General features: G+C 33.9%; 63 protein-coding genes and 1 riboswitch (1 of these 64 only partly in view). Of the genes, 38 read left to right on the top strand and 25 right to left on the bottom strand.

Features of this window, described 5'->3' with window-relative positions:
- From BMY96_RS01910 to BMY96_RS01870, 9 genes are all read left to right on the top strand, one after another.
- Positions 1-428, top strand: the end of a protein-coding gene (locus tag BMY96_RS01910; RefSeq protein WP_092848355.1) for a TonB-dependent receptor. 1828 nt of this gene lie to the left of the window's left edge; 428 of the gene's 2256 nt are visible here — the last part of the coding sequence; its start codon lies beyond the left edge, outside the window; its stop codon occupies positions 426-428.
- Positions 429-466: 38 nt separating this feature from the next.
- Positions 467-564, top strand: a riboswitch (TPP riboswitch).
- Positions 565-629: 65 nt separating this feature from the next.
- Positions 630-830, top strand: a complete 201-nt coding sequence (gene thiS / locus BMY96_RS01905; protein ID WP_092848353.1) for a sulfur carrier protein ThiS — start codon at positions 630-632, stop codon at positions 828-830.
- Between the two features lie 46 nt (positions 831-876).
- A complete protein-coding gene (gene thiC / locus BMY96_RS01900; RefSeq protein ID WP_092848351.1) occupies positions 877-2736 on the top strand; it encodes a phosphomethylpyrimidine synthase ThiC in 1860 nt (619 codons plus the stop codon).
- Positions 2737-2892: 156 nt separating this feature from the next.
- Positions 2893-3492, top strand: a complete 600-nt coding sequence (locus BMY96_RS01895; protein WP_092848348.1) for a thiamine phosphate synthase — start codon at positions 2893-2895, stop codon at positions 3490-3492.
- Positions 3489-4241 carry a hydroxymethylpyrimidine/phosphomethylpyrimidine kinase gene (locus BMY96_RS01890; RefSeq protein WP_092848346.1) on the top strand — a complete coding sequence of 251 codons (753 nt, stop codon included), beginning with the start codon at positions 3489-3491 and terminating at the stop codon, positions 4239-4241. Before BMY96_RS01895 ends, BMY96_RS01890 begins: the two co-directional genes overlap by 4 nt.
- A gap of 1 nt (position 4242) precedes the next feature.
- Complete coding sequence (thiE, locus tag BMY96_RS01885; RefSeq protein ID WP_092848344.1) at positions 4243-4884, top strand: thiamine phosphate synthase; 642 nt, start codon at positions 4243-4245, stop codon at positions 4882-4884.
- Positions 4885-4931: 47 nt separating this feature from the next.
- On the top strand, positions 4932-5702 hold the full coding sequence (locus BMY96_RS01880) for a thiazole synthase (RefSeq protein WP_092848342.1): 771 nt from the start codon (positions 4932-4934) through the stop codon (positions 5700-5702).
- Positions 5703-5711: 9 nt separating this feature from the next.
- Positions 5712-6821: a 2-iminoacetate synthase ThiH gene (gene thiH / locus BMY96_RS01875; RefSeq protein ID WP_092848340.1), complete on the top strand. Its 1110-nt coding sequence runs from the start codon at positions 5712-5714 to the stop codon at positions 6819-6821.
- 26 nt (positions 6822-6847) lie between these two features.
- Entirely contained in the window at positions 6848-7921 is a 1074-nt protein-coding gene (locus tag BMY96_RS01870) for a HesA/MoeB/ThiF family protein (protein WP_092848338.1), read from the top strand.
- Here BMY96_RS01870 and BMY96_RS01865 read toward each other — a convergent pair.
- Positions 7907-8335, bottom strand: a complete 429-nt coding sequence (locus BMY96_RS01865; protein ID WP_092848335.1) for a hypothetical protein — start codon at positions 8333-8335, stop codon at positions 7907-7909. The two genes, BMY96_RS01870 and BMY96_RS01865, sit on opposite strands and share 15 nt — an antisense overlap.
- A 255-nt stretch (positions 8336-8590) precedes the next feature.
- Between BMY96_RS01865 and greA the strand changes: the two genes are divergently transcribed.
- Together greA and BMY96_RS01855 are read left to right on the top strand one after the other, a co-directional pair.
- Positions 8591-9064, top strand: a complete 474-nt coding sequence (gene greA, locus BMY96_RS01860) for a transcription elongation factor GreA (RefSeq protein WP_092848333.1) — start codon at positions 8591-8593, stop codon at positions 9062-9064.
- Between the two features lie 7 nt (positions 9065-9071).
- On the top strand, positions 9072-9461 hold the full coding sequence (locus BMY96_RS01855; RefSeq protein ID WP_092848332.1) for an HIT family protein: 390 nt from the start codon (positions 9072-9074) through the stop codon (positions 9459-9461).
- On the opposite strand, the gene BMY96_RS01850 is transcribed toward BMY96_RS01855, so the two are convergent.
- Positions 9456-9806 carry a hypothetical protein gene (locus BMY96_RS01850; protein WP_092848330.1) on the bottom strand — a complete coding sequence of 117 codons (351 nt, stop codon included), beginning with the start codon at positions 9804-9806 and terminating at the stop codon, positions 9456-9458. The genes BMY96_RS01855 and BMY96_RS01850 overlap by 6 nt on opposite strands.
- Positions 9807-9814: 8 nt before the next feature.
- Positions 9815-10969 carry a sensor histidine kinase gene (locus tag BMY96_RS01845; protein WP_092848328.1) on the bottom strand — a complete coding sequence of 385 codons (1155 nt, stop codon included), beginning with the start codon at positions 10967-10969 and terminating at the stop codon, positions 9815-9817.
- A gap of 212 nt (positions 10970-11181) precedes the next feature.
- Between BMY96_RS01845 and BMY96_RS01840 the strand changes: the two genes are divergently transcribed.
- From BMY96_RS01840 to BMY96_RS01825, 4 genes are all read left to right on the top strand, one after another.
- Positions 11182-12051 carry a flavin reductase family protein gene (locus BMY96_RS01840; RefSeq protein ID WP_092848325.1) on the top strand — a complete coding sequence of 290 codons (870 nt, stop codon included), beginning with the start codon at positions 11182-11184 and terminating at the stop codon, positions 12049-12051.
- A gap of 51 nt (positions 12052-12102) precedes the next feature.
- Complete coding sequence (locus BMY96_RS01835; protein ID WP_092848323.1) at positions 12103-12480, top strand: DUF3127 domain-containing protein; 378 nt, start codon at positions 12103-12105, stop codon at positions 12478-12480.
- A 97-nt stretch (positions 12481-12577) separates the two neighbouring features.
- Positions 12578-13207, top strand: coding sequence for a leucyl/phenylalanyl-tRNA--protein transferase (gene aat / locus BMY96_RS01830; protein WP_092848320.1), 630 nt, complete (start codon positions 12578-12580; stop codon positions 13205-13207).
- Between the two features lie 262 nt (positions 13208-13469).
- Positions 13470-14273 carry a hypothetical protein gene (locus BMY96_RS01825; protein WP_092848316.1) on the top strand — a complete coding sequence of 268 codons (804 nt, stop codon included), beginning with the start codon at positions 13470-13472 and terminating at the stop codon, positions 14271-14273.
- A gap of 46 nt (positions 14274-14319) precedes the next feature.
- Here BMY96_RS01825 and BMY96_RS01820 read toward each other — a convergent pair whose 3' ends face one another.
- Positions 14320-15003, bottom strand: a complete 684-nt coding sequence (locus tag BMY96_RS01820) for a DUF2490 domain-containing protein (RefSeq protein WP_175473491.1) — start codon at positions 15001-15003, stop codon at positions 14320-14322.
- Between the two features lie 7 nt (positions 15004-15010).
- Positions 15011-15574, bottom strand: a complete 564-nt coding sequence (locus BMY96_RS01815; RefSeq protein WP_092848310.1) for a DNA-3-methyladenine glycosylase I — start codon at positions 15572-15574, stop codon at positions 15011-15013.
- A 129-nt stretch (positions 15575-15703) separates the two neighbouring features.
- Between BMY96_RS01815 and BMY96_RS01810 the strand changes: the two genes are divergently transcribed.
- Complete coding sequence (locus BMY96_RS01810; RefSeq protein WP_092848308.1) at positions 15704-16318, top strand: thioredoxin family protein; 615 nt, start codon at positions 15704-15706, stop codon at positions 16316-16318.
- On the opposite strand, the gene BMY96_RS01805 is transcribed toward BMY96_RS01810, so the two are convergent.
- The 6 genes from BMY96_RS01805 to BMY96_RS01780 form a co-directional block, all read right to left on the bottom strand.
- Positions 16305-17018 (bottom strand): energy transducer TonB, encoded by a 714-nt coding sequence (locus tag BMY96_RS01805; protein WP_245750518.1) that lies wholly within the window; start codon positions 17016-17018, stop codon positions 16305-16307. The genes BMY96_RS01810 and BMY96_RS01805 overlap by 14 nt on opposite strands.
- A 152-nt stretch (positions 17019-17170) precedes the next feature.
- Complete coding sequence (gene truB, locus BMY96_RS01800) at positions 17171-17887, bottom strand: tRNA pseudouridine(55) synthase TruB (protein ID WP_092848307.1); 717 nt, start codon at positions 17885-17887, stop codon at positions 17171-17173.
- A 12-nt stretch (positions 17888-17899) separates the two neighbouring features.
- On the bottom strand, positions 17900-18694 hold the full coding sequence (locus tag BMY96_RS01795) for an undecaprenyl-diphosphate phosphatase (protein ID WP_092848305.1): 795 nt from the start codon (positions 18692-18694) through the stop codon (positions 17900-17902).
- Between the two features lie 57 nt (positions 18695-18751).
- Positions 18752-19006, bottom strand: a complete 255-nt coding sequence (locus BMY96_RS01790; RefSeq protein WP_092848302.1) for a DUF3098 domain-containing protein — start codon at positions 19004-19006, stop codon at positions 18752-18754.
- 96 nt (positions 19007-19102) lie between these two features.
- Positions 19103-19981: a cell division protein FtsX gene (locus BMY96_RS01785; protein WP_092848300.1), complete on the bottom strand. Its 879-nt coding sequence runs from the start codon at positions 19979-19981 to the stop codon at positions 19103-19105.
- 174 nt (positions 19982-20155) lie between these two features.
- Positions 20156-21070 carry a DMT family transporter gene (locus BMY96_RS01780; protein ID WP_092848297.1) on the bottom strand — a complete coding sequence of 305 codons (915 nt, stop codon included), beginning with the start codon at positions 21068-21070 and terminating at the stop codon, positions 20156-20158.
- Positions 21071-21235: 165 nt separating this feature from the next.
- Between BMY96_RS01780 and leuS the strand changes: the two genes are divergently transcribed.
- The 7 genes from leuS to BMY96_RS01745 all read left to right on the top strand — a co-directional run bounded on the left by leuS (position 21236) and on the right by BMY96_RS01745 (position 30055).
- Positions 21236-24058 carry a leucine--tRNA ligase gene (gene leuS, locus BMY96_RS01775; RefSeq protein WP_092848294.1) on the top strand — a complete coding sequence of 941 codons (2823 nt, stop codon included), beginning with the start codon at positions 21236-21238 and terminating at the stop codon, positions 24056-24058.
- Between the two features lie 229 nt (positions 24059-24287).
- The gene (locus BMY96_RS01770; protein WP_092848292.1) at positions 24288-24548 is read left to right on the top strand and encodes a SemiSWEET family sugar transporter; all 261 of its coding nucleotides are present in this window, start codon (positions 24288-24290) and stop codon (positions 24546-24548) included.
- Between the two features lie 168 nt (positions 24549-24716).
- On the top strand, positions 24717-25811 hold the full coding sequence (ald, locus tag BMY96_RS01765; RefSeq protein WP_092848290.1) for an alanine dehydrogenase: 1095 nt from the start codon (positions 24717-24719) through the stop codon (positions 25809-25811).
- A gap of 161 nt (positions 25812-25972) precedes the next feature.
- Positions 25973-26671: a zinc metallopeptidase gene (locus BMY96_RS01760; RefSeq protein WP_092848288.1), complete on the top strand. Its 699-nt coding sequence runs from the start codon at positions 25973-25975 to the stop codon at positions 26669-26671.
- 78 nt (positions 26672-26749) lie between these two features.
- Entirely contained in the window at positions 26750-28522 is a 1773-nt protein-coding gene (locus BMY96_RS01755) for a MutS-related protein (RefSeq protein WP_092848286.1), read from the top strand.
- Between the two features lie 186 nt (positions 28523-28708).
- Positions 28709-29197 carry a hypothetical protein gene (locus tag BMY96_RS01750; RefSeq protein ID WP_092848283.1) on the top strand — a complete coding sequence of 163 codons (489 nt, stop codon included), beginning with the start codon at positions 28709-28711 and terminating at the stop codon, positions 29195-29197.
- A 78-nt stretch (positions 29198-29275) separates the two neighbouring features.
- Complete coding sequence (locus BMY96_RS01745; protein WP_092848278.1) at positions 29276-30055, top strand: amidohydrolase; 780 nt, start codon at positions 29276-29278, stop codon at positions 30053-30055.
- On the opposite strand, the gene BMY96_RS01740 is transcribed toward BMY96_RS01745, so the two are convergent.
- Both BMY96_RS01740 and BMY96_RS01735 read right to left on the bottom strand, forming a co-directional pair.
- A complete protein-coding gene (locus BMY96_RS01740) occupies positions 30048-31652 on the bottom strand; it encodes an Ig-like domain-containing protein (protein ID WP_092848275.1) in 1605 nt (534 codons plus the stop codon). The genes BMY96_RS01745 and BMY96_RS01740 overlap by 8 nt on opposite strands.
- A gap of 62 nt (positions 31653-31714) precedes the next feature.
- A complete protein-coding gene (locus BMY96_RS01735; RefSeq protein WP_092848272.1) occupies positions 31715-32392 on the bottom strand; it encodes a ComF family protein in 678 nt (225 codons plus the stop codon).
- Between the two features lie 80 nt (positions 32393-32472).
- On the opposite strand from BMY96_RS01735, the gene BMY96_RS01730 reads away from it, so the two are divergent.
- Positions 32473-34014, top strand: coding sequence for a glycine--tRNA ligase (locus BMY96_RS01730; protein ID WP_092848270.1), 1542 nt, complete (start codon positions 32473-32475; stop codon positions 34012-34014).
- 155 nt (positions 34015-34169) lie between these two features.
- Positions 34170-34619 (top strand): GNAT family N-acetyltransferase, encoded by a 450-nt coding sequence (locus BMY96_RS01725; protein WP_092848267.1) that lies wholly within the window; start codon positions 34170-34172, stop codon positions 34617-34619.
- Positions 34620-34678: 59 nt separating this feature from the next.
- Here the strand turns inward: BMY96_RS01725 and BMY96_RS01720 are convergent, their stop codons facing one another.
- On the bottom strand, positions 34679-35149 hold the full coding sequence (locus BMY96_RS01720) for an Lrp/AsnC family transcriptional regulator (protein ID WP_092848265.1): 471 nt from the start codon (positions 35147-35149) through the stop codon (positions 34679-34681).
- 198 nt (positions 35150-35347) lie between these two features.
- On the bottom strand, positions 35348-36712 hold the full coding sequence (locus BMY96_RS01715; protein ID WP_092848264.1) for a saccharopine dehydrogenase family protein: 1365 nt from the start codon (positions 36710-36712) through the stop codon (positions 35348-35350).
- Positions 36713-36812: 100 nt separating this feature from the next.
- Between BMY96_RS01715 and BMY96_RS01710 the strand changes: the two genes are divergently transcribed.
- Together BMY96_RS01710 and pckA are read left to right on the top strand one after the other, a co-directional pair.
- Positions 36813-37211, top strand: coding sequence for a DUF423 domain-containing protein (locus tag BMY96_RS01710; RefSeq protein WP_092848262.1), 399 nt, complete (start codon positions 36813-36815; stop codon positions 37209-37211).
- A gap of 61 nt (positions 37212-37272) precedes the next feature.
- Entirely contained in the window at positions 37273-38889 is a 1617-nt protein-coding gene (gene pckA, locus BMY96_RS01705) for a phosphoenolpyruvate carboxykinase (ATP) (RefSeq protein ID WP_092848259.1), read from the top strand.
- A gap of 101 nt (positions 38890-38990) precedes the next feature.
- Here the strand turns inward: pckA and BMY96_RS01700 are convergent, their stop codons facing one another.
- Positions 38991-39740 (bottom strand): uroporphyrinogen-III synthase, encoded by a 750-nt coding sequence (locus BMY96_RS01700; RefSeq protein WP_092848257.1) that lies wholly within the window; start codon positions 39738-39740, stop codon positions 38991-38993.
- Between the two features lie 23 nt (positions 39741-39763).
- Positions 39764-40411, bottom strand: a complete 648-nt coding sequence (locus BMY96_RS01695) for a DUF4271 domain-containing protein (RefSeq protein ID WP_092848254.1) — start codon at positions 40409-40411, stop codon at positions 39764-39766.
- Positions 40412-40525: 114 nt separating this feature from the next.
- Between BMY96_RS01695 and BMY96_RS01690 the strand changes: the two genes are divergently transcribed.
- The 3 genes from BMY96_RS01690 to BMY96_RS01680 are packed head-to-tail and all read left to right on the top strand — an operon-like array spanning position 40526 to position 43174.
- Positions 40526-41272 carry a polyprenol monophosphomannose synthase gene (locus BMY96_RS01690; protein ID WP_092848251.1) on the top strand — a complete coding sequence of 249 codons (747 nt, stop codon included), beginning with the start codon at positions 40526-40528 and terminating at the stop codon, positions 41270-41272.
- Positions 41262-42602, top strand: coding sequence for a dihydroorotase (locus BMY96_RS01685; RefSeq protein ID WP_092848249.1), 1341 nt, complete (start codon positions 41262-41264; stop codon positions 42600-42602). Before BMY96_RS01690 ends, BMY96_RS01685 begins: the two co-directional genes overlap by 11 nt.
- A complete protein-coding gene (locus BMY96_RS01680) occupies positions 42599-43174 on the top strand; it encodes a DUF4296 domain-containing protein (protein ID WP_092848246.1) in 576 nt (191 codons plus the stop codon). Before BMY96_RS01685 ends, BMY96_RS01680 begins: the two co-directional genes overlap by 4 nt.
- On the opposite strand, the gene BMY96_RS01675 is transcribed toward BMY96_RS01680, so the two are convergent.
- On the bottom strand, positions 43149-44150 hold the full coding sequence (locus tag BMY96_RS01675; RefSeq protein ID WP_092848243.1) for an NAD-dependent epimerase/dehydratase family protein: 1002 nt from the start codon (positions 44148-44150) through the stop codon (positions 43149-43151). The two genes, BMY96_RS01680 and BMY96_RS01675, sit on opposite strands and share 26 nt — an antisense overlap.
- A gap of 87 nt (positions 44151-44237) precedes the next feature.
- On the opposite strand from BMY96_RS01675, the gene tyrS reads away from it, so the two are divergent.
- Positions 44238-45533: a tyrosine--tRNA ligase gene (gene tyrS, locus BMY96_RS01670; protein WP_092848240.1), complete on the top strand. Its 1296-nt coding sequence runs from the start codon at positions 44238-44240 to the stop codon at positions 45531-45533.
- Positions 45534-45659: 126 nt separating this feature from the next.
- Here the strand turns inward: tyrS and BMY96_RS01665 are convergent, their stop codons facing one another.
- The 3 genes from BMY96_RS01665 to BMY96_RS01655 form a co-directional block, all read right to left on the bottom strand.
- Positions 45660-46106 (bottom strand): YHS domain-containing (seleno)protein, encoded by a 447-nt coding sequence (locus BMY96_RS01665; protein WP_092848237.1) that lies wholly within the window; start codon positions 46104-46106, stop codon positions 45660-45662.
- A gap of 47 nt (positions 46107-46153) precedes the next feature.
- Positions 46154-47134: a LuxE/PaaK family acyltransferase gene (locus tag BMY96_RS01660; protein ID WP_092848235.1), complete on the bottom strand. Its 981-nt coding sequence runs from the start codon at positions 47132-47134 to the stop codon at positions 46154-46156.
- A 238-nt stretch (positions 47135-47372) separates the two neighbouring features.
- Positions 47373-47714: a T9SS type A sorting domain-containing protein gene (locus BMY96_RS01655; protein WP_092848233.1), complete on the bottom strand. Its 342-nt coding sequence runs from the start codon at positions 47712-47714 to the stop codon at positions 47373-47375.
- 194 nt (positions 47715-47908) lie between these two features.
- On the opposite strand from BMY96_RS01655, the gene BMY96_RS01650 reads away from it, so the two are divergent.
- Positions 47909-48589, top strand: coding sequence for a response regulator transcription factor (locus BMY96_RS01650; protein WP_092848231.1), 681 nt, complete (start codon positions 47909-47911; stop codon positions 48587-48589).
- A 2-nt stretch (positions 48590-48591) separates the two neighbouring features.
- Positions 48592-49632, top strand: coding sequence for a sensor histidine kinase (locus tag BMY96_RS01645; protein WP_092848228.1), 1041 nt, complete (start codon positions 48592-48594; stop codon positions 49630-49632).
- Between the two features lie 18 nt (positions 49633-49650).
- Here BMY96_RS01645 and BMY96_RS01640 read toward each other — a convergent pair whose 3' ends face one another.
- A complete protein-coding gene (locus BMY96_RS01640; RefSeq protein WP_092848225.1) occupies positions 49651-50703 on the bottom strand; it encodes a glycosyltransferase in 1053 nt (350 codons plus the stop codon).
- A 330-nt stretch (positions 50704-51033) separates the two neighbouring features.
- On the opposite strand from BMY96_RS01640, the gene trmB reads away from it, so the two are divergent.
- From trmB to BMY96_RS01625, 3 genes are read left to right on the top strand one after another with little or no spacing between them, the layout of a single operon-like run.
- Positions 51034-51708 carry a tRNA (guanosine(46)-N7)-methyltransferase TrmB gene (gene trmB / locus BMY96_RS01635; RefSeq protein WP_092848222.1) on the top strand — a complete coding sequence of 225 codons (675 nt, stop codon included), beginning with the start codon at positions 51034-51036 and terminating at the stop codon, positions 51706-51708.
- Positions 51709-51710: 2 nt separating this feature from the next.
- Positions 51711-52340, top strand: coding sequence for a LysE family transporter (locus BMY96_RS01630; RefSeq protein ID WP_245750517.1), 630 nt, complete (start codon positions 51711-51713; stop codon positions 52338-52340).
- 3 nt (positions 52341-52343) lie between these two features.
- On the top strand, positions 52344-52673 hold the full coding sequence (locus tag BMY96_RS01625) for an MGMT family protein (RefSeq protein ID WP_092848216.1): 330 nt from the start codon (positions 52344-52346) through the stop codon (positions 52671-52673).
- A gap of 76 nt (positions 52674-52749) precedes the next feature.
- Here the strand turns inward: BMY96_RS01625 and BMY96_RS01620 are convergent, their stop codons facing one another.
- The 3 genes from BMY96_RS01620 to BMY96_RS01610 all read right to left on the bottom strand — a co-directional run bounded on the left by BMY96_RS01620 (position 52750) and on the right by BMY96_RS01610 (position 55802).
- Positions 52750-54087 carry a Fic family protein gene (locus BMY96_RS01620; protein WP_092848214.1) on the bottom strand — a complete coding sequence of 446 codons (1338 nt, stop codon included), beginning with the start codon at positions 54085-54087 and terminating at the stop codon, positions 52750-52752.
- Positions 54088-54198: 111 nt separating this feature from the next.
- Entirely contained in the window at positions 54199-55032 is an 834-nt protein-coding gene (locus BMY96_RS01615; protein ID WP_092848212.1) for a hypothetical protein, read from the bottom strand.
- Positions 55033-55226: 194 nt separating this feature from the next.
- The gene (locus BMY96_RS01610; protein WP_092848209.1) at positions 55227-55802 is read right to left on the bottom strand and encodes a hypothetical protein; all 576 of its coding nucleotides are present in this window, start codon (positions 55800-55802) and stop codon (positions 55227-55229) included.
- 317 nt (positions 55803-56119) lie between these two features.
- Between BMY96_RS01610 and BMY96_RS01605 the strand changes: the two genes are divergently transcribed.
- On the top strand, positions 56120-57259 hold the full coding sequence (locus BMY96_RS01605; protein ID WP_092848203.1) for an Mrp/NBP35 family ATP-binding protein: 1140 nt from the start codon (positions 56120-56122) through the stop codon (positions 57257-57259).
- 3 nt (positions 57260-57262) lie between these two features.
- Entirely contained in the window at positions 57263-57505 is a 243-nt protein-coding gene (locus BMY96_RS01600) for a NifU family protein (protein WP_092848197.1), read from the top strand.
- The last annotated feature ends 166 nt before the right edge of the window (positions 57506-57671 follow it).

Raw genomic sequence — 57671 nt, 5'->3', positions numbered from 1 at the left:
ATACATTTGATACTGTATCTTACGAACCTATTGTTACAGAATTTGAGGATACCGATATTTCTTTTTCACCAAATGTTATTTTTGGAAACACCTTAACTTTTACTCCAATTAAAAACGGAAGTATTGCCTTATTATCTAAATATGTTGGAAAACAATATTTAGATAATACATCTAGCAATAGTAAAAGTATTGATGCTTATTTTGTGAATAACTTAAACGTATCATACAAATTTCAACCCACATGGATTAAAGAAATAGCATTAAATCTATTAGTTAATAACTTGTTTGATTCTGAATATGTATCTAATGGATATACGTATAGCTATTATTACAGACCAGAAGGTTCATCTGATGCGCCTATAACTGAAAATTTCTACTATCCGCAAGCGGGTACAAACTTTTTAGTAGGTTTAACATTAAGGTTTTAAAAATTATAAAAGAAATTAGTATTAGTTCATAAACACATAGTAAACTTTAGGAGTGGCTAGTTTTATACTAGTTTGAGACATATCCTTTGAACCTGATTTGGCTAATACCAACGTAGGGAAAAGTTATTTTCGAAATATTAGATTCAGCTGTCGTGCTTTATCTTATTCTTCTTAGAGTTTACTTTATTTAACTACAACACCATGTATATTAAAGTAAACAATACTGCTTACGAAATACCAGAACAAACTACGGTACAACAGCTTGTGGAGCAATTAAAAATGTCCACAAACGGCATTGCTGTGGCCATAAATCAACACGTTGTAAAAAACACCAATTGGCCTTCAACCATTATTAAAAATCAGGATGATATCCTAATTATAAAGTCTACACAAGGCGGTTAATTAAATAGTTTCATCACATATAAGTCTAACAACATAAGGTAAAAACATGAAGAAAAAAGATACTGCACCACAACAAAACGGCGTTACTAGAAACCCATTTCCTAACTCCCAAAAAATCTATGTTTCAGGAAAACTATATCCAGAAATAAAAGTAGCCATGCGCGAAATTTATTTAAGTGATACCAAAGATTCTATAACAGGCAAATTAACCCAAAATCAACCGGTAACCGTTTACGATACTTCGGGGCCTTATACAGATTCAGAAAAGGAAATAAATATCCAAAATGGTTTAGAGCGCATTCGCGAGGCATGGATTAAAGATCGTGGCGATGTGGAAACCTTAAATGCGTTTACTTCAAAATATTGTAACCAACGTTTAAGCGATACTAGTTTAGACCATCTACGTTTTAATTTAAAACACAAACCTAAAAGAGCGGTAAAAGGCAAAAACGTAACCCAATTACACTATGCAAAACAAGGTATAATCACTCCAGAAATGGAGTACATTGCAATTCGAGAAAACCAACGCATAGACCAAATGACTGAAATTGCAAAACAACATAAGGGCAAAAATTTTGGAGCCTCAATTCCCGATAAAATTTCACCAGAATTTGTAAGAAGTGAAGTGGCTCGTGGTCGTGCGGTAATACCAAATAACATAAATCACCCAGAAAGCGAACCTATGATTTTGGGTCGAAATTTCTTAGTAAAAGTAAATGCTAATATTGGTAATTCTGCCACCACATCTTCCATAGAAGAAGAAGTAGAAAAGTCGGTTTGGGCATGCCGTTGGGGTGCCGATACCATTATGGATTTATCAACCGGTAAAAACATACACGAAACTAGAGAGTGGATTATACGTAACTCGCCCGTTCCAATTGGTACAGTCCCTATCTACCAAGCCTTAGAAAAAGTAAATGGTGTAGCCGAAGATTTAACTTGGGAAATTTTTAGAGATACCTTAATTGAGCAAGCAGAACAAGGTGTCGATTATTTTACCATACACGCAGGTGTATTATTGCGTTATGTACCCATGACGGCAAAACGTGTAACAGGCATTGTGTCTCGCGGCGGCTCCATTATGGCAAAATGGTGTTTAGCGCACCATAAAGAAAGCTTTTTGTACACGCATTTCGAAGATATTTGCGAAATTTTAAAACAATACGATGTAGCATTTTCACTTGGCGATGGTTTACGCCCAGGCTCCATTGCCGATGCCAACGACGAAGCCCAATTTGCAGAATTAGAAACATTAGGCGAACTCACCAAAATTGCACGTAAGCACGATGTACAATGCTTTATCGAGGGGCCTGGTCACGTACCAATGCACATGATTAAAGAAAACATGGACAAACAACTAGAACATTGCGACGAAGCTCCGTTTTACACCTTAGGCCCACTAACCACAGATATTGCCCCGGGTTACGATCATATAACCTCCGGCATTGGTGCTGCAATGATTGCCTGGTATGGTTGTGCCGTTTTGTGTTACGTTACCCCAAAAGAGCACTTAGGGCTACCCAATAAAAACGATGTAAGAGAAGGCGTTATTACCTATAAATTGGCCGCCCATGCAGCCGATTTAGCAAAAGGACATCCAGGAGCCCAACATCGCGATAATGCACTAAGTAAGGCGCGTTTCGAGTTCCGTTGGGAAGACCAATTTAACCTTGGTTTAGACCCCGAAAAGGCACGCGAATTTCACGATGAAACCCTGCCTGCCGAAGGCGCCAAAATAGCCCATTTCTGTTCCATGTGCGGACCAAAATTCTGTTCCATGAAAATCTCTCAAGAAGTTAGAGATTTTGCCGCAGAAAACGATATTGTCGATAACGAGGTTATTGCAAAAGGTTTCAAAGAAAAATCGAAAGAATTCAAAGAAAAAGGATCGCAAGTGTATCTTTAACAAAATAATAAGGGAGTTCCCGTGCTTTTAATAAAAAGCACGGGCGGGCTTTCCGTTGCAAGTCCTCGCTCCTCCTACGTCGGGCTGTGGGCTTTACACTGCAATCCCTAACTCAGCGATACGGCATAGCATAACGCATAACAAAAAATAAAGAAAATGATAGTCTTAATTTCACCAGAACACGATATTCCAAACGAAATCGAAATACTTAATCAGTTATTTCAACATGGTTTACAATACTATCATCTTAGAAAACCCGAAAAAAATTACCAGCAGCATTGTACATATTTAAACCAAATAGATGCCCAGTATCACAACCGGGTTGTAGTGCATTATTTTCATGAGCTTGTTAATACATATCCCTTAAAAGGCATTCATTTTCAAGAACAAAAGCGAATAGACCACATTGATAATCCTGGGCAATATTTTAAAAACCTAAGCATGTTTGGTAAAACCATAAGCTCCTCCTTTCATGAAATTCAAGATCTTATCGACTGTCATTTCGAGTTCGATTACCATTTGTTAAGTCCGGTGTTTTCATCCATTTCTAAAGCAGGTTACCAGGGTCGTGGTTTTAACGTCAACCATATCGATAAATTTATTGTTGGTATGGGCGGTATCAATGCCAATACCATTTTAGAAACCTTCAAACTTGGTTTTAAAGGCGTTGGTGTTTTAGGTGGTGTTTGGAATGCAGAAAACCCAGTAAAAAGTTTCATCCAATTACAAACAGCACATAGTAATATCAAACTTTGAAAAACAGACCAAACATATTAACCATTGCAGGTTTCGATCCCACCAACGGTGCCGGATTAACCGCCGATGTAAAAACATTCGAAGCCTTAAAATGTTATGGTTTATCGGTTTGTACAGCAAATACAGTACAAGATGATAAGGCATTTATTACTTGCCATTGGATGCCAGTTTCAATTATTTTAAATCAAATAGAGGTGCTTTTCAAACGGTTTCAAATCAACTTCGTTAAAATTGGTATTGTACAAAACTGGGATGTTTTAGAAATTATCATCAACAAATTACATAGCCTAAACCCTGAGGTAAAAATCATATTAGATCCTATTTTAAAATCGAGTTCTAATTTTAATTTTCATAGCAATCCTTCAGAAAAACTAGATGTTATTTTATCTAAAATCTATCTGCTTACACCTAACTACAACGAAATTCAACAATTATACCCAGACAAAACCATCAGCGAAACTATTACATATATTCAATCTAAAACCAATCTGTTTTTAAAAGGTGGGCATCACCCCGAAAAATTAGGGCAAGACACACTTCATCTTAAAAACAAAAAACATGTTGTGTTTAATGCTAAGTCTAAAAATTGTACCGAAAAACATGGAAGTGGTTGTGTGCTATCATCTGCTATAACAAGCTATTTAGCCCTAGAGTTTCCAATATTTAAAGCCTGTTTAAAAGGAAAACAATACACCGAAAAATTTTTAAGTTCTAATACCTCATTATTAGGCTTTCATTCAAAAAAATAACATGAAAACAACATTACACTACATATCGCAAGGCGCTACGCCACAAGACCATTTAAATAATATACACAGTGCCTGTGCAGCGGGAGCGGAGTTGGTTCAGTTACGATTAAAAAAATGCGATTCAAAAACCATTTTAGAAACAGCAAAAAAGGCAAGAGAAATTACCAGTCATTTCCAAACGCGTTTAATTATTAACGACCACTACAAAGTGGCCGCAGAAGTTAAAGCCGATGGTGTGCATTTAGGCAAAAAGGATGCTTGCCCAACGGTAGCCAGAAAAGCATTAGCCTCTTGGCAAATTATTGGTGGTACCGCAAATACGCTTCAAGATTGCCAAACGCTTATTGATAAGGGTGTGGATTATATTGGCTTAGGGCCTTTTCGTTTTACCGAAACAAAAGATAATTTAAGTCCTGTTTTAGGAGAAAAAGGGTATGCCGAAATTATTTCAGCTTTAAACACCAATACGCCAATTATTGCTATTGGCGGCATTACCTTAAATGATGTGTTGGACCTGATGATTACCGGGGTTTTTGGTATTGCCGTTTCAGGCGATATTACTCGCGATTTTAACAAAATAACAAAGTTTAAAGAACTAATTAACGGCGGTACAGCACCAGAACAACGCTGGAAACCCGAATAAATTAAAAATTAAAAAAACTAAACCTTTTAATAAAAGTTGCTTTTATTATGAATAATAAATTACAAATAGCAGATAAAACATTTTCCTCTAGATTATTTACTGGTACTGGAAAATTTAGCTCCTCGGCATTAATGAAATCCGCTTTGTTAGCCTCCGAAAGTGAGTTAATTACTGTGGCTTTAAAACGTGTAGATGTTCAAGATAAAGACGATGATATTTTACTGCATTTAAACCACTCCCGAATTAATTTATTACCTAATACATCGGGTGTAAGAGATGCCAAAGAAGCTGTTTTTGCAGCCGAATTATCACGCGAAGCACTAGAAACTAACTGGGTAAAATTAGAAATTCATCCAGACCCAAGATATTTATTACCAGACCCTATTGAAACGTTAAAGGCAGCCGAAGCTTTAGTTAAAAAGGGCTTTGTTGTAATGCCATACATACATGCAGATCCTGTACTATGCAAACGGTTAGAGGAAGTTGGTGTGCAATGTGTGATGCCGCTTGGTGCACCAATAGGAAGTAATAAGGGCTTAAAAACGCAAGAGTTTTTAGAAATTATTATCGAACAATCAAACGTACCGGTAATAGTAGATGCTGGTATTGGGTCGCCTTCGCATGCGGCACATGCCATGGAAATTGGTGCCGATGCTGTTTTAGTAAACACAGCCATTGCAGTTTCTCAAAATCCTGTGGAAATGGCAGAGGCCTTTAAAATGGCGGTTCAAGCGGGTCGAATGGCATACCAAGCAAAACTAGCACCAGTTAAAAACCAAGCCGAAGCTAGTAGTCCGTTAACCTCATTTTTGAATTAAACTTAGGCTATGGCAGCATTTGAAACACACTTTAATACTTGTAATTGGGACGATACACTTGCTAGTATTAACGCCAAAACAAAAGCCGATGTAGAAGTGGCTTTGGCTAGTAATAAACGAAGTTTAGAAGATTTTAAAGCCTTAATTTCTCCTGCGGCGAAGCCGTTTTTAGAGCAAATGGGACAAATGAGTCGCGAGCTTACTAAAAAGCGCTTTGGTAACACCATTCAAATGTATGCGCCTTTATATTTAAGTAACGAATGCCAAAATATTTGTACCTATTGCGGTTTTAGTCTTACTAACAAAATACCGAGACGAACCTTAACAGATAGTGAAATTTTAAAAGAGGTTAAATTCTTGAAAAATAAAGGTTTTGACCATGTGTTGCTGGTAACTGGAGAAGCTAATAATACGGTAGGAGTCAATTATTTAAATAATGCCATAAAGTTAGTAAAACCTCATTTTTCTAATATTAGTATTGAAGTTCAGCCATTAGAGCAAAATGAGTATGAATTGCTAATTGAAAATGGGCTGTATGCGGTTTTAGTATATCAAGAAACCTATCATAAAAATGAGTACAAAAAACATCATCCAAAAGGCAAAAAATCTAATTTTGAATATCGCCTAGATACTCCAGATCGTTTGGGTAAAGCGGGTATTCATAAAATAGGTTTAGGAGCTTTATTTGGCTTAGAAGATTGGCGGGCCGATAGTTTTTTTACAGCACTACATTTAAAATATTTACAGAAACATTATTGGAAAACGAAGTACTCTATTTCTTTTCCAAGGCTGCGTCCACACTCAGGAGGTTTAGAGCCTAAGGTTGAAATGACCGATGCCGATTTGGTACAGCTTATTTGTGCCTATAGATTATTGGATGAAGATTTAGAGCTTTCCATGTCTACGCGAGAAAGTGAAACCTTTAGAGACCATATTGTGCAATTAGGTATCACGTCTATTAGTTCGGAATCTAAAACAAATCCTGGTGGATATGCCGTAGAACCGCAATCGCTAGAACAGTTTGAAATTTCAGATGAAAGAAGCACCGAAGCCTTCACCAAAATGCTTAAAAACCAAGGTTTAGAAGTTGTTTGGAAGGATTGGCAGCATTTCAATTAGATGCATCATAAAAAAAGATAAATAGAATGTTAAGCAAAGAAGAGCAGGTGCAATATAGTCGCCATATACTTTTAAATGAAATAGGTGTTAAGGGGCAATTAAAACTTAAAGAAGCTAAGGTTTTGGTTATTGGTGCTGGCGGACTGGGTTGCCCTATATTACAATATTTAACGGCTGCCGGTGTGGGAACGCTAGGGATTATAGATAACGATGTGGTCGATCAAACCAACTTACAACGTCAAATTTTATACACAGTAGATGATGTTGGTAAGCCAAAAGTAGAGGTTGCTGTAAAGCGATTAGCTAGGTTAAATCCTTTTGTTCAATTTCAGATTTTTAACGAAAATCTTACCATAAAAAATGCCCTTTCACTTTTTAAAGCCTTCGATGTTATTGTGGATGGAAGCGATAATTTTCAAACGCGTTATTTGTGCAATGATACTGCTGTAATTGTAAATAAACCATTGGTTTATGGCTCCATATTTAAGTTTGAAGGGCAAGTAAGTGTGTTTAATTTTAATGACAGCGGAACGTATCGATGTTTGTACCCAACACCTCCAAAACCAGACACATCGCCAAATTGTTCCGATATTGGTGTCATGGGAGTTTTACCGGGAATAATAGGGGGTTTACAAGCCAATGAGGTTATTAAAATAATTTGTGGTTTAAAAGGCGTGCTAGCTAATAAATTATTGGTTTTTGATGTATTATCTATGCGTCAGATAATTTTAAGTTTCTCTAAAACCGACGAGTCAAAAATCCTTAAATTAGAGGAAGATTATAATGTTTTCTGTGGGATAGAATCAGTAGATCAGGATATTTTAATGGAAGACTTACTTAAAAATACATCCAATTATAATCTCCTAGATGTACGTGAAATTTCGGAACGCGAACAGCATCATATAGGGGGTTTACATATACCTTTAGGTCAGCTTCAAGAACGGTATCATGAAATAAGCACAAACAAGCCACTTGTGGTGTATTGTAAATCTGGTATGCGAAGTAAAAAGGCTATTTTGTTTTTGCGAGATGTATTGTTAAACACGACTCTAATAAATTTAAGAAACGGTTTACCTGTTAAATTTTTAATTAAAAATTAAAAGCGAATTACCATTTACTTGAACGCGGTAGTTTTTTAACGGACAGTTTAACCCATTATTTCCTTCTAGAGTTCCTGTAACAAAATTATACCTGTTCTCATCACCACAACTGCAGGTGCCATTTAATCCAGAAGGTATAATTACAGAGCAGTCGGATAACGCATGGTTAGGGTCTGCAGCATCCCAAGCATAAAAATCTACGCCTGTACTGGCTACTATAATTCCTGCATTACCTTGGTTTTCTATATAAACCGAATTTCCGGCAAATGCTAATTGGCTGTATTGCGGTAAACTTAAATCTATGGAAACGTTAACGCCAATATCTAGTAAAAAATTACAGTTTCTGTCGTTTACAGAGTTGCTACTGCAAGCGGTTAACGTTAATAAGAATAAGGAGCAAATAAATAGTTTCATAATTAAAAGAATAGGATTGCAATTTACAATAAATTGTATTTCTGCTTATTAGTTTTACGTTTTTACTTCGTTGATTTTAATAGTTTTTTAACACGGTCTAATGTAAAGTATATTAATGTTTTCGATACATAATTAACTAAATTTTTGTACTTTTGTTTTACAATCTCGTGTAAGCGGGATTTTTTTATTTGCTGAATACTTCGAAGCTTAATTAGAAGTTTATCAGCATCTTTTACTAAGTTAAACGATGAAGAAATGAGTAAAGTATCATACTATACACCAGAAGGGTTAAAAAAATTAAGAGCCGAGTTAAGACAACTTAAAGATGTTGAGCGTGTAAAAGCATCAAAAGCAATAGCAGAAGCTAGGGATAAAGGTGATTTAAGTGAAAATGCTGAATACGATGCGGCTAAAGAAGCACAAGGCATGTTAGAAATGCGTATCTCTAAGTTAGAAGATGCATTGGCAGGAGCACGTGTAATTGATGAATCGCAGTTAGATACATCAAAAATACTAGTATTGTCTAAAGTGAAAATAAAAAATCAAACCAATGGTATGGAAATGCTTTATACCTTGGTTGCCGATGGAGAAGCAGATTTAGCTTCGGGAAAAATATCTGTAAACTCGCCAATTGGTAAAGGTTTGTTAGGTAAATCGGTTGGAGATGTTGCAGAAATACAAGTGCCTAATGGTGTGATTAAATTTGATATTATTGAAATTACTAGATAATTAAATTATGGCATCTATTTTTACAAAAATTGTTAATGGCGAAATACCTTGTTATAAAGTAGCGGAAACTGAACACTTTTTAGCGTTTTTAGATGTAAACCCTAATGCAAAAGGACACACACTTTGTATTCCTAAAAAAGAAGTAGATAAAATTTTCGATTTGGACGAAGCCGATTATAACGGCTTAATGGCCTTTTCTAGAACCGTTGCATTAGCACTTAAAAAAGTGGTGCCCTGTAATCGAATAGGTATGTCTGTTATTGGCTTAGAGGTACCTCATGCGCACGTACATTTAATTCCTTTACAATCTATGGAAGATGCCCGTTTTATTAAAAAGGTTAAATTATCTACTGAAGAATTTAATGCCTTGGCCCAAGCTATTAATGCTGAATTATAGTTTTAAATAGAGCACTAAAGCTAGCATTAAAACAAGTAGTGCAACGCTTGAAATAATAATAACCCACAACGCTTTTTTTATGTAAGTTGATGCCTTTTTTGGTGTAAAGGCCTTCTTTTGATATTCAAAAACACGTTCAATATCATCCGTCCATTGTACAGGATAAATAACAGAATTGCAGGTGGTACAGTTTAGTTCATGACTAATATCTGCAGTTATGGACTTATAAAAATTAGTTTCTTTAATTTTTTGTTTAAAGGTTAAACGCAAACCTTCTTTACTAAAACACTCCGGACAGTTGTTTGGTAGTGGTACTTGTTTAATATCAATGAGTTTTTCTGGCATACGTTTAACTATTGGCTTGCGCGTTTTAAACTTATTTGCAAGGTGCTTCCTTTATCTTTTTCAGATTGAAGGACCTTAATTTTTCCATTATGAAAATCTTCAATAATACGTTTGGCTAAAGATAGTCCTAGGCCCCATCCACGTTTTTTTGTGGTAAAGCCAGGTTCGAAAATGCTATTAAAGTTCTTTTTTGCAATACCTTTTCCAGTATCAGTAACACTTACCATTACATTATTTTCTAATTGAGAAATTTCTACAGTAAGTTTTCCTCTGCCTTTCATGGCATCAATAGCGTTTTTAATTAAGTTTTCAATAGTCCAACTGTATAGTTGCTTGTTTAGATTTACGTAAATTTCGCCTTCAGGGACTATAATGTCAAAATCTACAAGTTTTGAAGATCTTGTTTTTAAGTAATCATAAGAGTCTAACGTTTCTTTTATTATATCTGCTTTCTCTAAAACAGGTAAAGAGCCAATTTTACTAAAACGCTCGGTAATGGTTTTTAAGCGGTCTACATCTTTCTCCATTTCAACAATGTAATCCGGGTTTACATTTTCGGTTTTAAGGATTTCGGTCCAACCAATTAAAGAAGATAAAGGTGTACCAATTTGGTGCGCCGTTTCCTTGGCCATACCAGACCATAATTTATTTTGCGTAGCGTTTTTGTTACTGCTATAAAAAAAGAAAATAAGTGCTACAAACAGCACTATAATTAGTAATAACGCCAATGGGTAGTATTTTAATTTATTAAGCAAAGGCGAATTGCCATAGTAAATGGTGCTAGAAATACTATTTCCAATTTTTACAGGTATGGGCTCGTTTTCTTCCTTAAAAGTTTTAATGAGTTTTTTTACATATTTGGAGTCGGCTAGTTTGGTTTCATCAATGTTGTTGGAGCTGTATAGCGAGCCATCCTCATTAATAACCAACATAGGTGTTGTTTTGTTGCTGTTTAATATTTGTAGCGTAAGTTCTAAATTTGTGTTTATATCCGAGTTTATAATCTCGTTTTGGGCAAACGACCAATTTTCCATTTTGGTGCGTTCCTCATCTTTAAAATGCTGAAAAAACTCGTAGGTTTTCCATAGTATAAGGGAAACAACAATAAAGGATGCTATAACAATAGCCCAACGGAATGCATTGCTATGTTTGGTAAAAATCATTTACAATAGATATTTTATGGTAATATAATGCAAATCTGCTAATATTATTGTTCAAGTTGTTAGTAACTCTGTTTTAAGATGTTTTATTGCTTAAAGATGAAGCTTAAAATGCTAAATAAAGTTGGATTGTTGACAGCGACTAGGGTAATGTTGAAAACTAGATTAAATTTTCACCTTTTTTTTGATTAGTTTTGTAAAAATTAAAATAACGAATGCCCTCAATAGATCCAAAAAGCTTATCAACCAGTAAATTACATGGTTTTTTGTTAAGCGCTATTGCGCCAAGACCTATTGCTTTTGCGAGTACAATGGATGCCAAGGGAAACCCGAATTTATCGCCATTTAGTTTTTTTAATGTATTTAGTGCAAATCCACCAATTTTAATTTTTTCGCCAGCAAGACGCGTAAAAAATAATACAATAAAGCATACGTTACAGAATGCTGAAATAACAAAAGAAGTTGTTATTAATGTTGTAAATTATAATATGGTGCACCAAATGTCCTTAAGTAGTACAGAATACCCTGAAGGTGTTAATGAGTTTGAAAAAGCGGGTTTAACCATGCTTAAATCGGACCTTGTAAAACCGTTTAGAGTGGCCGAAGCCCCTGTACAATTTGAGTGTAAGGTAAATGAAATAGTGAAATTAGGTACCCAAGGTGGTGCAGGTAATTTGATAATATGCGAAGTGGTAAAACTTCATATAGATGATGCTGTACTAGATGAAAATGGGGCTATAGACCAAAATAAGTTAGATTTGGTTGCCAGAGCAGGTGGTAGTTATTATAGTAGAGCCAAAGATGGTTTTTTTGAAATACCAAAACCAGTAGCCACATTAGGTATTGGTGTTGATGCTTTGCCAGAGGCTGTTAAAAATAGTGCGATTTTAACAGGAAACGATCTAGGAATGTTAGGAAATATTGAGGCCTTACCAACCCAAGAAAGTATAGTAGCTTTTATTGAAGACGTGGCAGAACGATATCCTAATATAGAATCGGCAACGGCTGTAGAGAAACATAAGTTAGCTAAAAACTATCTTAGTTTTGGTGATTTAGGAAGCGCAATTAAAGTACTTTTGTCTTAAATAAAAAGGCAGATTATAAATAATATTAATAAAGATTAAATTATAGATTAAATGGAAGTTCAAGGTAGAATAAAAATGGTAGGAGAAACTCAAACTTTTGGTAGTAATGGGTTTAGAAAAAGAGAAATTGTTGTTACAACTGAAGAGCAGTATCCACAACATATTATGGTGGAATTTGTTCAAGATAAAACAGATTTATTAAACAGCTATAAAGAAGGACAACAAGTAAAAATTAGCATTAATCTACGCGGAAGAGAGTGGGTAAACCCTCAAGGTGAAACTAAATATTTCAACTCTATTCAAGGGTGGAGAATTGAAGCTGTACAAGCCGAAGGCGCTTCAGGTAACGTACCACCAGTACCACCAGCAGATGCTTTTGAGCCTGCAGGAGATTTAAAAGAAGAAGATCACGACGATTTACCGTTCTAAATGTTTTAATTCCTTAAAGAATTAAAAGACAGAAGGGTTATAAAAACACGAACCTCAATATTTATCTAAATGTTGAGGTTTTTTTATATTTACTACTATGCAATATCTAACCGAAAAAATATGGTTTCCAGATGTGGATCATGCATCGCCTGAAGGCATTATAGCTGTTGGAGGCGACTTATCTACCGAAAGATTACTACTCGCCTATAAAACCGGTATTTTCCCATGGTTTGATGATAGCAACCCTATTTTGTGGTGGTCTCCAGATCCGCGTTTTGTGTTATATCCACAAAAGCTTAAAGTATCAAAAAGTATGAGGCAGGTGCTAAGAAACTCCGATTTTGAAATTACCGTAAATCAGGATTTTAGAGCCGTAATTACCCAATGTGCTTTGGTAAAGCGAAACGGGCAAGATGGCACTTGGGTAACTAACGATATGATTGAGGCCTACGTAAAACTTAACGAATTAGGATTTGCCAAGTCGGTTGAGGTGTGGCAAAATAACGAATTGGTTGGAGGGCTTTATGGTGTCGATTTAAACAATGGTGTGTTTTGTGGCGAAAGTATGTTTACTAAGGTAAGTAACGCTAGTAAAGCGGGATTTATATCCTTTATACAGAACACTAGTTATAAACTTATAGACTGCCAGGTCTATACGAATCATTTAGAAAGCTTGGGTGCAGAGGAGGTTTCTAGAGATACGTTTTTGGCGTTTTTGAAGGAGTGAAAAGTTAAATTTGTAGAAATTTTCAACTACCTTTGCTTTTAGGTTAGAACGATTAAAAATGGTTTATAGGTAATTAGGTGATGTCTATTAATAATGTAAATATAATTTTATAGTGATTTATCTGAAAATCATAAGTCAAATTTTAACTGGGTTATCTGGATTACTCGCGTTACTTTTAGAGTATAAGTGGAATGACAAAAGGAAAAAAAAATTTAAGACTTCCAGGAACGTTTTAATTGGAATAACTTTTTTGTTATTAATATTGGGAATTGTAATAACTGTTCATGATGAAAAAGAAAAAAACAAAGAAATAGTAGGTTTAAATGAATCTTTAGATTCGACAAGGAACACTCTAGTATATATTAAAGCTAATGGAGACACACTGATATCTCAATTAAAACCTATTCTAGATTTAGCTAAATCAAAGTACCCTAATCTCCCCATTAATGAGGCCTTGGATAGTTTAAATCTTAAAATTAACACTTTAGATAGTAGTTTTTTTGCAGCAAAAAAAACAATAACTAAATTGAATGATAAAACTAAAAAGTTAGAAAAAAAAATTAAAATTATTACTTCATTTGAATTTAGAGTTACTATTGATGAGTTAACTTACTTTACTCCCTTGTCTGAAAAAGAAACATCCACTGGAATTCAAAGCATAATTGGAATGTTTGACAATAATAATATAATATATAGGTTTGCAACTGATTATCAGTACAGTGTAGAGCAGGTTTCCAATAATAAACTTAGAACAACATTTGTTTACAAAGCAGAAGATCCTAATCAAATTCTAGGAAAAAAAATTGATATGCTTTCAGAAATGAAAATTTTTGGTTTTAATTATTCAAATATGCCCGAAATTTTTGGAGAGCCTGGTATTCAAAAATCTCATTTATTATCATGTGTGCTATATTTGAATGGTGTAAGAATAAAAATTTTTAAAGATTACGAACTTAAAAACGGAAGAATTTATGAAGGTATGTTTACTATACCTATATCTTATAAATTTTCTAAAATAGAATCAACCTTTGAGAAGTATATTGAAGAAGAAATTAATTTAAATTAAAGTAGGTGGTGTTGCTCATTTAACTTTTTTTTGAGAAATAGTAAAATTAAATCCTCAAAACCGCAGAAGTCAAAACAAATAAATTATGTTTAGCCTTTAAATTAAAAGCTTCATAGCGGTGTTCTAATCCGGTTTGAAGTTTTAAAGCTTTTGTAATAAGCCATCCAATTTGGCTTGAAACCCTTATGTCGGTTTCGGGTTTATAGGCTTTACTTAAACTTAAAAGGCCTTCAATAGCATTTGTTAAATACGTAGATCCCACTTCTAATGTATTTCCTTTTAGAGGGCCGTTAAATGAAAACCTATAGCGTTGTCTATATATAGTTTTGTTGTTTATAATACGTTGTTCTGTCCTAATGCGGTGCCCGTAACGATTACCTAATTTCTTTTTGTTGTATCTGTATTGTTGCGTAAAGCGTAGTTCGTTACTTTCAGGTTCAAACCAATTACGGTTTCTATAAAACGCCCCTAAACTAAGTGTCGTATTCGAATTTAATTTAAAATGCGAAAAATGTAAGATGTCAACTTGTTGCTGTTGGTAGGTAAAATTATTGGTTTGTTTTAAAAAATAGCGGCTTCTAAACGTAACGTTATAACTGTATGTTTCTGTAGATTTATGATTTATAGCTACTAGCGATTCTCCCAAAACATTAAAGTTATTTTGAGAAAAGCCATTAAAACAGGTTAAAAGGAGTAATAGTGTAATGCTATTTAAAAATGCTTTCAACATAAAAAAATTAAACTTCTTGGTATCTAAAACAATCCACTTCGTGGTCATTTACCATTCCTGTAGCTTGCATGTGTGCATAAACTACTGTAGAACCAACAAATTTAAATCCACGCTTTTTTAAATCTTTACTAATGGTATCACTTAAAGGGGTGTTACCTGGCGCCTCTTTATAATTATTTACACTATTTTTAATGGGTTTGCCATCAACAAAGCCCCAAATATAATTACTAAAACTACCAAATTCTTCTTGAACCTTTATAAGGGCTTGAGCGTTAGTAACCGTAGCATTAACTTTTAGTTTGTTTCTTATAATTCCGGTATCTTGAAGTAAAGCATCAATTTTAGTTTGTTGGTAATTGGCTATTTTTTTGTAATCAAAATTATCAAAAGCGGCTCTGAAGTTTTCGCGTTTGCGCAATACGGTTATCCAACTTAAACCGGCTTGAAATGTTTCTAAAGTTAAAAATTCAAATAAGGTGTCATCATCATAAACAGGAACACCCCATTCCTTATCATGGTAAGCTTCATATAAAGCATCGCCTTCGCACCAACCGCATCTGTGTTTTTTCATTTTAAAATTGTAATAATTCAATATTTTTAAAAAGACTGTAAGGTTTAAAGTAAAAGTATGACAAAAATCACCTTATATAAAATCTAAAGACTTTAATTTTGTTCAAGGATTTTTTTAAAAACGCGTATTATGAATCAAATTATAAAGGAAAGTTTAGCTAAAAGTATTACTTATCAGGAATATAGAGCTTTGGTAAAGCAATTAGCAGAAGAAAATTCTAATACAGGATTAGAAAAAACGGAAGCTTTAGCCAATTATACAAAGCTTAACGATAGGCGCATGAAGCGTTGGGATAAAACCGTTAAGGTAACCGAAGAGGCTAAGGAAAAAATAGAAGCTTTTAATAGAAAGACAACATGGCTAATTATTACCGAAAGCTGGTGTGGTGATGCGGCGCATGTTATGCCAGCATTAAATAAAATAGCTGAGTTAAATCCTAATATTGAAGTAAAAATCGTGCTTCGTGATGAGAATTTAGAGCTTATAGATATGTTTTTAACCAATGGAGGAAGAGCAATAGCTAAAGTTATTATGCTTGATGAACAAACCGGCGAGGTTTTAAATACTTATGGACCTAGACCAAGTGAAGCTACAAGTTATGTAAACAGATTTAAGGCTAAACATGGCGTTCTTACCCCAGAGTTTAAAGAAGATTTACAACACTGGTATAACAAGGATAAAGGGCAAAATATAATTAGTGATGTGGTTGAAATACTTACGGCTGTAACACCTATTTACCAATAAAAAAGAAGGTGATTGTGCCTATTTGGCTCTCTTTAGCTGCATCGGGTGTAAAGCGGGAACGTTTGGCATAATCTATAGCATGTTCCATTAAACAGGCATTGTTTGATGTGGACGAGTTGTTTACATGCGCATCAACAACCTTTCCGTTGGCGTTAACCGTAATGTTAACTACAATTTTACCATCTACTTCGCATAAGTAAACAGGTATTGGTATGTGTGTTTTTTTTCTGTTTAATAATGAATAGCGAATAGAACTTTTTGAGTTGTTTCCGTCGGATTGCTGCTTTTTTAGTAAATCGTTTACTTTACTGAATTTAGATAGTTCCTCGCTGTTTAAACTAGAGACTTCTGGGATTTCATATGTTTTCCTAGCGGAAGCAGATCCGTTAGATGAGGTGTTCGTTTTAGGAACATAATCCTCGGGTGGTGCTATGGTTTTGTAGGCTTGAGCAAAATGCTTTACTTTTTGGGTTTCGTTAAAAGCGTCGTTAGTTTCGGCTTTGGCGTTGTTACGATTTTCCAAAGCTTCAATAGCTTTTATGTCCGCTTCGGTAGGCTCTTCCTCAGGTTCCATAAGGTAGTAGCTTTCAGAGGCATATTTATCTTGTTGTTTTAAGCTTAAATTGAAAACAGAGAGTACTACAGTTCCAGAAATTAGAAGCGTAATAAGTAGGGCTTTATGTTGATTATTAAGGTGCAATACGTTGTTATCAATTAGGGAGTCGTATTATTATATACGGCAAAATACGGTAAAAAGTTTTAAAAAGCACAACTTAAGTAGCTTGGATACTGTTAAATTTAAACGTTTTAGGATTCTTTTTTGCGCCTAAGGAAGTGGGTTTTAAGTAATGTTTATTGCTTGTCTGTTGTTAAATTGGCAATAAAATCTTCAATGGAATGAGCCTTTGTAACATCAAAATCTCCAATTTTTGTGCGTCTTAATACCGATAAGTGTGCGCCAGAGTTTAAGGCTTTTCCAAAATCGTTTGCCAAGGAGCGTATGTATGTGCCCTTGCTGCAAACCACTCTAAAATTAACGTGTATAGAATCTGAGTTAGACGAATCAATTTTAGTAATTTCAAATTCTGAAATATTTACAGTTCTCGATGGAATATCCACATGCTCGCCAGCTCTAGCAAACTCGTATAAGCGTTTGCCATCTTTTTTTAATGCCGAAAATACAGGTGGAAATTGTTGCGTTTCTCCAATAAATTGCTGCGTAGTTTTATAGATTAAATCTTCAGTAATATGATCGATTGGAAAAGTTTCGTTTATCTCGCTTTCTAAATCGTAAGATGGTGTGGTGCTTCCTAAAACAATAGTTCCGGTGTATTCTTTTACCTGACCTTGGAACGTATCTATCTGCTTGGTCATTTTTCCGGTACAAATAACCAGTAAGCCAGTAGCTAAAGGGTCTAAAGTGCCAGCATGTCCTACTTTTATCTTTTTTATTTTGAAAGCTTGACGGATTTCCCAACGTAGTTTATTAACCACTTGAAACGACGTCCAGTTTAAGGGTTTGTCTATAAGTAAAACTTCTCCAGAGAGATAATCGTCAAGTGTTTTCAAGTGTGTTAGGTTTTAGTTTAATAGCGAATAAACAATGGCAATAATACCAACCACCACACAATAAATAGCGAAATAGGAAAGTTTGCTTTTCTTTACTAATGCTATCATCCAAGTACAAGCAAATAAGCCCGCAACAAAGGCAGCAACAAATCCAATAGAAAGTGCCGTAAAGTTTCCAGAGTCATAGGTTAAATCGCCACTTAAAACATCTTTAGCGATTTTCCCAAAAATTAAGGGCACGACCATTAAAAATGAAAAACGAGCTGCTTTAGTTTTATCGTTTCCTAATAAAACCGATGTAGAAATTGTGGCTCCAGAACGCGAAATTCCTGGTAGCATAGCAATAGCTTGCGAAATTCCAATAACAAATGCGTTTTGAAAACTTACCTTTTTCTCGGTGTTTTTTGCTTTATCTGCCAAAAATAAAAGCACAGCCGTAACTATTAACATGCAACCAACTAATAAAATGTTACCTCCAAAAAGCGCTTCTAATTGTTCTTCAAAAAATAAACCAACAATAACTGCCGGAATCATAGAAATAGCAATTTTAGAAATGAATTGTAAATCGTCATTCCATTCAAATTTTAAAGCACCTTTAACAAGATCTAAAATGTCTTTTCTAAAAATAACTATGGTACTTAATGCTGTGGCAAAGTGAAGCACAACTGTAAATAATAAGCTTTCTTCTGGCACCGAATTGTCGCCAAGAATGGCTTTTCCTAGTTCTAAATGACCGCTAGATGATACAGGTAAAAACTCTGTAAGTCCTTGAATGATACCTAAAATGATTGCGTCTATAATTTCCATGGCGCAAAAGTATTAAAATTGAGTAGTTTAAAAATAAAACGAAGTTTAATTTTCGAATTATTTTTTATCAGGATTTAAAAGAATAGCATAAATCTGGATACCAAAACCAATAAGAATTAATGTTGGTGCCAATCGAATACGTCTCCAACTAAAAATTTCAGGATTAAAAACGTTTGGATCATCACTACCGCCACCAGACATTAAAATAAACCCAAGTGCAATAATAGCTAAACCAATAAACATGAATTGGTAGTTTTTCTTTCCAAATACAAAAATTGGTTTTGCTTCTTCTTTACGTTTTTTTTCTCCCATGATTAAATTCCGCAGAATAATTTAGTGCAAAGTAAAAGATTTATTTAGAAAATGCTGTTAATGATTTTCTAAATTATCGTTTTTTACTTTTTGCGTTTAATAATACAACTCGTCTGTTCTTAAATTTAAGAAACGTTGCGTTGCAAAGTGTGTGCTTATCCAAGTGATTATAATACCCAAAGCAAAAACAAAAACAAAAAGGGCTGCAACTAAAATAGGGTTGCTAAGTAGTTCGAGTTCTGCAAAGGTTTTGTCTAAATAATATAAAACAATGGCCATACCAATTAAAGCTAAAAAAGCGCCAATCATGCCCAAACGAACACTTTTCCATACAAACGGACGTCTAATAAAGCGTTTTGTTGCACCAACCATTTGCATGGTTTTAATGGTAAAACGTTTAGAGTAAACCGCTAATCTTATAGAGCTATTAATTAATAAAACAGCAATTAAAGTAAAAATGCCACTTATAACCAATACCCAAAAACTGATTTTCTTTACGTTATCGTTCATGAGGTTAACCAAGTCGTTATCATAAGTTACTTCATCAACAAAGTTTTTGTTTGTCGCTTCCGCTGAAATTTTCTCAAGATGTTCCGACGTTACAAAATCGGCTTTTAAATGCACGTCAATAGAGTTTTGCAACGGGTTGTAACCTACAAAGTCCATGAAATCTTCACCGTTTTCAGCTTTCATAAATTCGGCAGCTTGTTCTTTTGAAACATATTCGGTGGATTTTACATAATCTGCCATAGCCAAACTTTTTTCAAGTTGCTTGGTTTCCACTTCCTTGGCGGTGTCTTTTAAGTAAATAGTAACGACAACTTGTTCTTTAAAATGGTCCGAAACTTTTTTGGCATTTAAAATAAGCATGCCAAGTAATCCTAATAAAAATAAAACCAAAGCAATACTTAATACCACTGAAAAGTAAGAAGAGATAAGTCTGCGTTTTTGGTGTTTCTCAAAAGATGAACTCATAAATATATTAGGATTGTGCCGGTAAAAATAATAAAGAAATTTAAAAGAAACTTTAAAAGGCGTAAGTCTTTTGTTTTCTGTAGTGTAGAAATTACATGTTCTTTAATTCTTCACTCTTTTTTTTAGGAATTGGTTATTTTACAAAGTAATAACGTTCAATTTTACGAAATAGTTTTATGTTTTTAGTTTTTCTGGTTTACTAATAATATAAACGCCATATGCCACAACAAAACAACTAATAATTTTAATAAAATTAATGTCTTCGGCGTAAGCCTCTTGCATAAAAACAAAAGCTAATATACTTACTATAATAAAGCTAATAACTGGTTGCAGGTAGGTGTAACTACTGGTTATAGATGGGGCTAAATGTTTAAGAGCAAAAATATTAAATAGGTATGCAAAAAAGGTGGTAAATACAACAACATAACCAATGGTTAAATAAGTATTTACCGTAAAGGCTTCAAAATTAGTTTTTAAAAATTCTGATATTCCAAAAGGTGAAACAAATATAAAACCAAATAAAAACATCCAACTTACTACCGTTATAGGATTGTATTTGCTCATTAATGTTTTAGCAATTACTAAATATAAACCGTAGCAACTGGCATTAAGTAAAACAAATAAATTACCTAAAAAGGAGCTAGTACCGGTAGCTTTATTACCGTATAATATTAAAAACACGGCGCCAATTGTGGCAATGGTAATGCCTATAAGTTTATTTTTGGTGATGCGTTCTTTTAAAATTAGTAGGCTAAAAATCAAAACAATTACAGGTGTAGCTGTTGTAATTATAGACGCATCTATGGGAGATGTTAAGTTAATACCATGAAAAAACAGCAATTGGTTTGCTGCGCCTCCAAAAAAACCACATAATATAAACCTGGGTAAATCCTTCTTGTCAATTTTTTCTTTTACGACTAATAGCTTTATACCCCAAAATAAAAGGCAACAGCAACTTAAACGTATAAAAACGAATGCTGTTGGGTCTATTTTATTAGGCATTACGCCTTTAGCAATAATATAATTGGCGCCGTATATAACATTAGCACTTAAAAGGGCTAAGTGGGCTTTGGTAGTATCTTTTATCAATTGTAAAGGGTTGTTTAAGGTTGCGAAATTACAAATTCGTTAAGTTTTAAGTCTTAAAATATCTATATGTTTTAAGTAAAATAAGTTGATAACGATTAATTAAATCGAAACCCTTTTTGTTTTCTATTTAAAACGTAAATTTGCAACTTCTTAAAACGGATGACGATGAATTACAATTTCAATGAAATTGAAGCCAAATGGCAAAAATATTGGGCAGAAAACCAAACTTTTAAAGCAGTAAATGGTAGCGAAAAACCAAAATATTATGTTTTGGATATGTTTCCTTATCCTAGTGGAGCAGGGTTACACGTTGGGCACCCCTTAGGTTATATTGCTTCCGATATTTTTGCACGCTATAAACGTCACCAAGGGTTTAATGTGTTACATCCTCAAGGGTATGATAGTTTTGGGTTGCCTGCAGAGCAATACGCTATTCAAACTGGGCAACATCCGGCTATTACAACTAAAGATAATATTGCAACCTACCGCCGCCAATTAGATCAAATTGGATTTTCTTTCGATTGGTCGCGCGAGGTGCGTACATCCGATCCTAGTTATTACAAATGGACACAATGGATTTTTATTCAATTGTTCAATTCATGGTTTAATAAGGACACAAATAAAGCCGAAGAAATTTCAAATTTAGTTAGCATTTTTGCAGCAGAAGGTAACGGAACTATTAATGCTGTTTGCGATGATAATATTGAGTTATTTTCAGCTGAAGCATGGGAGGGTTTCGATTCTAAAAAACAACAACAAATACTATTACAATATAGATTAACCTATTTAGCCGAAACTGAAGTGAATTGGTGCCCTGCTTTAGGAACCGTTTTGGCTAATGACGAAATTGTAAATGGCGTTTCAGAGCGTGGTGGACATGCCGTTATTCGTAAAAAGATGACACAGTGGAGTATGCGAATTTCTGCCTATGCAGAACGTTTGCTTCAAGGTTTAGAAACTATCGATTGGACCGATTCTTTAAAGGAAAGCCAGCGTAACTGGATAGGGAAATCTGTAGGTGCATCGGTAACTTTTAAGGTTAAAGATAGTAAGGCCGTTATTGATGTGTTTACAACACGCCCAGATACTATTTTTGGGGTTAGTTTCATGACACTTGCTCCAGAACACGAATTAGTGCAACAAATAACAACACCAGAACAAAAAGCAGAGGTTGATGCTTACATTTTAGCAACTGCCAAGCGTAGCGAGCGCGATAGAATGGCCGATGTAAAAACCATTTCTGGAGCTTTTACAGGTGCTTATGCAGAACATCCATTTACAAAAGAGCCTATTCCTGTATGGATTGGCGATTACGTATTAGCGGGTTACGGTACCGGTGCCGTAATGTCTGTGCCGTGTGGTGATGAGCGGGATTACGCCTTTGCAAAACACTTTAATATTCCAATTATTAACATTTTTGAAGGTGTTGATATCTCGGAAGGGGCATTTTCAGATAAAGAAAAAACCGTAATTGGAAATAGCGATTTCCTAAACGGTATGAACTATAAAAAAGCAACCAAACGTGCTATTTACGAGTTGGAGCAAATAGGACAAGGCGAAGGTAAAACCAATTACCGTTTGCGCGATGCGGTGTTTAGCCGTCAGCGTTATTGGGGAGAGCCTTTTCCGGTGTATTATGTTAATGGTATGCCACAAATGATTGCTGCCGAACATTTACCTATAAAATTACCAGAAGTTGAAAAATATTTACCAACCGAAACTGGCGAGCCGCCATTAGGTAATGCTACGGTTTGGGCTTGGGATACTAATAAAAACGAAGTGGTTTCAAACGATTTGATTGATAATGAAACCATACATCCTTTAGAATTAAATACTATGCCAGGGTGGGCAGGAAGCTCATTTTATTTTAATAGATACATGGATCCGGAAAACCAAAACGCCATAGCATCGAAAGAGGCTATGGACTATTGGAAAGATGTCGATTTATATATTGGAGGAAGCGAGCATGCTACAGGGCACTTGTTATATGCGCGTTTTTGGCAAAAATTCTTGTTTGATAAAGGTGTTGTACCTGTTGATGAGTTTGCTAAAAAACTGATTAACCAAGGTATGATTTTGGGAACGAGTGCTTTTGTTTATAGAGAAGAAGGCACTAATACCTATTTGTCGGCAGGTTTAATAACAGATAAAAAAGTACAAGCGCTTCACGTAAAAGTTAAGTACGTTAATGCTTCTGATGAATTAGATATTGAAGGCTTAAAATCTGATGGTGAATTTGGTGAAGATTATAAAGATGCCGAATTTATTTTAGAGGATGGCGTTTATAAAGTTGGTAGAGATGTCGAAAAAATGTCTAAATCGAAATACAACGTTGTTAATCCTGATGATATTGTTTCGGACTACGGTGCTGATAGTTTACGTTTATACGAAATGTTTTTAGGTCCATTAGAGCAATACAAACCTTGGAATACTGCTGGTATTACTGGAGTTCATAATTTTCTTAAAAAATTATGGAAATTGTATGTTGGTGATAACGGACTTAAAATTACAGAGGCTACACCAACTAAAGATAACCTTAAAACGTTACACAAAACCATTAAAAAGGTACAGGAAGATATCGAGAATTTCTCTTTTAATACTTCGGTGTCTACTTTTATGATTGCTGCTAACGAGTTAACGGCTCAAAAATGTACTTCGAAAGACATTCTAGAACCACTATTGGTTTTAATGTCGCCTTATGCACCACATATTGCCGAGGAGTTATGGAGCCAGTTAGGGAATAGAGAGTCGATTTCAACGGCACCTTTTCCGGAGTTTGATGCAAGTCATTTGGTTGAAAGTAGCAAGAATTATCCAATTTCTTTTAACGGTAAAATGCGTTTTACCATGGAATTACCTCTGGATATGAGTAAAGATGATATTGAAGCTGCTGTTTTAGCCAACGAAAAAACACAAGAACAATTAGCAGGACGCACACCTAAAAAGGTTATTGTGGTTCCCGGTAAAATTGTGAATATTGTTGGGTAAGTTAAATACTAACTGCTTACGCTATTCCATAATTTTGCTTGTCGTGAAAAGGACTAAAATAGGTTGGTTTTAATTTAAAATTAGTACTGCCAAAAACAAATACACCCGCATTAGGGATTGAGGTTTTGTTGAAGCTCTTTTTGTGTTGTTGCGCCTATGCAACACAAAAAAGCGACTGCCGAAAGCCCGACCCTTGGGTAATGCCCTAATAATTTTATTAAAAATAAGAATGAATTATACTGAAACTATTGGATTTGTAGCGGCCATTTTAACGACTGCTGCTTTTCTTCCGCAGGTATTTAAAACTTGGAAAACGAAAGATGTTACCGGTTTGTCTTTACCTATGTTATTAATGTTTTTTGCTGGTATTGTGGCTTGGTTAATTTATGGGGTTTTAAAAGATAGCCCATCTATGATTTTTGCCAACAGTATTACAGTGGTTTCTGCTTTTTTATTGATGTATTTTAAAATAAAATACTCTAAAAAATAAGGCGTTATACTGGTCTAGGTAATTCCTATTAAATTAATGTAAATTATGTAAAAATTAGATTTAGTTGTTTTTGTGTGAAAATAATTTAACAAAAAGCGCATTTTTCAAATAATATTTAAAATTATTGTTTTAATTTTGCTCTAGTTTTCACACCTAAACAACTTAATTATGAAAATTGGAGTTCCTATAGAAATTAAAAACAATGAAAATAGAGTAGGCATGACACCTTCTGGTGTTTTTGAACTTACAAAACGAAACCATAACGTTTATATTCAAAAAAACGCTGGGTTTAATAGTGGTTTTTTAGACGACGATTATATTGAGGCGGGAGCTACAATTCTTGATACTATTGAAGAGATTTATAGTGTTGCCGATATGATTGTAAAGGTGAAGGAACCTATTGAGCCAGAATATAAGTTAATTAAAGCCGACCAGATTGTGTTTACGTATTTTCATTTTGCGAGTAGCGAGGTGTTAACTAATGCAATGATTGATAGTAAGGCTATTTGTATAGCTTATGAAACGGTTGAAGATGCCGATGGGTCGTTACCATTATTAATTCCTATGTCTGAGGTAGCTGGTAGAATGTCTGTACAACAGGGCGCTAAATATCTTGAAAAACCTATTATGGGTCGTGGTATTTTATTAGGCGGAATTCCTGGAGTGCCTCCTGCTAAAGTATTAATTTTAGGTGCTGGAGTAGTTGGTTTACAGGCAGCACGTATGGCATCTGGTTTAGGAGCTAGTGTACACATTTTAGATATTAATATGAAAGCGCTACGCCATGTTAGTGATGTTATGCCAAACAACGTTATTAGTGAGTTTTCTAGTGAGTATAATATTAGAAAACATATTGTAGATTCCGATTTAATTATTGGTGGTGTATTAATTAAAGGGGCAAGAGCGCCTAAATTAATTACTAGAGACATGCTTAAAGAAATGCGCCCAGGAACCGTTATGGTTGACGTAGCTGTTGATCAAGGTGGTTGTTTTGAAACTACAAAACCTACTACACACCAAGATCCTACTTACATTATAGATGAGGTTGTGCATTATAGTGTGGCCAATATGCCTGGAGCTGTACCTTACACATCTACAATGGGTTTAACTAATGTAACATTGCCTTATGTTATTAAATTAGCTAACGATGGTTGGGAAAAAGCATGCAAAAATAGTGCGGCTTTAGCTAAAGGATTAAACATTGTAAAAGGCGAGATTGTATATAAAGAGATTGCCGAAGCTTTTGATATGGAAATGGCTTAAGCCTTTTTTAACTATATTTTAAAACGTCTAAATACTTATTAATAAAGGTTTAGGCGTTTTTTTTGTTTTAATACCTAGGGTTTTATTTAACTGACATTTATTCAGTTTATAAATTTGGCTTTATTTTTGTTATCTTTAATTATAATTTTAAAACAAAAACAATGATTGGATATTATATATTAATTGGTGCCATTTCTTTAATGAGTTGGTTGGTAAGTAGTCAATTAAAAAGGAAGTTTAAAAAATACTCGCAAGTACATTTGCGAAACGGTATGAGTGGTGCAGAAATTGCCGAAAAAATGTTAGCCGATCATGGTATTAGAGATGTTGAGGTTATTTCTACAAGAGGACAATTAACCGACCATTACAATCCTACTAATAAAACGGTTAATTTAAGCGAATCTGTATATAACCAACGTAATGCAGCGGCAGCGGCTGTTGCTGCTCACGAATGCGGACATGCAGTGCAACATGCTACGGCATATAGTTATTTAACTATGAGGTCTAAATTAGTACCTGTGGTACAAATTACCTCTAGCATGTCGCAATGGGTTGTGTTTGGTGGTATTGCTTTAATGGCTTCTAACGCTTTAGGCGGTGCCGGACAATGGGTAGCTATTGCTGGTTTGGTAATGATGAGTTTTGCAACCATATTTAGTGTTATTACTTTACCTGTAGAGTACGATGCTAGTAATAGAGCATTAGCATGGTTAAAAAATAAAAACATAGTAACTCCAGAAGAATATAAAGGGTCTGAAGATGCTTTAAAATGGGCCGCTAGAACATATTTGGTTGCTGCCATTGGTGCCATTGCTTCACTTATGTATTGGGCACTTCAAGTTTTTGGAGGGCGCGATTAAAACCATATAAAAATTACTTACTAAAAGCTCTGAATATTTTCAGGGCTTTTTTGTTTCTTTATTGCATAATAACAGGTCATGAAAAATCCATTAGAATACTATAAAACCCATTTACAGGTTTATAAAGCGCAAGTGCAACGCTTAACTAACACTATGACGCTTTTTAGCTTGTATCGATTAGCGGTGTTTGTGGGTATTGGTTTTGGGGTGTATTTCTTTTTTAACCAGTGGCAAATTGCAGTGGCAATAGCTGTTTTTGGCGTTGTTTTGTTTATTTATTTATTATCAAAGCATACCGATATTAAAAGGCAACGCGATTTTAATAAAGCTTTGGTGCAGATTAATGAAGATGAAATTAAAATTGCCTCGGGCGATTTTCACGACCGAAATGATGGTTTACAATTTCAGGACCCAACACATTATTATAGTTTAGATATCGACTTGTTTGGTCGTGGTTCGTTTTTTCAATTTATAAACAGAACCACTATACAAGAAGGTACAGTGCAATTGGCAAATGCACTTAAAGCTAATAATGTAGATTGTATTAAGGCTAGACAAGAAGCTATTAATGAGCTAAATAATAAACCTAAATGGCGCCAGCATTATACAGCAACATCGAGTTTGGTGCATGTTGAAACTCCAGCAAAACAGATTATTGGGTGGTTGCAAAGTCATAAATCATTTTTACCAAAAATAATGTCTTGGTTGCCACTAGTATTTAGTTTAGGAACGCTCGTTTTATTAGCGCTTACGGTATTAAACGTTATTGAAAATAAGGCAATAATTGGCTATTGGTTATTTATTGGGTTAGCTATAACAGGGCGTTACCTTAAAAAAATAAATGTATTAGCGTCTAACACCGATAAGATTAAAGATACCTTTAGGCAGTATGCTAGTTTGTTAGATTTAATTGAAAACGAATCCTTTACTTCGGAATTGTTACAACAAAAGCAGAGGCAGATTCAGTCTGATAACAAGAAAGCTTCCGAAATTTTTAAAGTGTTTTCAAAGTCTTTAGATGCTTTAGATAATAGAAACAACCTAATAGGAGCCATTTTTGGTAACGGTTATTTTTTAACCGATATTAGAAATAGTTATAAAATAGAACAATGGATAGCGCAGTATGGCAATAAGGTTTCCGATTGGTTTGATGTGGTGTCGTTTTTTGATGCTTATAATTCTTTTGGTAATTATGCTTATAACCATCCGGAATTTGTGTTTCCAGAGATTTTAGAACAAGGAGCGGTTATAAAAGCCAAAGGTTTAGGACATCCCTTATTAAATAAAAACAAGCGTGTGGATAGCGATTTAACCATAGAAAACGAAGCGTTTTTTATAGTTACTGGAGCAAATATGGCTGGTAAAAGTACCTTTTTAAGAACCGTATCGCTACATATTGTAATGGCTAACGTTGGGTTACCTATTTGTGCACAATCAACGCAATATTCGCCGGTAAAACTAATTACGAGCATGCGTACAACAGATTCTTTAGCCGATGATAGTTCGTATTTCTTTTCGGAATTAACACGGCTTAAATACATTGTAGATGCCATTCAAAAAGAACCTTATTTTATAATTTTAGACGAAATTTTAAAAGGTACCAATAGTACCGATAAGGCTATAGGCTCTAGAAAGTTTGTTGAAAAGTTAGTAGCATCGAACGCTACAGGAATTATAGCAACCCACGATTTAAGTCTTTGTGAAATCGAGAAAGAATTAGAGGCTGTTAAAAATTATTATTTTGACGCCGAAATAATTAACGATGAGCTTCATTTTGATTATACTTTAAAAACAGGTGTTTGCCAAAATATGAATGCATCGTTTTTATTGAAGAAAATGGAGATTGTATAGATCTTTTTGTTATTTATGGCTTAGTTTTTAGATTTATTCATTTTTTTAATCTTATTTGTATATAGTTAGTAAAACGTGGTATGCGTTTTTATAAAACTATGGTTATATAAAAAAGTACTATCTTAAGTAACTTTTGTAAAAGTTTTGGGTCTAATTAGTACATTTAATATAAAAAAAGAATACATAATGAAATATTTATTGATAGTACTATTTTTAGGTTTAGGGTTTGTTGTTAATGCCCAAGATGTTAATTTTAATGGGGAACCATACGAAATTAAAAAAGATAAAATTTTTAAAGCTGGGGTCGATGTTACTGATACCTTATCAGAAGAAGATAAAGCCGGAGTTTTAGCAGCTTTTAACAGTAAAATGGCTCAAATTAAAAGTGACGAAGAAACTAAAAAACGTCTAGAAAAAGCCGAAAAAGAGCAGGAAAAGGCAGAAAAAGAACAAAAACAAGCTGAAAAGAAGCAAAAAAAGGCAGAAAAGGAATTAAAGAAAAGCCAAAAAGCACAATCTAATTACGACAAAGCGGCTAAAAAGCATAAGGAGGCACTTTCTAAATACGAAAAGCTAAAAAGCAAAGGAAAATTGTCGCCAGTTGATGAAGAAAAATGGTTAGACAAAATCGAAAAATATAAAGAAGCTTCAGCAAAAGCAAAGAAAAAACTATAAGGTGCTAAATAGAAATAATCTGTTTCTGTTTTAAAATAGAATTAAAAAACGTTATTTTAAGGTTTAGATCTAATATCTATGAAAAAAGACCTTAAAATAGCGTTAATTCAAACGGATTTAGCCTGGGAAAATCCTGATCAAAACCGTGTAAACTTCACAAAGAAAATTAAAAACATTTCAGAGGATGTCGATATTATTGTACTTCCCGAAATGTTTACTTCTGGTTTTACCATGAATGCTTCGGCTGTTGCCGAAACTATGGATGGTAAAACAGTAACTTGGTTAAAAGAATTAGCCTTACAAGTAGATGCTGCCATTGTTGGTAGTATGGTTATTTTAGAAGGGAATGCTTTTTATAATCGCTTGCTTTTTGTAATGCCTTCTGGCCAGGTAACACATTATGATAAACGCCACTCGTTTACCTTAGTTGGCGAAGAAAAAGTATATACTTCGGGTACCAAAAAAGTGATTGTAGATTATAAAGGTTGGAAAATTTGCCCTTTAATTTGTTACGATTTGCGTTTTCCTGTTTGGGCGCGAAATACCGAAGATTATGATGTGCTCCTTTACGTTGCCAATTGGCCAAAACCCAGAGTTTCTGCTTGGGATACTTTATTAAAGGCGCGTGCCATAGAAAATATGAGCTATTGCGTTGGTGTTAACAGGGTTGGAGTTGATGGTGTAAACGCTGTGTATTCTGGTCATTCGGCGGTGTATGATGTGCTTGGAGAGCCATTAGTAACCTGTGCTCCAAATAAGGACACTATAAAAATCGCTACACTCGAAAAACGACATGTGGAAGCCTACAGAAACAAGCTTAAATTTTTAAACGATAAAGATCAATTTAAAATTACTTAAACGTAAGTGTTTCTTGAATTCCCCAATCTGCTCTAATTTCAATTTCTTGAAAATGACTAATTTTTTCTGGTTGAATCTTTTTTAGGTAGTTCCCCGTATCGTACATGCCGTTGCTATTGGCATCATGAACAACGCGTATAGAATACATCCCTGCAGCTATGTTTAAAAAGTCTACAGTACCAGCTTCGGTGGCATAGCGTTCTTCTTTAACCTCTCCTTTTTTATCAGTTAATTGAATAATAAGTGGGTATGTAGCATTTACAATGGTAAATCTCACATAACCAAAATCGGAAGCTTTTTTAGTTCTTAAACTTAAATTTAAAGTGTCCTTATTTTTGTCGCCATAAAAATCTTCAAAGGCCTCAGGAAGAATTTTAATTTTATAGTTGTTGTCTTCAGTTTTATCAAACTTAAATAAATAGGCATTGTTTAGCGTATCAAAATCAGTTTTAAAGCTTACAATTGTAGAGTCTTTATCTATCATGCTAATCTTCGAAACATCCATTTTTGTAAGTGGCGTGCTACCTGCTATTTTAAAATCTTCGTCATAATCAATATTACCAGAAGGCGAGGCTCCAATAACTAAAGTGTCTTTATCTTTTTTACTCAGTCTAACAGTAAACTCTTTTTCGTAATCGGTATTGCTAACTTTAAACAGTAAAGAATCGGTTTCAAATTTAGGTTTGTACCAATAGTTTAACGAATCTTTTGTGGGGTCTTTGGTAATGCGGTATTCAAAATCCGAAGGCGTGTCAGAGAGTAGGTCTATTTGCATACCATTATAATCACCTTCAAAACCAAAAGCAATTTTTTCGCCGGCAATTAAACGCGGTCTAGTTGCTTTAAAATCTAACGTTTCGTTAAAAAGGCGTAAGGTGTATAATGAGTCGGTAGGCACTTCAATATAATTTTTATGAAATGCTATTTGATCGGTTTTTTGTTGAAACTTATTATCGCCATTACCATCCTTTAAAGCCATTAATAAATACTTGCCAGGTTTTAAGTTATCTATAGAAAAGGTAGTAATACTATCTAAAGTATTTGTAATATATTTTGGAGCAGCTTTATAAACCACAGAGTCTCTAAAGGTAGAATCTACTTCGTATAAGGCTACATTTACAAAAGTTTCTGGCTTCTTTTTTAAGGCGTCAACAATGTTGCCTTTTACAGATAGCGAATCAATATAATCGCCAGTAGATAGGACGTAACGGTAATATGGATACGGGTTGCCTTCGTTGTTATCTGTTATACTATTTCCAAAATTAAAAGCGTAAGTGGTATTAGGTTGTAAGGTGTCGTAAATTTTAATGGTAATATATTTACTTCCGCCACTTAAAGGTGAAACGTCTGGTGGCGTATTCATTGGTGGCGAGATAATAAGCTGTTTTTTAATGTCTTTTATTTTAATGTACTCGTCAAAGTACACCTTAATTTCATCGCCTTTAAAGTTGGTTGAATAATTTTCTGGTTCAGATTTTACAATTCTAGGAGGTGTTTCATCTTTTGGACCACCTTGTGGCGTTCCACGATTAGCACAACTAATAATAACTAAGCCAATAATTAAGGCGAAAATAAAATTTGAAAGGGTCTTATTCATCAACAACTTAAATTTTTAGCAAAAGTACATGAATTCGGTTAAAAAATATAACGATAATATATTTATGCTATTGCCATGGCAGCAATACTTATTTTTATGTTTTTAGCTTCGTTTAAAACCAAAATGCAAGCTTCTAGTGTGGCACCTGTGGTTATAAGGTCGTCCACAATTAAAATATGTTTGTTTTCAATTTTTCGTGGATTTTTAAGTGTAAATAGTTGATTGTCGTTGGTCCAACGCGCAAAACGTTTTTTAGTAACCTGCGATTTGGTGTTAGTTACTTTTAGCAGCACATCATCCACATATTGAGCATTAAGCGTTTCTGCTATTTGTTGTCCAAATTTAGCAACTTGATTAAAACCTCTTGTTTTTAATTTGTTTTTATGTAATGGTACCGGAATAACGATATCAATATCTTGGTAAGCTTCTAGTGTTTTTAATTCGCCACCCAACCAATTTCCTAAAACAAACCCAATATGCTCATGCTTTCGGTATTTTAGGTTGTGGATAAGGCGTTGCACATGGCCTTTCTTTTCAAACCGGAATAAAGCAGTGCCATTTTCCACTTGGGCACGACCGTAAAGCACCTTTTTTACGCTATCGTTATTATCAAAATGAAAATTGGTAATGGGTAGGTCGTGTCGGCAGTCCAAACAGATGGTTTTCTCATTATCACTTAGTAAATTATGGCATGCGTAGCATACTTTAGGGAAGAATAAATTTACTATAGATTTAAGCATGATAAAAAATGTAGTCTTGTAAACTTAATTATTTTTAACAAAATGACGTTTGTTTTAAGCGGTTTTTTATTTTTGCACCTATGGCAAATCAAGATGATCAATTTAAGAAGGTAATTTCGCATGCAAAGGAATACGGATATGTGTTTCAAAGTAGCGAGATTTACGACGGTTTAAGTGCAGTATACGATTACGCACAAAACGGCGCAGAACTAAAGAAAAATATACGCGACTACTGGTGGAAAGCCATGGTGCAAATGAATGAAAATATTGTAGGTATTGATGCCGCAATATTCATGCATCCAACCACATGGAAAGCTTCTGGTCACGTCGATGCGTTTAACGACCCTTTAATAGATAATAAAGATTCTAAAAAACGTTACAGAGCAGATGTTTTAATAGAAGATTATTGTGCTAAAATTGAAGCAAAAATTGAAAAGGAAGTTAAAAAAGCCGAAAAACGTTTTGGTGATGCCTTTAATAAAGAAGAATTTGTTTCAACTAACGGACGTGTAGTTGGTTACCAAGAAAAGATAAATTCAATTCTTTCTAGAATGGCAAAATCTCTAGAAAACGAAGATTTAGCCGATGTTAAAGCACTTATTGAAGAGTTAGAAATTGCCGATCCATTAACAGGAAGTAAAAACTGGACAGACGTTAAGCAGTTTAACTTAATGTTTGGAACAAAGTTAGGAGCTTCGGCAGAATCTGCGATGGATTTATACTTGCGTCCAGAAACGGCACAAGGTATTTTTGTTAACTTTTTAAATGTACAGAAGACAAGCCGACTAAAAATTCCGTTTGGAATAGCGCAAACAGGTAAAGCCTTTAGAAATGAAATTGTTGCAAGACAATTTATTTTTAGAATGCGTGAGTTTGAACAAATGGAAATGCAGTTTTTTATAAAACCAGGTACTCAAAAAGAATGGTACGATTACTGGAAAGAACACAGAATGAAATGGCATTTATCTCTAGGAATGGGGGCTGATAATTATCGTTTTCACGACCATGAGAAATTAGCGCATTATGCTGATGCCGCAGCCGATATAGAATTTAAATTCCCGTTTGGTTTTAAAGAATTAGAAGGGATTCACTCTAGAACCGATTTCGATTTAATAGCACACGAAGAGCATTCTGGAAAGAAATTACAATATTTCGATCATGAAGATAATGCAAGTTATACACCTTACGTTTTAGAAACATCCATTGGTTTAGACCGTATGTTTTTAGCTGTTTTTTCAAACTCTTTACAAGAAGAAGAACTAGAAAACGGAACAACAAGAACCGTTTTAAAATTACCAAGTGTCTTAGCACCAGTAAAAGCCGCTATTTTACCATTGGTTAAAAAAGATGGTTTGCCAGAAATAGCAAAACAAATTGTTGAAGAGCTAAAGTGGGATTTTAATGTTATTTATGATGAAAAGGATGCCGTAGGACGTCGTTACAGAAGACAAGATGCCAACGGAACACCGTTTTGTATTACTGTAGATCATGACTCGAAAGAAGATGGCACAGTAACGATTCGTCATAGAGATTCTATGGAGCAAGAGCGTGTTAAAATTGAAGATTTACGTACTATTATTAAGCAAGAAGTAGATGTGCGTTCTTGGTTAATGAAAATGTAAAATTCCTGTGAAAACAGGAATCTCATAAATTAAAAACCCAAGCATTGCTTGGGTTTTTTGCGTTATAAATTAATTATATTTACAGGGCAACAACTAAGTATTTGTTATATCCTTATGTGTTGATGGATAGTATTAATTAAAAAGCGTAACTGGATTTGGAAATTGTAGAGAACCACAAAAATGGGTATGTAATTTCAACCGATAGAAAAAAGTTGAACGTGGCATTAATTCATGATTTTTTAACTAATGAGTCGGGTTGGAGTAATGGAATACCTTACGAAAAAGTTGAAAAATCAATTAATAATTCTTTAAATTTTGGTATCTATTTTGAAGACAATTTAATTGGATTTGCACGAGTAATTTCTGATTTTTCTACTATCGCCTATATAGGGGATATTTTTATTTTGAAAGCGCATCGCGGACTCGGGTTGAGTAAATGGCTTATGGAAGTTATTATGGGACACAATGAATTACAAGGTTTAAGACGTTGGATTTTATTAACAAGCACAGCGGAATGGCTTTATGAAAAGTATGGATTTACAAAATTACCGCAACCTGAAATTTATATGGAGAAACACAATCCGAAGGTTTACCAAAGTGAATAAAACATCGCATAGTCACGTAATTGAAGTAAAACGGCTCTTTTTTTGCTAAAGCCTGTTTGTTAAATATGCACTTGCCTATTTATTTGCTGGTCTAAAGATATTAAGGATTCCGTGCGCTGTACGCCGGTTATGGTTTGAATTTTTTCGTGTAATAAACGCATTAAGTGGGCATTGTCTTTACTTAAAAGTTTAATAAATAAACTGTAATTACCAGTGGTGTAGTGGCACTCTAAAACTTCGGGTATGCGTTTTAAGGCTCTAACCACATCGTCTGTGTTGGCGGCTTTATCCAGATAAATACCAACAAAGGCTAAGGTTGTAAACCCTAAAACTTCTGGGTTTATTATAAATTTTGAACCAGATATTAGTTTAGATTTTTCCAGTTTTCGTAAACGTTGATGGATGGCCGCTCCAGATATGCCAACGTTTCTAGCAATTTCTAAAATTGGTGTTCTGGCATCTGTAGTTAAGGCTCGAAGTATTTTTTTGTCGATGCCATCTATAGTAATTACTTTGTTTTTTTGTTTCATAAAAAGCACTTGTTTTTTAATTCCCGTTAAGGAGGGAATTTTACTATTATGTGTTAATCTAAAACATAAAAGTAAGTATTTGATGTTAAATTGAAACTATAAATTGCGTTAGGGATTGCAGTGGAAAGCCCACAGCCCGACGTAGGAGGTGCGAGGACTTGCAACGCAAAGCCCGACCCCTTGGGAAACGCCCAAATACTAAATATTTAATGGGTTGTAGCCTAAATAAGGAACTTCTTTTTCTTGAAACCTAATACCGTAGTTTTCGAGTTCTTTTAAAATGGGGTTATAGACTTCTTTAGTGATAGGTATTTGAACACCTGGAGTTTTTATTTTGCCATTTAAAATGGCAAGTGTGGCAATGGCAACGGGTAAGCCCACCGTTTTTGCCATAGCGGTATAGGTTTGGTCTTCGCCAAGTACAACCATATTGGCGTCTATTTGATGTTGTTTTCCGTGTAGTTCGTAACCGAATTTATGATACATAACGATCATGTCTTTGTCGGTTTTTGATAGGGTCCAGCTGTCCATTAATATTTTTTGAAGTATTTGTGCCGGAGTTGCTTTTTTGAGTTCTACGGGTTTATTAGGGTTAAAAATATCGAGTTCTATGAGTTTATCCCAAACCATATCATCTTGATCGATTTTTAATTGGTGGCGTAGTTTTAACTCGACCGAATCTGTGGGGCTGTATGGCAGAAAGGCGTTTACAAAATCGCGATAACTCATGTTTTCGCTATCGTCTATGGTGTAGCTATCATCGGTCATTCCAAGTGTAGCAAAAATATGCCATGCACGACTAAAACCTACACGACGCATGGTGCCACGGTATAGGGTTTTAACATGGTCTAAACCGTAAACGCTTTGGTATTTTAGGGAGTCGCGGTTGGCATACACTTCAAAGCGTCCAAAATTGGGAATTTCTAAAAATTCTGTGCGTCTAAATAATCGGTTATACGGAATGTACTTGTAAGCACCTTCTTGAAGAAATTTGGCGGCGCCACCCTGACCTGCAACCACAACATTTCTAGGGTTCCAAGTAAATTTGTAGTTCCATAGGTTGTTATCGCTTTCGGGAGCTACTAATCCACCTGTAAAGGACTCGAACAAAATAATTTTGCCACCTTTATCCCTAATGCGGTCTAGAACTTGCATTGCGCTCATGTGGTCTATTCCGGGGTCGACTCCAATTTCGTTCATTAAAACCAGATTGTTGGCCTTGGCATCGTGGTCTAGATGTTGCATTTCTGGACTTACGTAACTAGCCGTAACCATGTGCTTTTTGTAAGTGATGCAATCTTTAGCAACTTCAATATGAAAGCGGGCCGGAAGCATGGATATTACAATATCTGCATCTTTAATAGCTAGTGTTCTTGATGGGCTATCAAACACATCTAAGAGGAGAGCTTTGGCGTTTTTATGGCTGCCAATTAAGGATTTTGCCTGGTCTAAATTTAAATCGCCTACGGTAATATATAAATTCTCGGAAACCGATTTATCTAGAAGATATTTTAATAAGTAAGCTGTTGATTTTCCTGAACCAATGACTAAAATCTTTCGCATATTAAGTAAATTTGTTGTGATTATAGATATGCTATTTTGGCATTTTATTGTACCAATTTACTAATTATTAAGTGTAATTTTAAAGAATAATTAAAGGAAGATGAATAAAACAATATTGGTTACCGGTGCTATTTTGGGTGTTTTAAGTATTATTTTGGGGGCTTTTGGCGCACATGCTTTAAAGGAATTAATACCTGAAACGGCACAACAAACTTTTGAAACCGGGGTGCGTTACCAAATGTATCATGCATTGTTTTTGTTATTTATAGGTCATAGTCCTTTAATTAAGGAAAAAACAAAGCGCATTATTTTCTTTTTGGTGGTTATAGGAGTTTTGTTTTTTTCGGGTTCTATTTATGGATTGGCAACAAATTCTTTATCTGGTTTTAATTTTAAATCTATTGGTTTTATAACGCCAATTGGTGGTTTGTTATTAATTATGGCGTGGTGTTTTATGTTAGGGTCTTTTTTAAATTTTTCTTCGAAAAAAGTCGATTAATTTAAGGATGCTTGAAAAAAATGTCTTTATTTTGTGTTTTAGTATAATTTAGAACCAAGTTATGGGAAACAACAGTGAAGTTACGAAAACGATTGCGTTAGAAAAATACGGTATTAAAAAAGCCCATGTAAACTATCAATTAACGCCCGAAGAATTGCATGATATTACGGTATCAAAAGGATTAGGTGTAGAGGCTGCATCTGGTGCTTTGGCGGTTGATACTGGTGAATTTACGGGGCGTTCTCCAAAAGATCGATTTATAGTTAAAGATGATGTAACTAAAGATAAGATTTGGTGGGGCGATGTCAATATTCCGTTTGAACCTCATGCTTTCGATAAATTATATAATAAGGTTGTCGATTATTTATCAGAAAAGGAATTGTTTGTTCGCGATTGCTATGCTTGTGCAGACGAAAATTATAAGTTAAAAATTCGTGTTATAAATGAATATCCTTGGAGTAATCAGTTTGCATATAACATGTTTTTACGCCCAACCGAGGCGGAACTAGAAGATTTTAATCCAGAATGGACCATTGTTAATGCACCTGGTTTTATGGCTGTAGCCGAAGAAGATGGAACCCGACAACATAATTTTGCGATTTTAAATTTTACAAAAAAAATAGCCTTAATTGGTGGTACTGGTTATACCGGCGAAATTAAAAAAGGTATTTTTTCGGCATTAAATTTTATACTTCCTGTTTTTAAGAACACTATGCCTATGCATTGTAGTGCTAATGTGGGTAAGGATGGTGATACGGCTATCTTTTTTGGCTTATCGGGTACGGGAAAAACAACGTTATCTACAGATCCAAATAGAAGTTTAATTGGCGATGATGAGCACGGTTGGACAAACGAAAACACCGTATTTAATTTTGAAGGTGGTTGTTATGCTAAGGTTATTAATTTATCTAGAGATAACGAACCTGAAATATTCGACGCCATTAAAAAAGGTGCTATTTTAGAAAATGTTATTTTAAATGATAAGGGTGATGTAGACTTTGCCGATACCTCTATAACTCAGAATACACGAGTAAGCTACCCTATTCATCATATTGAAAATATACAGGTGCCGTCTATAGGTAAAAATCCAAAAAATATATTCTTTTTAACGGCTGATGCTTTTGGTGTTATTCCTCCAATTTCTAAGTTAACACCTAGTCAAGCGGCTTACCATTTTATATCGGGTTATACCGCTAAAGTAGCAGGAACAGAAGCCGGTGTTAAAGAGCCTGTGCCATCGTTTTCGGCATGTTTTGGAGCGCCTTTTATGCCTTTGCATCCTGCTAAGTACGCCGAAATGTTAAGTGATAAAATGATTAAGGCTGGTGTTAATGTTTGGCTAGTAAACACGGGTTGGACTGGTGGTCCATACGGTGTTGGTACACGAATGAAATTAAAGTATACGCGCGCCATGATTAATGCCGTTTTAAATGGCGATTTAGGACTTTATAATTATGATGATTACCACATTCACTCGGTATTTGGTGTAGCCCAACCAAGAAGTTGCCCAGGTGTACCAACAAGTGTGTTAAGTCCAAGATCTACGTGGAATGATGATGAAGCCTATTATACAACAGCTTTTAAGTTAACCAATGCCTTTCGAGAAAATTTTAAAAAGTTTGAAGCGCATTGCACTGAAGAAATAAGACGTGGTGGCCCACAACGCTATGCATTTTAATTAATTTAAGTGTTTTTTATTTTTATTAAGGCGCAAGCTTTAATGTAAAAAGGGAAGATTTTTTAAAATCTTCCCTTTTTATTGCGTTATAAAACAAAGTCTTATTTCCCTTTATTAGCTTTTTCAATATATTTTTGAAGCGCCATGGTCATTGAAGGTGTTTCAGGTGTTGGAGCAGCAATATCCACACGTAACCCTTTTTCTTCAACAGCTTTTATAGTAGTGTTTCCAAAAACAGCTATTCTAGTGTCGTTTTGTTTGAAATCTGGAAAATTTTGAAATAAAGATTCAATTCCAGAAGGACTGAAAAAGACTAACACATCGTAGGATACGTTAGCTAAATCAGAAAGATCACTAACTACAGTTTTATAAAACGTTGCTTGTTTCCAGTTAACGCCTAAAGCATCAAGTGTTTCTGGAACAGCAGGTTTTACCTTGTCTGTATTCGGTAATAGGAATTTTTCGTCTTTATATTTTTTAATTAAAGGCGATAATTCAGCAAAAGTACGTTTCCCAACATAAATTTTACGTTTTCTGTATACTACGTATTTTTGTAGGTAGTAAGCAACAGCTTCAGACTGACAAAAGTATTTCATGGTGTCTGGAACTTTAAAACGCATTTCTTCGGCAATTCTAAAAAAATGATCTACAGCGTTTCTACTTGTTAAAATAATGGCAGTGTAATCGCTTAAATCAATTTTTTGATGCCTAATCTCTTTGGCAGATACACCTTCAACATGAATAAATGGTCTAAAATCAATTTTTACACGTTGCTTTTCTTGTAAGTCAAAGTAGGGCGAGTTCTCTATTTTAGGTTCTGGTTGAGATACTAAAATGGTTTTCACTTTCATAAGCGCTAGCGTTTTTTTGTCTTTTATTTCGAAATAAATACCTTATATAAAATGATATAGGGTGCAATTTCGAGAGCGCAAAGATACAAAATAAAATAAAACAAGTGGTTTTTAATTAAACTTTGATGCGTTTTAAATGAACTAATTAAACCAATTGTGTTAATAATTAGCACTAAGGAAATAATAACATAAATTATTGTTAACGTAGGCGTAAAGCTATAAACTAAAACGGCATTAATTGGAAGTAATATTAGACCTAAATAATTTTTAAAACTTATTTTTTGAAAAATATATTTGTCTATAAGTTTATCTACTTCTAAAAGACTACCAATTAATCTTTCCATAAGCACTTTAATAAGTGTAAAAATACTAAGGCTAGTAGCTAGTTTTAAAATAGTTTGGATAGAAAAATTGGGTACATCTAGAATAAGTTTGTAAATAATTAAGAAGAATACGGATACCGAAATAATTAGGTTAAAAAACAGTAAAGCATCAAACTTGTCAAAAAATTTTTGTTCTCTAGAATAAATTTTTAAATACTTGTTGTTTCCTAATATTAAAATAAAATCGTCAAAACGTTTAGGGGCTGTTAATTTTGCTATAGCCACAGTTATAAAACTAATAACTAAAAGGATAGTAAATATTTCGTTCGAAACAATAGGTCTAAGCATGCCATAAAATTATCATAAATTTTAATATTAGTTAATATTATTAGGAATTATTTAAAATAAATAAAACTCGATTAATGTACATTTGTCAAATAAGAAAGATTGTCCTAAAAGAATATGTCGAAAACGGTTGTAATTATTCCAACGTATAATGAGGTAGAAAATATAGAAGCCATAATTAGGGCTGTATTTTCACAATCGCCTATATTACATGTGCTTATTGTTGATGATAATTCTCCAGATTTAACAGCATTAAAGGTTAAGGAACTGCAAAAAGAATTTAGCGATAAATTGTTTTTAGAAGTTAGAAAAGAGAAATCTGGTTTAGGAACCGCTTATATTCATGGTTTTAAGTGGAGTTTATCTAAAAATTATGATTATATTTTTGAAATGGATGCCGATTTTTCTCATAACCCAAAAGATATTCTAAGATTGTATCATGCATGCCATATTGAAGGCGCAGATTTAGCCGTAGGATCACGTTATAAAACAGGGGTAAATGTGGTTAATTGGCCCATGAATAGAGTGTTAATGTCTTATGGGGCATCAAAATATGTGCGTTTGATTACAGGTATGAAAATTCATGATACCACAGCAGGATTTGTGTGCTACAAACGACAGGTTTTAGAAAATATAGACTTAAATACTATAGAGTTTATAGGCTATGCGTTTCAAATAGAAATGAAATTTAAAGCTTATTTAAAAGGATTTAAAATTGTAGAAGTACCTGTAATATTTACAGATAGAACATTAGGAGAATCCAAACTACATTCAGGAATTATTTCTGAAGCTATTTTTGGGGTTATCTCAATGAAATTAAAAAGTTTATTTAAGAAAAGAGAAACGTATGCAAATGAAAACTAAACTAATTAAGAACGCTAAAATAGTAAATGAAGGTGCTATTTTTAATGGCGACGTATTAATTGAAGGCGACTATATTAAGCAAATAGGAGAGTTTATTAGTCCTAAATCTGCCGATGTTCAAGTTTATGATGCTGAAGGAAAATATCTTTTACCTGGTGTTATAGACGATCAGGTTCATTTTAGAGAGCCAGGTTTAACCCACAAAGGTAATATTGAAACCGAATCTAGAGCAGCAATAGCTGGTGGTATTACATCTTTTATTGAAATGCCAAATACTAACCCGCAAGCTACTACTATTGAAAAGCTTGAGGCAAAATTTGATGTTGCAGCAAAAACATCGTCTGCCAACTATTCTTTTATGTTTGGTGGTACTAACGATAATTTAGACGAGATTTTAAAGGTAGACAAAACTAAAGTAGCAGGTTTAAAGCTGTTTTTAGGTTCGTCTACAGGTAATATGTTGGTGGATAACCCAGAAGTTTTAGAGAAAATTTTCGAAAGTACCGATATGGTTATTTCTGTACACTGTGAAGATGAGGGGACCATAAAACGTAATTTAAAGGAACATATAGAAAAGTTTGGAGACGATATTCCTATAAAGTACCATCCAATAATTAGAAGCGAGGAAGCTTGCTATATTTCCTCATCTAAAGCCATAGAATTAGCTAAAAAAACAGGAGCAAGATTACATGTGTTCCATTTATCTACTGGCAAGGAAACAAGCTTATTTACGAACAAAATTCCTTTAGCCGAAAAGAAAATTACAGCAGAGGTTTGTATCCATCACTTATGGTTTTCTGATGAAGATTACGATAAAAAAGGAACCTTAATTAAGTGGAACCCGGCAGTAAAAACTAAAAATGATAGAGACCAATTGTGGGAAGCGCTTTTAGATGACAGAATTGATGTTATTGCAACAGATCACGCACCACATACTAAGGACGAGAAAAAAAACGTTTATACGAGTGCGCCTTCAGGTGGGCCGTTAGTACAACATGCTTTACCTGCTATGTTAGAAATGTTTCATAAAGAAAAAATATCTTTAGAAAAAATAGTGGAGAAAATGTGCCATAATCCTTCCATATTATTCCAGGTGGAAAAAAGAGGGTACATTAAAGAAGGTTATTTTGCCGATTTAGTTTTGGTAGATTTAAATAACCCATGGACAGTAACGCAAGATAATATTTTATATAAATGCGGTTGGTCTCCTTTTGAAGGGGCTACTTTTAAATCTAGAATTACACATACATTTTTAAATGGTACGTTAGTGTATCATAATGCCAAGTTTAATAATGTTAAAGCAGCAAAACGCCTAACTTTTAATAGATGATTTTAAAACGATTTTTATTTTTCCTTATACCTTGTATAATATGGTCTTGCAATAACCTAAAAGGCCCTGAAAAGCCAAAAAATTTAATTTCTAAAGAGAAGATGGTGGATATTTTAATTGATACTAGACTTATTACCTCAGCTAATTCTAAAGAGAAATTAATAATGAGAGATGAAGGTTTGGACTTAAATAATTACGTATATGAAAAGCATAATATTGATAGTTTACAGTTTGCTTTAAGTAACAGTTATTATGCCTACTATGTAGAAGAGTACGAAGATATTTATACAAAATTAACAGATAGTTTAGAGGTGTTAAAAGAGGCTTTAAAAGCTCAAGAAGCTAAAGAGTGGAAAAAAGAAGCCGATTCTTTGGAAGCGGTTTCAAAACAAAAAAAGGCTAATGGTGATTCTTTAACTACAAAACAAATTGATAAAAGTATTTTTAAGAAGCTAGAAGGCGATCTAAAAAAGAAAACGATTCGCGAAATAGACGAAACAAAGTTGTTAGAGGAAAGTATTCAAGAAATAGAAGGTTTGGTAGAACCTATTTCAGATAAAGACTTCCAATAACCTTAATAGTTTTATCAACAGCTTTAAATTTATAGTTTAAAGCTGTTTTTATTTTAGCACTACTATAATGCGTTTCTGTGGTTAGCGATTTGGCTAAATGCTTCGTAATAAGTCTTCGTTTACCTGTTAATTTATGTTTTAGCCAATCTATTCTCCAAGCTATATTTAATAGGTTTTTACTGGCTTGTTTTTTAGGAGGTTTTGCGTTTACAGCGGTTGCCAAGGCATGTAAAAATGATTTATAAGCCCAAGTTTCTGCTACCAAAATAAAACGTTCGTTTTTAATTTCGCTACGCATTAAGGTAATCATAATATCAACAACATCATCTACAGCTACTATTCCAACAGTGCCAGAAGTATAGTATTTAAAACCTTTTTTAGCTTTTTTAAATAAATTGCCTGTACCATAACGCCAAATGCCAGGGCCTAAAATAACACCTGGGTTTACAATTACAGCAACAAGACCTTCTTGTGTGCCTCTCCAAACCTCCATTTCGGCGCCATATTTTGTAATGGCGTAAACGTTATTGTCGTCTTCAGGGTTCCAAATGGTGTCTTCTGTAATCTCCGTATTATTTAGGGTGCTGCCTAAAGTGGCTATAGAACTTACATAACAAAGTTTTTCAATATTGCCAGAAATACAAAGGTTTACAATATTTGCAGTGCCTTCAATATTTGTTTTTCGTAAAAGTTGGTATTTATCGGGCTCAAACGATACAAATGCAGCGCAATGATACACTTTAGTAACTCCAGCAAAAGCGTCCATTAGTGCAGGAACATCCAAAAGGTCGGCTTGTACCCATTCTATAGTATTAAATAAAGCGTCGCTATTAGTATTGTAGCATGAAAATACATTTTTAGTGTTAGAAATCTTTTGCTCATTTCTGTAAATAGCTCTTACTTTCTTATTATCGGAAGCAAGTTTATATAGTAAATGCGCTCCAACTAGTCCTGTTCCTCCTGTTACTAAAATCATGCAACTAAATTAAAGAATTATTCATAATCCATAAGGAATTATACTTGTATTTTTATCTTTGCATAGTTTTGTAAAAATTTAAGAATAATGATAAAGAATTTTGTTGAAGAATTAACTTGGAGAGGCATGATACAAGATAGTATGCCAGGTACCGAGGAGCATTTATTAGAGTCTATGCGTTTGGCGTATGTTGGTATTGATCCAACAGCCGATTCATTACATATAGGTCATTTGGTAGGTGTTATGGGATTAAGACATTTTCAATTATCAGGACATAAGCCAGTTGCGCTTGTTGGTGGAGCTACAGGTATGATTGGAGATCCGTCAGGTAAATCTGCCGAGCGTAATCTGCTAGATGAAAAAACATTAGAGCATAACCAAAATGCTATTAAAGAGCAATTGTCTCGATTTTTAGATTTTGATAGCGACGCCAAAAATGCAGCCATCATTGTTAACAATTACGATTGGATGAAAAAGTTTTCATTTCTTGAATTTATTAGAGATGTAGGTAAGCACATTACCGTAAATTACATGATGGCGAAGGATTCTGTTAAAAAACGTTTGTCCTCTGAGTCTTCGGTAGGTATGAGTTTTACCGAGTTTACCTACCAATTGGTACAAGGTTATGATTTCTTGCATTTATACCGAAACAAGCAGTGTACGCTGCAAATGGGCGGTAGCGACCAGTGGGGAAATATTACCACAGGTACAGAATTGATACGACGTGTAGATGCTGGTAAAGGCTATGCCTTAACATGGCCTTTAATTACAAAGGCAGATGGGACTAAATTTGGTAAGACCGAAGGTGGAAATATTTGGTTAGATACCAAGCGAACATCACCTTATAAATTCTACCAATATTGGTTAAATACTAGCGATATTGATGCCGAAAAATACATTAAGATATTTACGTTTCTTGAAAAAGAAGAGATTATAGCCTTAATTGAAGCACATAAAGAAGCACCTCATTTAAGAGTGTTACAAAAGCGTTTAGCTGAAGAAATTACTGTAATGGTGCACTCTCAAGAAGATTTAGATAATGCGATTAAAGCCAGTAGTATTTTATTTGGAAAATCGACTAGCGAAGATTTAAAGCAATTAAACGAACAAACGTTTTTAGATGTTTTTGATGGTGTGCCACAAACGCAAATTAAAAAATTTGAAATAGAAAACGGATTAGATATTATTGCAGCTTTAGCTGAAAAAGGAGGGTTTTTAAAATCGAATGGCGAAGCAAGAAGAGCACTAAAAGAAAACTCTATTTCTGTAAATAAAGAAAAGGTAGAAGATAACTATATTATTACGAATAAAGACTTAATTAATAATAAGTTTGTTTTATTACAGCGTGGTAAGAAAAACTATTTTGTGTTGCAAATTGTTTAGAAAAATAAAAAAGCCTGAGTGAGAGCTCAGGCTTAATAATTAACCAACAAACTAAAAAGCTAATTTTTCTTTTTCTTAGCATTAATTTAGTCTTAAATCTTTTTAATAACTTACAACGATTTGTAATTATTTTTTAAATTTTATTTTCTGCCAGTTTTTATCGGCTTTTTCTCTTAGTTTATTTTCATCTTCTTTTTTCCATAATTCTAAAGTATTGGTGCCCCAAGCATTGTAAAAGAGATAAAGTTTTTCTTCTTTAATTTGAAATGTTTTTGGGTTTATGGAAACCTTATCGCCTTTTACACCAATGGCATAGGCACAATAACCACCGTACTCTGGAATATACTTTTCAGGATGTTTTTTAAAGACCTTTAAATTATCTTCGCTTGAAAACTTGTAATTGGCACCATCAAACGATGTGGTAAATTTTACATTGCCCTCAATTGCTTTGTTGTTAAAATAAGCTACAACATCATAGCCATTAGCTATAAATCCTTTTTTTAAGTTGTAATCTATAGATTGTGCCGTTGCGGTAGTAATGCTTAATATAAGTAGAGCAATTAAACTTTTCATAAAAATATGTTTTACAATAAGTCTAAGAATTAGGAGTACCTTACAAATTAAAGCACCATAAGGTTGCAACCACGAATATCAGAATTATCGAAACGTCCAATAACTTCAAAGGAATTATCGCTATTTACACGTCCTAAATCTTGCGTAGCAATAAAGGAACAGGAGTTTATATTGGCTAAATCTATTATGTTTAAACCACCCGCTTTTCCTGAATCTTGAATAGTAAGTGCATCTTCGGTATCGCGAGTTAAAACGCGCATCCAGGGCGGACAATTAAATACACCGTTTCCTTTGGAGTAGGCCTGACTTAAAAGTTCGGTCATTCCATATTCGCTATGAATGTGGTTTACTCCAAAACCTTTTTTTAACCTGTTATGCAGTTCGGTTCTAATGAGTTCCTTTCTACGACCTTTCATGCCACCAGTTTCCATGATAATGGTGTTTTTTAAATTAAATTGATAGGTTTCAATTAAATCTAATAAGGCAAACGAAACACCAATAAGAATAATTTTTTTACCAGCTGCATCCAATGTAATTAAAGTCTCCTTTAATTCTGAAAGGTTATTTAAGTAAAAGCCACTTTCAGGATATTTAGAGGTTTTTATCATGGCATCTACCATGTATATTAACGACGATCCTTGGCGTTCTAAATACGATGGTAAAAGTCCTAAAACTACAAAGTCTTCAATGGGGCCATAAAAGTCTTGAAAGCCTTCTGTAAAGCTTTGCTGGTAAACCTCTAAATTGGTAACATGGTGCTTACTGGTTTCGGTTCCTGTAGTGCCCGAGCTAGTAAATGTGGTTTGTATGGGTGCCCAATCGCTTAAAACGTCTCGCGTTTTAAAAAACTGAATGGGTAAAAACGGAATGTCTTTAAGCGTTTTTACATCACTAGGGTGTATATACAATAAATCGCAAAAGGATCTGTAAACTTTATTGTTATTAAACTGAGACTTGAAGATTTTAAGTGCTATATCTTCAAAGTCTGTTTGGGTTTTAATATTAAATATGGATTGTGTATCTATCATGCTTTAACAAAGAAACAAAAGTACGTAATACAATTTATTAATAGGGTATTCTAATGTAAGTAGAACTGTTGAAATTTAGTTGGAATTTGCGTTAGGGATTGAAAAGGAAAGCCCACAGCCTGACGAAGGAAGTGCGAGGACTTGTATTGTAAAGCCCGACCCTATAGGGTAACGCCCAAAACAGAACAAAAAAAGCGCTGTTTTAAGCAACGCCTTTGTTATATTTTAAATTAAAGCATTACCGAATTACAAGTTTTTTAGATTCGCTAACGTTATTTTCGCTAATTTTTAAAATGTAAACGCCTTTTTGTAGGTTAGAAACGTTTAACTCTTTTCCGGCCAAAATTGTGGCAAAAATCTTTTTTCCTAGCACATCAAAAATTTCTATATTTTTAATAAGGCTACGTTTAGAACTAATGTTTATGTACGGCTTTGCTGCACTTACTGGGTTAGGGTAAATGTTTAAACCTTCAATTTTTGAAGGCGAATCTGTGTTTTGGGCATACTCTTGAGCTCCGAGTTGTTGCGAGGTAAAACACGCTAAGCTTAAAAATAAAATTAAAAAGTAAACGTTTTTCATATAATACGATTTGGTCTTATAAAAGTAATAAATTACTACAAAATTGATGCCAAAATTGTGTTAAAGATTAGCGTAATTTATCGAAATGTTAACCCCAAGTAAGTCTATTGTTACCTAATTGTTATTTATTTTAGTATTTTTATAAACTTATATTATTAGCTTTATCTTTACTTCAAGAAACAATTATTTTTATAATGAAAAACAAGGATATTAAAATTTTATTGGTTGATGATGAGCCGGATATTTTAGAAATAGTTGGTTATAATTTATCCAATGAAGGATATCAAGTTATTACGGCAGAAAATGGATTGGATGGTGTTAGGAAAGCTAAAAGTGATCTTCCGCATTTAATTATACTAGATGTAATGATGCCAGAAATGGATGGTATTGAGGCCTGCGAAAATATTAGAAAAATTCCGGAATTAAAAAATTCTATTGTAGCGTTTTTAACTGCTCGTGGAGAAGATTACTCTCAAGTAGCGGGCTTTGATGCCGGTGCAGATGACTATATTACTAAGCCTATTAAGCCCAAAGTTTTAATAAGTAAAGTTAAAGCGCTTTTAAGACGCTTTAAAGAGGTTGAGGTTGCCGATACTTTAAAGGTTGGTAGTTTAGTTATTAATAGAGACGAGTACAAAATTATATTTAAAGGTGAAGAGCTTATTTTGCCTAGAAAAGAATTTGAACTATTATCATTGTTAGCTTCCAAACCAGGTAAAGTATTTAAAAGAGACGAAATTCTAGATTCTGTTTGGGGTAACGAAGTAGTTGTGGGTGGAAGAACCATTGATGTTCATATTAGAAAACTTCGAGAAAAATTAGGCGATAAAAGCTTTAAAACTATAAAAGGTGTAGGCTATAAGTTCGTAGATTAAATATGAAGACAAAGTTTAAAAAATCATACCGATTTGCAGCTCGTACAGCACTATTTATAACCATATACACAACACTCTTAACGAGTGTTTTTTTGTATTTTTATTTCCATTTACTTTGGTGTTTTCCAATAATTATCGCAATAGGTGTTTTTTTATTTTCTTTTTTATTTATTCAGTACAGTGTAGAGCGTTTTATATATAAACGTGTAAAAAAAATTTACGACGATTTAACGCTTCTAGAATCTGCTAGTTTATCTCGAGGTGCTATTACTACAGATATGCGCACACTTACTCAAGAAATAGATAAGTTTGCTAAAGATAAAAAATTTGAAATAGAAACATTAAAAGTTAGAGAAGCCTATAGGAAAGATTTCTTGGGTAACGTATCTCATGAGTTAAAAACGCCATTATTTACTGTGCAAGGATATATTTTAACCCTACTTGACGGGGCCATGGATGATAAAAATATTAGAGAAAAGTACCTAGAACGTGCTAGTAAAGGAATTGAGAGATTAGGATATATAATAAAAGACTTGGACATGATTACCAAACTAGAAGTTGGTGATTTAAGTTTAAATATGGAAGTTTTTGATATTGTAGAGCTTGTAGAAAACGTATTTGATATGTTAGAGATGAAGGCTCACAAGAAAAAAATAACTTTAATTTTCGATAGAGACTACCCAAGCCCAATTATGGTAAATGCAGATAAAGAACGTATACAACAAGTATTAGCCAATTTAGTAGTAAATTCTATTAAATATGGTAGTGACAAGGGAACCACAGAGATAAGTATAGAAAACCTTATTAAAAATAAAGTTATTGTTCGTGTAACCGATAATGGCGAAGGTATAAGTAAAGAGCATATACCAAGATTGTTTGAGCGTTTTTACCGTGTAGATAAAAGTGGCTCTCGTAAAGAAGGTGGTTCTGGTTTAGGGCTCTCAATAGTAAAGCATATTATCGAGGCGCATCACGAAAAAATTTACGTGGAGAGCGAGTTTGGTGTGGGTAGCGAGTTCTCGTTTACTTTAGAAAAAGCATAGGTTTCTCAAGCGTTTAAATTAGCTATTAAATACCGAAAACAAGTCGGCATAATCCGTATCAAAATCAAAAGCCGTTAAGCCCAGATACTTCCCGTTGTTATTCAATTTATCTAATGTAAAGTCATCTTGAGAGCAGGTTGGTACCAAATGCATCTCGCTAAGTCTGTTTGCTAAATATACCTGCTCAAACTGCCCTGGTGTAGGTATAAAAAAAGCCTTCTTATTCAGTTTAGCTAAATCCATTACCGTAGTGTAACCCGATCTAGATACCACCAAAGCACTTTCATTTATGGTCTTTTCTAATAATTTAGAGGTCATAAAGTTATAAATAGTCAAGTTGTCCAAAAGCTGTATGCTTTGTTCTGGCTCCATCACACCTTTTACAAAAACCACTTTACCGGTAAAGTTCTCAAATTCGTTAAGTAATTTTTCTTCAAGCAAGGTGCGCTGTGGTTCGGGGCCCGATAATAAAACCAAAATATCATTTTTAATTTCTGGGTCCGTTTTCGTAAATCTACTTAGCGGTCCCAAATATTTTATAGGCACATCAAACGCATCAATATGCCCTAATTTACCACTCAAATTTAAAGTGCCTGCAGCATCGGGTACCCAACAAACATCAAACTTTTTTATAATTTTCTGGTGCATTTTTGTGCTCAACCAAGTCGTATTGCCACTCAATACATTCAGTTGGTGGGTTATAAAAACCGACGGCACATTTTTATGTCTAACCCCTAATCTATTATCCGAAATTATCCCGTAAATATCATTGTTTTCAACAATAGCCTTAATCGCTTTTTTTTCAGCCTTAATTGCTTTTAAAAGTCTAGGCGAATCCTTAAGTAATTTCAGCTTAAAAAGTTTTCCGTTTTTAGAGTATGTTACATTGTACGATGGTAACTCTATGGTAGGAATACTCGGAAACTCCTTCCGCAACAGCGATAAAGCCACACCATCGCTAGCAATTATAGGCGCAAAACCCGCACTAATTAAGGCGTTAATTATAGGAATGCAACGTGTGGCATGCCCAAGACCCCAATTTAAAGGCGCAACTAAAATACGTTTTTTCATAACTAATTATATGGGCGTGCCCCAAGGGTCGGGCTATACGCTAAATCTTTTTTTGCCATTTGTGGCAGCAAAAAAAGGATACCGCTTCAATCCCTCACGCACTTATTTGCTAAGTTCAAAGATAAAGATATAATGGTTCAGGTATATTTCTATAATATTAAGAAATTCCCTTAGTATCAACCTTAGCCTTTTCAATTAAAATTAACAAGGCGGTAAAATGTAAAATATTTACCAAACAATAATATAGGAATTTAAAGTAGCCGTTTTTGTTCCAATAAATTCTCTACTTTTACCAAAAATTATATACTAACAAGAAATCCTTAATACACTTTGGGAAGTAAAAATAAACTTAGAAGATTTAAAGAAAACGAAACGTTTTCAAATGTCGTTCAACCCACAAGAGAAGATTTGGTAAACTCAAATTTTAAGCACAAGGGCAACTGGAGAGCAGAAGTTTTTAAAAACGATAACCCTTTGGTTTTAGAGTTAGGTTGTGGTAAAGGCGAGTATTCGGTAGCTTTAGCAAAAAAATATCCTAATAAAAACTTTGTGGGTATCGATATAAAAGGCGCTCGTTTTTGGCGAGGAGCCAAAACAGCCATTCAAGAAAACATACCTAACGTAGCATTTTTACGTACACAAATTGAGTTAATAGACCATGCCTTTGCCGAAAACGAGGTAGACGAAATTTGGATAACCTTCCCAGATCCGCAAATAAAATATAAGCGTACCAAACACCGCATGACAAATGCTACGTTTTTAGAGCGTTACAAGCAAATTTTAAAACCCGAAGGCGAGGTTAACCTAAAAACCGATAGCGAATTTATGCATGGTTACACGCTTGGTTTGTTGCATGGTGCAGGGCACGAAGTGCTTTATGCTAACCACAATGTGTATAAGCAAGAAGGAAGCCCAGAGGAAGTTACAAGCATTCAAACCTTTTACGAGTCGCAATATTTAGAGCAAAACAAAGCCATTACCTACATTAAATTCAAAATAAAATAAGCTTGAATATCACCTTTATATTTTTTCTAGGATTATTTTTTGCAATGATTGGCGTAATTCCGCCAGGGTTGTTAAACATGACAGCCGCAAAAATAAGCCTAAAAGAAGGTCATGTTAGAGGTATTGTGTTTTCTATAGGTGTGTGTGTTATAGTTTTTATACAAACCTATTTAGCAAGTATTTTTGCGCGTTATTTAAGCAAACATCAAGAAGTTATTGGCATTTTACGAGCCGTTGCTTTGGTTATTTTTATATTAATAACCATTTACTTTTTATTTATAGCCAAATCTGAGCCTAAGCAGCAAAAGGAACCAAAAAGGCGCAGTAAACATAGTCGGTTTTTTCAAGGTATGTTTTTATCGGCCATAAATGTGTTTCCTATACCATATCAAGCCTATATGACTATTACTTTAGCCTCTTTTGGTTGGATGACTTTCGAGCAAACTAGTATTATGGCTTATGTAGTAGGGGCGGCTACAGGTACATTTGTAACCCTTTATATGTATATTTCCTTTTTCGATAAAATAAAAGGAAAAACCTTTACCTCTCAAAAAAACATGAACCGTATTATTGGCGGAATTACAGGGGTTATTTCTATTGTAACCATTATTAATATGATACAAGATTTTTAAAGAATGAAACAAGAAACCCTTAATTTTTTCGATAAAGTTTATGAGGTGGCTAAGTTAATTCCTTACGGTCGTGTTACAAGTTATGGCGCTATAGCTAAGTATTTAGGTGCTGCCCGAAGTGCAAGAATGGTAGGGTATGCCATGAATGGTTCGCACGGTAAAGATGTGCCAGCACATCGTGTTGTAAATAGAAAAGGCTTACTTACAGGTAAGCATCATTTCGATGGTACAAACCTCATGCAACAACTACTAGAAAGCGAAGGTATTACTGTTGTAGAAAATCAAATTCAAAACCTAGAAACCGTGTATTGGGATCCTTCTAAGGAGTTGTAATGAGTTCCTAGTTTTTGTAAAATTCACAAATACTTGTAAATCCAATTGGATGTCAATAAATTTCCTGAATTTAATTCTAGTTTTTGTCAAATTTATCACCCTTCCAATAATTATAAGTCTTTTTATTAATTGGTACCTTTTTTAAAAATCCTTGGTCAACTAATTCTTCAATATCTGTTCTTGCTGTTTGGTTAGTAATGTTAAATGTGTTTTCAATTTCTTTTACGTTGAAAAACCTGTTTTCATCTTCTTCAATTTTTTGAAGAATGATGGCTTGTCTTTCGTTGATGTTTCCAAGTTGTAAATATTTTGAAAGTTTAGATTGTTCTTTCTTTTTATTAGCAACATAGTTTTTAAGTTCTTCAAACGCACGCACCAATACTTTAACTTGATAATGGATAAAATAAGTAACATCCATATCATCAATTTCAGTATAGATATATGCTTTTTCATATTGTACTTTGGTTTTCATTATCACTCTAGAAATAGATAAATATTCCGTTAGCCAATAGCCGTTTTTTAGTAAATACCAATAAAAAATAGCGCGAGCTGTTCTTCCATTTCCATCTACAAAAGGATGAATGTAGCCAATCAGAAAATGTAGTATGCTCCCTTTTATAATGGGATGGATAAAGTCTTCTTTAGGATTGTTATTAAAAAATACACAAAATGATTTCATTAAGATATCAAGCTCTTCAAAATTTGGAGGTGTATGTATAATTTCTCCGGTAAGTTCATTCATTACATGAACTTCATTACTGTTTCTAAAAACACCAACATCTTCACTTTCTAAAGTACTTTCTGTAACTAATCTATGAATTTCGTAAAGTTTTTCTATAGAAATATTGTCGTCTTGGTGTTCACTAATATATTGAATTGTCTTGTAGTTATTCAATATCATTTGCTCGCTCTTGTTTTTGGGCTTTTTATTCTTTCTAAGCATATCTTTAGCCTTAACTCGAGTGGTAGTAGCGCCTTCAATCATGGAAGAAAAAATAGATTCTTCCATTAAGGCATTGTTTAGATAGCTATCTTTATCTAAATCTGATAGTAGTTTTTCTTTTTGTAGCCCTGCTCCAAAGTTAAAGTCTAGGTAATGGAGTTTTTGTTGTAGGTATTCATTTATGTTGTACTTTAGTAAGTCAAAACTATGATTCTTATAAGATATGGAATAAGCAAGTTTATGATTTAATTCCCGTTCTAACTTTACTCTTTTCCATAAAGACTTAGGGTCTATTTCAGTAAACTCATTTGATAATGGCTGCCGTTCTTTGTTTAAGTATTTAATCTTGTCCCAGTATAAATAATCTAATTCTATTTTTTTTATTATCTCAGAATGTCTGTTATGTAATTGCATCCAAAGAATATTCTCTGTATTTTTGTCAAATTCTATTTTCGGAGCTTTTTCAATCATAACACTCTAATATTTAATAATTTAGTAAAAATGTACAAACATCATCAAATATACAAAATATATAATTATTTCCTAGTTTTTGTAAAATTTACAAATAATTACAAGTCTCAATTAAAGCGAAATGCCAACACCTAAGCTTACATTACTAAAGCCAACACTTCCAATTTTTAGGTGTTCGTAGCCTCCAATAAACTTATATTGTTTTCTGTGGTAATTTAAAAGGCCATTAAATTTATTAACGCTGTTATTGTTAACTAATACCTGATTAAAATTACAGGCCAAACTAAACGGTTTAGCAAAAAACCATTCGGCACCTAGGCCGTATGTAAATCCTAATGCATCCACATCGCCATCAATATAAGCAGCACCTAAACCCCAATACGCATTAAAGCGTTCGGTACGTACCCGATTATATTTGGCTAAAGCCGTGTATATGGCTAAAGCGTTTTTTCCAAAGTTTGGGCTTTCTTCCCAAAGTTGTAAATAATCTAACTCTAAACCTATGCGTTTAAAAAAACGCATATCGGCATTTAAATGATTGCCATATAATCTATTGGTTTCAAAAATATATCTAGTGGAAATAGAGGTGGTAAAAATTTCGGAGTCTTCATCCCAATTATAAGAGAAGTTGCCTTTATCGGAATTCTTGTAAGGATATTTAGTTAAATACGCATTACTTGCTAGGTGTGTGCTTTCAAAAGGACTTTCAATGGCAACACCATAAGCGGTGTAAGCAAATAATTGTACAAATAAGCCGCCAACAACATCATTTAAAAAGTTGCCATCCGAGGTGCTATTGTTGTTTGCGTAAGTAGTTTGAGTTTGGCTGTTACTACTTGTGTTTTTAGATTTTTTTAAACTGTCTTCGGCTTCACTAATTTTACCTTGGCTGTAGCTCGATACGCTAAAAATAATAGTAATTAAATAGAGAGTAATGTGCTTCATAAATTGGTGTTTAAAAATTTAAAAAGAAATAAGCACATAAATTATACCGTTTTTAATTCTAGTTACAATTATATTGCGTCATCCAAAATTTTAAAAAGTTATATTGTCTTTAAGTAATACGATTGGAAAGAGTTGTCATAAAAAAAACCGCCTAAATAAACTTTAGGCGGTTTTTTTCAAAAGTTCGGTAGACACTATATTCTAGTAAACTCTAATCTTAAATCAACGCTAATATCTACATCAAAACCAGAATCGCTAACTTGTTCCGATACACCGGTGGTAAGTACTAAAGTGGTTGCAGTAAGCTTTTCAATAATATATTCAGGGTTAGCAGAAAGCTTGTCTTCTAAAACAAGGTCGCTAGTGTCAAACGATCCAAAATCTTCAGAAAATGTTAAAACATTACCATCTCTACTCCATTCCGCTTCAGCGTTAATATTGTTTATTGTGCTTGTTTCTGTTGTGCTCGTTCCATCAAAAGAGGATATAATTTCAAAATCAAAACTACTGTTTTCAGTAATTGCTTTATTTGGGTTCTCGCTAAAGGTAAGAACGTAATCAATGTTTATAGCTTTTCCAGAAAAGGTATAATTTATAGGGGTTCCTTGAAAATTTGTAGATGTGCTGCCTTCATTTATGTAGCTAACTAATTCCCAATCTCCTAGTAACTCTCCAGAAGTATCTAATGTGTCGTCACTACTCTCACAACTAAAAATTGTGGTAGAAAATAAAAATAAAAGTACTACGCGTTTAAGTGTTTTTATTAACATTTTAAAAAGTTTAATTAATATTTGATTTTTTTTATGCTATTACATAGATCTAGCATACGGTAAAGATAAAATGTTTTAATTGCAATGAACGGTGTTTTCTAATTATTGTAGATAATGCACTACATATCTTCGTTTTTTTAGATAACTATAAAAAAATGCAATAATTTTTAAATTAAAATATAATAAGCCTTTCTTATTACTCAAACATATATCATAACTAAAGTTAATAATCCTATCAATAAATCTTCTAACGTTGGGTTCATGTCTTCGAGCATTATTACGTATCTTTGCACTTAGAATTATTCTGATTATAAGAAATGAAACTAGATAAAAAAGATATATTTAAAGCACTCGAAAACATTACCGTACCTGGTGAAGGACAAAATATGGTAGAGAGCGGTGCGGTAAAAAACGTCATCACTTTTGGCGATGAGGTCATAGTTGATATTACAATACAAAACCCAAGCCTACAAGCTAAAAAGCGTACCGAGGTTGATATTCTTAAAACCATTCACGAAAGGGTTGATGAGAAAGCTAAAATTACGGTAAACGTAAAAGTTGAGGCTCCAGCCGAAAAACCAAAAGCAAATGTTATTAAAGGAAAACCAATTCCTGGAATTCAAAATATAGTTGCCGTAGCATCTGGTAAAGGTGGTGTAGGGAAATCTACAGTTACAGCAAATTTAGCCGTTACTTTAGCTAAAATGGGCTTTAAAGTAGGTGTTTTAGATGCTGATATTTACGGGCCATCTATTCCAATAATGTTTGATGTAGCCAATGAGAAACCATTAGCAGTAAATATTGAAGGGAAATCTAAAATGAAACCTATTGAAAATTATGGCGTAAAAGTATTATCGATTGGGTTTTTTACAAAACCAGATCAGGCGGTAGTATGGCGTGGACCAATGGCTGCAAAAGCATTAAATCAAATGATTTTTGATGCACATTGGGGCGAATTAGATTTCTTGCTTCTAGACTTACCTCCAGGAACAGGCGATATTCATTTAAGTATCATGCAATCTTTACCAATTACAGGTGCTGTAGTAGTTAGTACACCGCAAAATGTAGCTTTAGCCGATGCTAAAAAAGGTGTAGCTATGTTTCAGCAAGACAGTATAAATGTGCCAGTATTAGGAATTATAGAAAATATGGCATACTTTACACCTGCTGAATTACCCGATAATAAATATTTTATATTCGGTAAAGAAGGTGCTAAACATTTAGCCGAAGATTTAAACGTACCGTTTTTAGGTGAGTTGCCTTTAGTGCAAAGCATAAGAGAAGCTGGCGATGTTGGTCGTCCGGCGGCATTACAAACAGCAACACCATTAGAGCAAGCATTCGAGAAATTAACTCAAAATGTTGTGCAGGAAGTTGTAAGACGAAATGACGATTTACCACCAACCGAAGCTATTAAAATTACAACTATGGCAGGTTGTTCAGCTGTAAAAAAATAAATTATGACCTCAGAAGAACTAAGAGAAAAAGTAGAATTCGCCCTAGAAGAAATTCGTCCGTTCCTGCAAAGTGATGGTGGCGATATCTCATTACTGTCTATTGAAGACGATAAATTAGTAAAAGTACAGTTAAAAGGGGCATGTGTAGGTTGCAGTGTAAATCAAATGACACTAAAATCGGGTGTGGAAATGACTATTAAAAAGTACGCACCACAAATAGAGCAAGTTATTAATATTGAAGCTTAGTGTAAATAACTACAAAAGTTTCAATTAAAACATAATATCTTATAAAAAAGGAATCTTAAAATTGCAAAATTTTGATGATTCCTTATTTTTTAGCCCACAATTTAAATTAGCTAAAAAATCATTAAAAAATAAATTTGCAAGTCTTAAATTTGTGGCACGAATTATG

This window comes from Algibacter pectinivorans, assembly GCF_900112595.1.
GTDB lineage: Bacteria > Bacteroidota > Bacteroidia > Flavobacteriales > Flavobacteriaceae > Algibacter_B > Algibacter_B pectinivorans.
The sequence above is the reverse complement of the archived record's forward strand: the minus strand, read 5'-3'. Positions and strand labels throughout refer to the sequence as shown.

Excerpts from the sequence above, each read along its gene's own strand:
- thiS (WP_092848353.1), top strand. The coding sequence starts at position 630 with ATGTATATTAAAGTAAACAATACTGCTTACGAAATACCAGAACAAACT.
- thiC (WP_092848351.1), top strand. The coding sequence starts at position 877 with ATGAAGAAAAAAGATACTGCACCACAACAAAACGGCGTTACTAGAAAC.
- BMY96_RS01895 (WP_092848348.1), top strand. The coding sequence starts at position 2,893 with ATGATAGTCTTAATTTCACCAGAACACGATATTCCAAACGAAATCGAA.
- thiE (WP_092848344.1), top strand. The coding sequence starts at position 4,243 with ATGAAAACAACATTACACTACATATCGCAAGGCGCTACGCCACAAGAC.
- BMY96_RS01880 (WP_092848342.1), top strand. The coding sequence starts at position 4,932 with ATGAATAATAAATTACAAATAGCAGATAAAACATTTTCCTCTAGATTA.
- thiH (WP_092848340.1), top strand. The coding sequence starts at position 5,712 with ATGGCAGCATTTGAAACACACTTTAATACTTGTAATTGGGACGATACA.
- BMY96_RS01870 (WP_092848338.1), top strand. The coding sequence starts at position 6,848 with ATGTTAAGCAAAGAAGAGCAGGTGCAATATAGTCGCCATATACTTTTA.
- BMY96_RS01865 (WP_092848335.1), bottom strand. The coding sequence starts at position 8,335 with ATGAAACTATTTATTTGCTCCTTATTCTTATTAACGTTAACCGCTTGC.
- greA (WP_092848333.1), top strand. The coding sequence starts at position 8,591 with ATGAGTAAAGTATCATACTATACACCAGAAGGGTTAAAAAAATTAAGA.
- BMY96_RS01855 (WP_092848332.1), top strand. The coding sequence starts at position 9,072 with ATGGCATCTATTTTTACAAAAATTGTTAATGGCGAAATACCTTGTTAT.
- BMY96_RS01850 (WP_092848330.1), bottom strand. The coding sequence starts at position 9,806 with ATGCCAGAAAAACTCATTGATATTAAACAAGTACCACTACCAAACAAC.
- BMY96_RS01845 (WP_092848328.1), bottom strand. The coding sequence starts at position 10,969 with ATGATTTTTACCAAACATAGCAATGCATTCCGTTGGGCTATTGTTATA.
- BMY96_RS01840 (WP_092848325.1), top strand. The coding sequence starts at position 11,182 with ATGCCCTCAATAGATCCAAAAAGCTTATCAACCAGTAAATTACATGGT.
- BMY96_RS01835 (WP_092848323.1), top strand. The coding sequence starts at position 12,103 with ATGGAAGTTCAAGGTAGAATAAAAATGGTAGGAGAAACTCAAACTTTT.
- aat (WP_092848320.1), top strand. The coding sequence starts at position 12,578 with ATGCAATATCTAACCGAAAAAATATGGTTTCCAGATGTGGATCATGCA.
- BMY96_RS01820 (WP_175473491.1), bottom strand. The coding sequence starts at position 15,003 with ATGTTGAAAGCATTTTTAAATAGCATTACACTATTACTCCTTTTAACC.
- BMY96_RS01815 (WP_092848310.1), bottom strand. The coding sequence starts at position 15,574 with ATGAAAAAACACAGATGCGGTTGGTGCGAAGGCGATGCTTTATATGAA.
- BMY96_RS01810 (WP_092848308.1), top strand. The coding sequence starts at position 15,704 with ATGAATCAAATTATAAAGGAAAGTTTAGCTAAAAGTATTACTTATCAG.
- BMY96_RS01795 (WP_092848305.1), bottom strand. The coding sequence starts at position 18,694 with ATGGAAATTATAGACGCAATCATTTTAGGTATCATTCAAGGACTTACA.
- BMY96_RS01790 (WP_092848302.1), bottom strand. The coding sequence starts at position 19,006 with ATGGGAGAAAAAAAACGTAAAGAAGAAGCAAAACCAATTTTTGTATTT.
- BMY96_RS01785 (WP_092848300.1), bottom strand. The coding sequence starts at position 19,981 with ATGAGTTCATCTTTTGAGAAACACCAAAAACGCAGACTTATCTCTTCT.
- leuS (WP_092848294.1), top strand. The coding sequence starts at position 21,236 with ATGAATTACAATTTCAATGAAATTGAAGCCAAATGGCAAAAATATTGG.
- BMY96_RS01770 (WP_092848292.1), top strand. The coding sequence starts at position 24,288 with ATGAATTATACTGAAACTATTGGATTTGTAGCGGCCATTTTAACGACT.
- ald (WP_092848290.1), top strand. The coding sequence starts at position 24,717 with ATGAAAATTGGAGTTCCTATAGAAATTAAAAACAATGAAAATAGAGTA.
- BMY96_RS01760 (WP_092848288.1), top strand. The coding sequence starts at position 25,973 with ATGATTGGATATTATATATTAATTGGTGCCATTTCTTTAATGAGTTGG.
- BMY96_RS01755 (WP_092848286.1), top strand. The coding sequence starts at position 26,750 with ATGAAAAATCCATTAGAATACTATAAAACCCATTTACAGGTTTATAAA.
- BMY96_RS01750 (WP_092848283.1), top strand. The coding sequence starts at position 28,709 with ATGAAATATTTATTGATAGTACTATTTTTAGGTTTAGGGTTTGTTGTT.
- BMY96_RS01745 (WP_092848278.1), top strand. The coding sequence starts at position 29,276 with ATGAAAAAAGACCTTAAAATAGCGTTAATTCAAACGGATTTAGCCTGG.
- BMY96_RS01740 (WP_092848275.1), bottom strand. The coding sequence starts at position 31,652 with ATGAATAAGACCCTTTCAAATTTTATTTTCGCCTTAATTATTGGCTTA.
- BMY96_RS01735 (WP_092848272.1), bottom strand. The coding sequence starts at position 32,392 with ATGCTTAAATCTATAGTAAATTTATTCTTCCCTAAAGTATGCTACGCA.
- BMY96_RS01730 (WP_092848270.1), top strand. The coding sequence starts at position 32,473 with ATGGCAAATCAAGATGATCAATTTAAGAAGGTAATTTCGCATGCAAAG.
- BMY96_RS01720 (WP_092848265.1), bottom strand. The coding sequence starts at position 35,149 with ATGAAACAAAAAAACAAAGTAATTACTATAGATGGCATCGACAAAAAA.
- BMY96_RS01715 (WP_092848264.1), bottom strand. The coding sequence starts at position 36,712 with ATGCGAAAGATTTTAGTCATTGGTTCAGGAAAATCAACAGCTTACTTA.
- BMY96_RS01710 (WP_092848262.1), top strand. The coding sequence starts at position 36,813 with ATGAATAAAACAATATTGGTTACCGGTGCTATTTTGGGTGTTTTAAGT.
- pckA (WP_092848259.1), top strand. The coding sequence starts at position 37,273 with ATGGGAAACAACAGTGAAGTTACGAAAACGATTGCGTTAGAAAAATAC.
- BMY96_RS01700 (WP_092848257.1), bottom strand. The coding sequence starts at position 39,740 with ATGAAAGTGAAAACCATTTTAGTATCTCAACCAGAACCTAAAATAGAG.
- BMY96_RS01695 (WP_092848254.1), bottom strand. The coding sequence starts at position 40,411 with ATGCTTAGACCTATTGTTTCGAACGAAATATTTACTATCCTTTTAGTT.
- BMY96_RS01690 (WP_092848251.1), top strand. The coding sequence starts at position 40,526 with ATGTCGAAAACGGTTGTAATTATTCCAACGTATAATGAGGTAGAAAAT.
- BMY96_RS01685 (WP_092848249.1), top strand. The coding sequence starts at position 41,262 with ATGAAAACTAAACTAATTAAGAACGCTAAAATAGTAAATGAAGGTGCT.
- BMY96_RS01680 (WP_092848246.1), top strand. The coding sequence starts at position 42,599 with ATGATTTTAAAACGATTTTTATTTTTCCTTATACCTTGTATAATATGG.
- BMY96_RS01675 (WP_092848243.1), bottom strand. The coding sequence starts at position 44,150 with ATGATTTTAGTAACAGGAGGAACAGGACTAGTTGGAGCGCATTTACTA.
- tyrS (WP_092848240.1), top strand. The coding sequence starts at position 44,238 with ATGATAAAGAATTTTGTTGAAGAATTAACTTGGAGAGGCATGATACAA.
- BMY96_RS01665 (WP_092848237.1), bottom strand. The coding sequence starts at position 46,106 with ATGAAAAGTTTAATTGCTCTACTTATATTAAGCATTACTACCGCAACG.
- BMY96_RS01660 (WP_092848235.1), bottom strand. The coding sequence starts at position 47,134 with ATGATAGATACACAATCCATATTTAATATTAAAACCCAAACAGACTTT.
- BMY96_RS01655 (WP_092848233.1), bottom strand. The coding sequence starts at position 47,714 with ATGAAAAACGTTTACTTTTTAATTTTATTTTTAAGCTTAGCGTGTTTT.
- BMY96_RS01650 (WP_092848231.1), top strand. The coding sequence starts at position 47,909 with ATGAAAAACAAGGATATTAAAATTTTATTGGTTGATGATGAGCCGGAT.
- BMY96_RS01645 (WP_092848228.1), top strand. The coding sequence starts at position 48,592 with ATGAAGACAAAGTTTAAAAAATCATACCGATTTGCAGCTCGTACAGCA.
- BMY96_RS01640 (WP_092848225.1), bottom strand. The coding sequence starts at position 50,703 with ATGAAAAAACGTATTTTAGTTGCGCCTTTAAATTGGGGTCTTGGGCAT.
- BMY96_RS01625 (WP_092848216.1), top strand. The coding sequence starts at position 52,344 with ATGAAACAAGAAACCCTTAATTTTTTCGATAAAGTTTATGAGGTGGCT.
- BMY96_RS01620 (WP_092848214.1), bottom strand. The coding sequence starts at position 54,087 with ATGATTGAAAAAGCTCCGAAAATAGAATTTGACAAAAATACAGAGAAT.
- BMY96_RS01615 (WP_092848212.1), bottom strand. The coding sequence starts at position 55,032 with ATGAAGCACATTACTCTCTATTTAATTACTATTATTTTTAGCGTATCG.
- BMY96_RS01610 (WP_092848209.1), bottom strand. The coding sequence starts at position 55,802 with ATGTTAATAAAAACACTTAAACGCGTAGTACTTTTATTTTTATTTTCT.
- BMY96_RS01605 (WP_092848203.1), top strand. The coding sequence starts at position 56,120 with ATGAAACTAGATAAAAAAGATATATTTAAAGCACTCGAAAACATTACC.
- BMY96_RS01600 (WP_092848197.1), top strand. The coding sequence starts at position 57,263 with ATGACCTCAGAAGAACTAAGAGAAAAAGTAGAATTCGCCCTAGAAGAA.